Genomic DNA, 57,671 nt, shown 5'->3' on the forward strand with positions numbered 1-57,671 from the left:
GGTGCCGAACGGCCCGCTGACCTCGCGCCTGCAGCACATCGCCGTCGGCGAGACGATCCTCGTCGGCAAGCGCGCGACGGGCACGCTCACGATCGGCAACCTGCGGCCGGGCCGGACCCTGTGGCTCCTGGCGACCGGGACCGGCCTCGCGCCGTTCCTCAGCGTCGTCAAGGACCCCGAGACGTACGAGCGCTTCGAGCGCGTGGTCATCACGCACACGTGCCGCCGCGTGCAGGACCTCGCCTATGCGCGCTACCTCGAGCACGAGCTCGCGGCGGACGAGCTGCTCGGCGAGATCGTGCGGCCCAAGCTCCGCTACTACCCGTCCGTCACCCGCGAGGCGTTCAAGACCGAGGGCCGGATCACCGCGCTCATCGAGTCCGGCCGCATCTTCACCGATCTGGCGCTCCCCGCGCTCGACCCCGCGCACGACCGGCTGATGCTCTGCGGCAGCTCGGAGATGCTCGCCGACACCGCCGCGCTCCTGGAGTCGCGCGGCTTCGAGGAGGGCAACAGCGGCGAGCCGGGCGACTACCTCGTGGAGAAGGCCTTCGCGGGCGAGAAGCGCTCCCCGCTCGCCAGCGCGTCGCCGGCCGAGAGCACGACCCTGTCCGGCCCGGCGTGACGTAGCGCGCCGCGCGTCGGGCTGCGCCCGGGCCCCCGCGTCGGCGTCACGGCTGACGCGCGGGTCGATGCGGCGCGCAGGCCGCGGCTTCGGCTCTGGACCGGGGTCGCCGCCCGCCCCGGTCCAGACCGCGGCTCACACGCTCGCTTCGACAGCGCTGGCGACCTGCTGGAGGAGCACCGTCTGTTCGATCACCTCGGGCGGCACGCCGACATCGTCGGGCACGACGGCCACCTCCCCGCGCGCGCCAGCCACGTCCTCGGGCACTGCCGCCACGTCCACGTCCTCGCGCGCCACCGCCACGTCCTCGCGCGCCACCGCCACGTCCTCGCGCTCCGCCGCCCGGCGCAGCGCCGCGATCTCCGCCTGCGCGGCGACGAGCGCCTGCTCGAGCTCCTCGTGGAGCGCCGGCGGAGAGCCGGCCGTGTCGCGCGCCTCGGTCAGCTCGCGCTCGAGCTGCGCGATCTTCCATCCCGCGGCGCGCAGATCGGCCTCGCTCGCGGCGGCGCTCCGCGCCAGCGCGTCGAGCTGCTGCCGCAGCGCCTCCACCGCGCCGCCCGGCCCGCCCTGCCCCGCGAGCGCTCCGCCCTGCCCGCCGTCCGCGGCCTGGCCCGGCCCGCCGTCGTCGGCCGGCGCCGACGCGAAGACCGTCCCGAGCTCGTCGACGAGCTCCTTGCCCACCCGCTCGCTCTCGCGCAGCTGCGCCATGAGCGACGCGATGACGTGGCCCCGGTCGCGCAGCGCCTCCTCGAGGCCCGCGATCTCCGCGGCCGCCGCCTCGCCTGCGTCGCGCTTCTCGAGCTCCGACGCCCGCTGCTCCAGCGCGACGACGGCCTGCTCGAGCTCCACGATCCGCGCCTCGAGCAGCAGCCTGCGCGCGTCGAGGGCGCTCCGCTGGTCCTCCAGCGCGCGGCTCTCGCGCTCGTTCCGGTCCGCCCGCTCCTTCTGCCGATCGCGGTCACGCGCGAGCTCGGCGCGGGCGGCCTCCAACTCCTCGACCCGCCCCCCCGCGCGCCGCGCCTCCTCCAGCGCGCGCTCGCTCTCCTGCGCGCGCCTGCGCGCCGTGTCCCGCTCCGACGTGATCTTCGAGAGCTCCCGCCGCGCCCCCGCGGCGGCGGCCTCGAGCTCCTCCACGCGCGCCGCGAGCGCCGGGTCGGGCGCCGCCACGGCGGGCCGCGCCTCGAGCTCGGCGATCCGGGCGCGCGCTGCCTCGAGGTCGGACGTCGCGGCGTCGAGGCGGTCGCGGGCGCCAGCGATCTCCGGCTTGTTGCGGATCATGCCGAGCTCGAGCTCGACCTTGGTCCGGATCCGCTTCTCGTCGTCGAGCTGCTTGGTGAGCCGGGTCGCGCGATCGCGCTGGCTGCGGAGCTCCTCCTCCATGTCGCGGATCTGGTGCGACAGGCGCTCGGCCCGGACGTGGGCGTCGCCCGCCCTGGCCTCGACGTCGCGGAGGCGCGCCGCCCTGGCCTCGAGCTCCGCCTCCGCCTCGGCGAGGCGCGCGGCCGTGGCGACCGCGCTCTCGGCGCGGACCCCGGCGTCCTCGCGGTCGCGCTGGTGCCGGGTGCGCAGCTCCGCGAGCTCGCCCCCGAGCCGCTGCGCGCGCCCCTCGGCCTCGGTGAGCGCCTCGGGCGACGCGCCGGCGCTCGCGCCCGGGAAGTCGGCGAACGGCAGCTCGATCACGGCGAACGCGTCGAGCCTGGGCAGGCGCTCACCGGCCACGGCGATGAACCACTCGGGCTCCTCGGACGCGTCGAGGATCGACGTGTCCACGCTGACCTCGGGCTCGCCCTTCGGCGCGAACTCCGCGACCGTGTAGCCGACGAACGGCGCCTGGCCGACCATCCGCACCTGCTTGAACTGGAGCGCCACGAGGTCGTAGAGCGCGTAGTAGCCGGGCGCCGCGCCGCGGCGCGCGCCCGCGGGGAGCAGGCCCCGCGCGGCCTCCGGGTTCGGCGACGCGATGACGGCGACGCCGCTCGCGGCGGTGAGGCGTCGGGCGCGCCGGACGACCTCGGCGGGATCGCCGAAGAGGGAGAGATCGGGGATGACGAGGGTGTCGAAGGCGCCGTCGCGCACGCCGAGATCGCCTTCGAACACGGCGACGTTCGGGTGCGGCTGCCGGGTGGGCGCCGTCCGCGCGAGCTTCTCGGCGACGCGCGCGGCGTCCGGGTCGTAGGCATGGACGAGGCGGGCTCCGCGCTGGAGCAGCCGGTCGGCGAGGCCGATGGTGGCGTCACCCACGACCGCGACCCGCCGGCCGCGCACGAGCGGCTCGAGGTAGGCGCTCAGCACCAGGGCGGGATGGAGCGCGGCGGGGGCGGCGTGCCGCGGCGAGCCTGCGGCAGCGAGGGAGGACTCCTTCGTCATGGTTCCGTCCTCTTACGGCTCTGGGGGCCCGGAGTCCACAAAGCGCAGTGCAGAGTTGCAAGGCGGCGCTCGCCGCGCCGGGCGCCGCCGGGCGCCGCCCGCGCGCGCCGGTCTCACGCCTTCGTGCCGGCCCCACGATCCGCGCCTCGACGCCGCCGGCGTGGTGAGCCGCCTCACCATGACGCTTCGCGTCTGCGCCGCATGTTCCTGGGCCTCTCTGCCGCTCCTACCGTCATCTCCATCACACCGGCGGTTGGCCCTCTCTCCCTCGAGATCGGGCGGTCCTTCTGCTGCGCCCGGTCAGAGGATCACGGTCTCGCAGCCGAGGAGGATCTGGATCTTCGCGATGGAAGCGCCCCTGGCGGCCTCGCAGGTATCGGGGCACAGCACGAGGGCCGCGGGAGAGGCCGGGTCGTCGTAACGCCAGCCTGGGCCGTCACAGCCGGGGCGCTGCGGCAGGATCTCCGGCGATGCGCCGTCGAGCCCGAAGAGGACGTTGACGTCGGCGAAGGCGACCTGTCCGCCGGCCACCTGGGAAGGGACCTCGACCTCGCACGGGAGCGCCTGCCCCGTGACCTTCGCGAGCGCGTTCTGGAACTCGACGGCGATGTTGGTCGCCCCGACGAGGACGGCGGCGTCGGTGCCTCCCGCGGCCGCGACCTGGTTGGCGAAGCGCTGGTTCACGCCCGGGAGCCCGATCACGAAGGTGCGCACGGGGGTGCCGTGGCGCGCGCCCGCCGCCGCGAGATCCGCGATGGCGTCCGGGTCTTCCGGGTTCACCCCGGCGCACTGGGCCGCCGGCCCCTGGGGCTGCCCATCGGTGACGAGCAGCACCGCCGAGGCCTCGCCGGGGTGGTTCTTCGCCACGTCGATGCCCTGGAGCAGCGCGCCGCCCAGCGCCGGATAGACGGGCGTGCTCGCTCCGTTCGGCGACTCGGCCTCGATGGCCGCGACGATGGCGCCCGCGTTGTCGGGGAGCGGACCGAACGGGACAAGCGGCTCCCTGTACGCCTCGTGGTCGCAGGCCGGCACGTCGTCCGCCACCCGCGGAAAGAAGCGCAGCGCCACGCGCACGCCGGCGAACCTCGCGCTGTTGACGAACGCCGTCAGGCCGGCCTTCGCGCTTGTCCACTTGTCGGCCACCATGGGGTCGTCGCCCGCCATCGAGGACGGCTCGGGCGCGGGCGGCGAGTCCTCCGCGAGCAGCAGCACAACGACAGCATCATCGAGCAGCGCCGCCGCCACGAGCGGCTCGGGCGGGAGTGAGGGCAGCTCGGGTGGGGGCGAGGGCGGCTCCGGTGGAGAGGAGGGCAGCGAAGAGGCGGGCGGCGGCGGCGGTGGGGGCACGGATCGATGCGCGCTGGGATGCTTGCCGGGCACACACGACGTGGACGGCAATCCGCTCACGGGGGACGAGTGCGGCTGTGAATACGCGTGTACGCCGACCGCTGCGGGAGAGGCGGGCGAGGATCCGATCGACGCCGAGTTCATCGACGACAACTGCGACGGCGGCGACGGGCTCGTCGAGCAATGCATCTACGTCTCGGCGAGCACGGGGGACGACGCCGCCAGCGGGACGCGCAACGCGCCGGTGGAGACGATCGCCAGGGCCATCGAGGTGGCGCAGGCGGGCGCGGTTCCGGCGATCTGCCTGTCGGGCGAGCTGTACCAGGAGGCGGTCACGGTCGTGTCCGGCATCAGCATTTACGGTGGGTTCGATCACGCCAACGCTGACTTCAAGTTCCGGAGGACGCCCTCGGTCACCACCACCGTGCGCGCGACAGGCACGGTGTTCCACGCGCCGTCGATCACGCAGCCGACGCACATCGAGGGCCTCTCGATAGAAGCGCTGAGCCCGTCGTCGGCCGGCGCGAGCACCTACGGAGTGCGCCTCGGCGGGGGGACGGCGGATCTCTTCGTGCGGTTCAACCAGATCAACGTGGAGGAGGGCCGGGCCGGCGCCGCGGGGACGAACGGGGCGGCGCACATGGTGGGGACGGCGACGGCGGGGAATGCGGGAGAGCAGGGCTGCCACAACTGCAGCGGCCTCGGCAATGCCGGCCCGGCGCCCACCTGCGACGAGCCTGGCGGGAGAGGTGGATATGGCGGACATGGCCCGAACACCGGAGCGGCGGGCCATCTGGGCAGCCAGGGCGCGGCGGGCGGCGCGGGGGGCATCGCGTCGAGAAGCTGCTCGACGCGCACCTCGCCAGAACAAAATGGCGCACCGGGCATGGCGGGATCGCAAGGGACGCCGGGAACAGGGGGCGCGAATCTCGGGCGCATCGCCTCGGGCGTCTACCAGCCTGCGAACGGCACCGACGGGCAGCAGGGAACGAACGGCGGCGGCGGCGGCGGCGCGGGCGGCGGCGGCGGCGGCTCGTGCTCGGTATTCCCTGATGATCGCGGCGGTGGCGGCGGCAGCGGCGGATGCGGCGGGCTCGGAGGCCGCAGCGGCCAGGCTGGCCGCGGTGGAGGCGGGAGCTTTGGTATCTTCGCGGCGGCCGGACGGGTGGTCGTCTCCCGCAACGAGATCACGACCGAAAAGGGCGGCAACGGCGGTCGCGGCGGCAACGGAGGAGCGCCGCAGTTCGGAGGGAACGGCGGCCCTGGCGGCCCCGGTCCTGATGACGCCGGTAACGGCGGCGTCGGCGGCAGGGGTGGCAATGGCGGCGACGGCGGCCCGGGCGCAGGCGGGGGCGGTGGCCCGAGCGCCTGCCTGGCGCGAGCCGCGAGCGTCGGCTTCACGTTCGGAGACAACAGCTGCTCGACCGGCGCCCCCGGGTACGGCGGCGCTGGCGGCACGACCCCGAGCGGCGGCGCCGCGGGCGCGGGACAGGACGGTAAGGCGGCCGCGAACCTGCAGTTCAACTGATCAGCGCTGCTGAGCTCGAGAAGCTATCTCGTGACCGCTGCACACCCGGCCTCGCCTGGACGCCGCTCCAGCGCGCTCCTGGCGGAGCGGCCGTCGCTATCGTGGATGCTCGTCCGCCCAGGGCGCCGGCGCCTCCAACGCCGTGGAGGCGCCTCCGCTAGACTGGAGCAAAGCGACAGGCGCCCATGTTAACGCGTTGCGACGGCACGCCGGCCGGCTAGAACGGCTCCCCGGAAGCAACGAGCGCTGACGACAGGAGCCCCCATGACCACTGCAATGCAGATGCCCATGATGCCGCAGACGATGTCCCCCATGATGTCGACGCCGGAGATGGCCGCTGGCGCATCCATGATGCCCGGCATGATGGGCATGCCCATGATGCCCGGCATGATGGGCATGGGCATGCCCATGATGGGCATGATGCCCGGCATGATGGGCATGGGCATGCCCACGATGGGCATGATGCCCGGCATGATGGGCATGATGCCCGGCATGATGGGCATGGGCATGGGCATGCCCATGATGCCCGGCATGATGGGCATGGGCATGCCCATGATGTGCAAGATGTCGTGTGAGATGACCAAGGACGGAATGACCTGCAAGATGATGCCGCCCGAGGGCATGTCGATGGACATGCTCAAGGAGCGCTGCGAGGCCATGACGAAGATGATGTCGGCCGGGATGCCCATGATGATGATGTGCGGCGGGATGCCCATGATGATGTGCACCCCCGCCATGACCAAGTAGCGCGGCCGCAAACCTCCTCGGAGCAGCGGCGCGTCGGCGCTCACCGGCGTCCTCGCGCTGCTCCGCCCCTCCCCCTCCCCCGTTCCTCGGCGAGGAACGCGCCCCGCCTCAGGGCGCCGGCAGCGAATACGTCATCACCAGGTACATCAGCGAGTCGACGTTCGCCGGGTTGCGGTAGACGTGCGGCACATCCGCCTGGAACAGGAGCGCGTCGCCCGTCGCGAGCAGAAACCGCTGTCCGTCGACGCTGATTTCAACGGTCCCCTGACAGACCACGATGTTCTCGGTCGTCCCGGGCGGGTGGGGATCGGCATGCTCGACGCCGAGCGGGGCCAGGCAGAGCTCGTAAAACTCGACCGTTCGCGGCGCGTCGAACGGGAAGAGCGCGCGCGAGGTGAACTTGCCGTCGTGCGATGTCAGCCGCTTCGCGCGATCCACGCGCAGCAGCATCGGGCCGCTCGCCGAGCGCTCGCTGACGAGCGCCGAGAACGGCACGCTGAGCGCGCGGGCGATCTTCCAGACGACGTTGATCGTGGGCGCGCTGCGGCCGAGCTCGACCTGGCCGAGCATCGCACGGCTCACGCCGGAGATCTTCGAGAGCCGCTCCAGCGAGAGGCCGCGCCGCGTCCTTAGCCGCCGAAGGTTCTCCCCGACAACATGCGTGAGATCCGGCGGCGAGTCGTGGTGAGCGACCTCATAGGTCCACTCCTCCTCCAGCTCCTGCTCCTGCGCGACGGGCCTGGCCGGCTGTACGTCGAGCGCGACCGGCAGCGCGCCGTTCACCTGGGGAAGGTCGCTGTTCTGTCGGACGGCTCTCATAGGAGGATGGGCGCCACTCTACACGGGATCTCAGGGTCGGCAAACCAACCAAATTCGTCGCTGCGTCATGATGAGTGTGATCCATCATCAGGCAATTTCCGTCACTCCTAGGATATCGCCTGAACCCGATCCGTGACGTCCCTGTCGCATTCACTTCGCCCTCGGCGCGTTTGCCCTCCCGCGCAGGGTCGCGCCTCTCCTCCAACAAGGGTGCTTCGCCGCACGCTCGCTCCCCGCAGGCCTATTCCCCCCGCAGGCGCCTCCCCGCAGGCCGCGCGCGCTCGCGCTTCCCCGCCCCTCTCCTCCTCCGGTCCGCCCCCGGCCGGCGAGTCAGGTCGGCGCCCAACCGTCCCTACCGCCAGCGCGCCGAAGCGGCTACAACCTGGGCTCGCTGTGCGGCACGCTGACGCAGCGCGCTCAAGCACCGAGGGCTTGCCGATGGACCACGACATCGACGACGTGATCGACGGCCGGTACACGCTGATCGAGGTGGTCGGTCAGGGAGGCCACGGCGTTGTCTACCGCGCTCTGGACCAGGAAACCGGCGCGCACGTCGCCGTCAAGTACCTGCGGCCCGAGTTCGCCAGCGATCCCGCCCTGAAGGCCCGCCTGCGGCGCGAGGCCCGCGCCATGGGGGAGCTGGCCGGCACCAGCGCGACGCACGTCTTCGCGTTCAGCGAGGCGCCCGACGGCACCCTCTACATCGTCATGGAGTTCCTGAAGGGCAGCGATCTCGAGACGGCGCTGCGCCAGCTGGAGGCGCGGAACCAGCGGCTCCCGCTCGACGAGATCCGCGAGCTGTTCCGCCCGATCGTCGACACCCTCGACGCCGCGCACGCGCGCGGCATCGTCCACCGCGATCTGAAGCCCGCGAACATCTTCGTCCTCGACCACGACACGGGCGTTCCTTCCTCCACCTCCCCTCACCGCGGGAGCGCGCCGGCCCGCACCGGCACGGCGGCGCGGGGGCGCGTGCGCTTGCTCGATTTCGGTCTTGTCAAGGTCATGCAGGCCGACCCCCTCACCCGCGAGGGCGCGATCCCCGGCTCGCCCAGCTACATCGCGCCCGAGGTATGGAAGGGCCGGCCCCAGGAGATCGACCACCGGATCGACATCTATTCGCTCGGCGCGGTGCTCTTCCGCGCGCTCGCGGGGCGCCTGCCGTTCGCCGGCGCGAGCCGGGTCGACATCCTGCTCGCCGCCGCCCGCGGCCCGCGGCCGAGCTTGCACGCCTTCCGTCCCGACCTGCTCCCCGAGGTGGACGCGTGGGTCGCGCGGGCGCTCGCCGTGGCCCCCGAAGAGCGCTTCCAGGACGTCCGCTCGCTCTGGAGCGCGCTGGAGCCGCACCTCGACCACGCCGATCGATCCGGAGGTGAGCCTGCGGGCGGAGGCGCGATCCTGCGCTGAGCACGTTCCTCACCCGACCGCCTTGCGACGCGGGAAGCGGCGCTGGTAGCGTGGTGCAAACCATGCCTGAACCGAGGGCCGCAGGATGAGCTCCTCGCCCGGCCTGTTGCAGCCGAATACGCGGTTTCGCAACCGTTACCAGGTGCTGCGCGTCATCAAGGCGGGCGGCATGGGCGCCGTCTACGAGGTGATGGACGACGTCACCGCGACGCGCCGCGCGCTCAAGGTGATGCTGCCCAGCCTGCTCGACAGCGAGGAGCTGCGCGCCCGCTTCGCCCTCGAGGCCCGCATCACCGGCGTCATCGAGAGCGACCACATCGTCAGGACCTCGGACGCCGGGGTCGACGACGAGACCGGCACCCCGTTCCTCGTCATGGAGCTGCTCCGCGGCGAGGAGCTCGGCAGCCTCGTCAAGAAGCGCGGCGCCCTCCCCGCCGAGGACGTCGCGCTCTACCTGTTCCAGGCCGCGCTCGCGCTCGACAAGACGCACGCGGCGAGCATCGTCCACCGCGACCTCAAGCCGGACAACCTGTTCGTCACGGTCCGCGACGACGGCTCGCCGTGCGTGAAGATCCTCGACTTCGGGATCGCCAAGGTCATCGAGCAGCACAACGCCTCCACGCTGACGCGGCAGATGCTCGGCACGCCCGTGTACATGGCGCCGGAGCAGATCCGCGCCGAGCGCAACGTCGGCCCGCGCGCCGACATCTACGCGCTCGGGCACGTCGCGTACGCGCTCCTCGTCGGCGAGTCGTACTGGGCCCAGGAGGCCGAGGCGACCGCGTCCCCGTACATGCTCGCGGGGGAGCTCCTGCGCGGCGCGATGGAGGCGCCCAGCGCGCGCGCGGCGCGGCGGTCCTCGGCGGCGCTGCCGACGGAGTTCGACGGCTGGTTCCTCAAGGCGACGGCGCTCAAGGCCGAGGACCGCTTCGAGCGCGCGTCCGTCGCGGTCAGCGCGCTCGCCGCCGCGCTCGACGTCGCCATCCCGCGGGCCTCGCGCGTCATCCTCCTGCCGGAGCCGGCGGCGCCCGCGCCGAGCGCGAACCCGAGCCCGACCGACCCGACGCTGCCCTCGAAGCCCGGCACGGCGAAGGGCTTCGCCGAGGTGCCGACCGTCACCGTGCCGGAGCTGTCGTCGAAGACGCCTCCCTCACGCCCCGGTCCGGCCTCCTACCCCAGCCCGCCCTCGCGCTCCGTCACGCCGTCGGCGCCGAATCCGCCCTCGCGCTCCGTCCCTCCCTCGTTTTCTTCCGCGCCGCCCGCGCCGTCGGCCGCCTCGAAGTTCGCGGAGACCCGACCCCGGACGCCGCCCCCCCTGGACCCGCCGGGCCGGACGGGCCTCTCCGGGAGCGAGCCGTCGAGGAAGACGGATCTCACCTCGCGGCGCGAGCGCGCCCCGCAGCGGCGGTTCACCGTCAGGCCCGACATGTCGACGGGGGTCCTCCACGTGAAGGTGTGGGGGTTCTGGGACATCGACGAGGGCAAGGCCTACCTCGACGAGTTCCGCCAGAAGGCATCGACGCTGCTCAACCTCGGGAAGCCCTGGTACGTGCTCGCCGACATCGCGGACTTCCCCCCGCAGAAGCCCGAGGTGAGCCCGTACGTCGAGCAGACGATGGCCTACGCCGTCGAGCACGGCATGCGCAAGGCGGCGAACCTCGTGAACAGCGCGCTCTCGAAGATGCAGATCTCCCGCCTGTCGGCCGCCATGGGGCTGCCCGAGTACTCGTTCTTCACCTCGGAGGCCGACGCCGTCGCGTGGCTCCTGAAGGGCTGAGCGCGAGGGGGCCGAGCGACGCCGGCCGGCCGCGAAGGGCCGAGCGCGAGGCCGGCCACGAAGGGCCGGGCGCGCATCAGCCGAGGACGAACCGCCGGATGCGCCCGGCGAGGCTCCGCACCTTCTCCTCGGCCTCGAGGTAGCGCTCGGCCGCGTCGCGCAGGTGGGCCTGGCGCGACGCCATGAGCAAGCTCAGCTCGATCACGAGCTGCGGGCGCGCCTCGATGATCGGCTGCAGGGCCTCCTTCGTGATCTGGTAGAGCACCACCTCGTCGACGGCGCGCACCGTCGCGGTGCGCTCCTCGCCCGTGAGCAGCGCGAACTCCCCGAAGACGGCGCCCTTCTCGAGCGCGGCGACCGTCGCGTCCTGCCCGTCGGCGTGCCGCACCAGGACCTCGACGGCGCCGGACGCGACGACGAACATCGACGAGTCCCGCTGCCCCTGCAGCACGATCCGATCGAGCGGTCCGTACTCGATCCGGCGCGCCTTCGTGGCGAGCTTGCGGAGCTCGCGATCGAGCAGCGGCTTGAAGACCGGCGTCCGCCGGAGCAGCAGCATGAGGTCCTCGGCGCTCGCCTCCCGCGCCGCCTTGCTCGGCTCCTCGAGCTCGATCGACGGCGCGGCCCCGTGGCCGTCGCGCCGCTGCAGCGCGGCGAGGTGCGACGGGTTCTTCTCCATGTACGCCTCGAGCAGGCTCGCGTTCCGCGGGATGCACTCGTCGCCCGTGTAATCCATGAGGTTCCGCTCGACGGCCCACCGGGCGACGTCGTTCATCGACTTCCGGTACTGCCGGCACGCCGCGGGGAAGATGCCGTCCTGGTCGCCGAAGAGCCCCGTCAGCGCCTCGGGCATCAGGTTGAGCCCGAACAGCCGCATGTCCCCCCGCTGGTGCCAGAGCGCGAAGTCGCGCCACCGCGGTTCGAGGTGCGCGAGCTCCGGGAACGCGAGCACGTTGTTCTTGAGCACGGCCCGCTCCGCGTCGCGGAACACCCGATGCCATGTCTCCTGCGCGTTCCACAGGTTGGGGCCGGCGAGCTCGATCGCCTTCTGCAGGTCCGCGTGGTGGGCGTGTAGGAAGGCGAGCGTGGCCTTCTGCTTGCGCATCAGGTTCGTCAGGCTCACGGGCCCGGCCGCGAAGAAGCCGGCCGCGCGCGGCGCGATGTGCCGCATGTCCCAGACCTGCGCCCACGCCGCGACGTCGATCGACGCGCGGATCGGCGCGAACGCCGCGCCCTCCTCGAAGGCCTCGCGCTCCCCCGGCGAGAGCATGTCCGGGTAGTCGCGCTTCACGGCCTCGAAGATGCCGAGGCACGTGAGCAGCTCGAGGTAGAGGCCCACCCGGAGCAGCCAGCGGGGGTCCGGGAGGTTGCGCCGGTGCTGCTCGAGGTCCTGATGGATGGCCCGGAGGTACAGGAGCGCCTTGTCCATGCCGATGGTCAGCACGGGGAACCACGGGTGATAGCCGACGTGGAGCTCGTCGATCCCGAGCGCCCGCTGCTGGATCTCCGTGTCCGCCTTGACGAGACGGTCGAGCAGGCGCGCGTAGAGCGAGCCGAAGCGGCCGGTGTCGAAGATCTCGATGTCCGTCGACTCGGAGGCGACCGTCCTGCCCGCCTCGCTGAGCTTGATCTCGACGCGGAGCTGCTGCCGGAACAGGCTCGCGAACGTGAACGGCTCGAAGCCGTCGGTGACGCGCCGCCGGAACGACTCGGGCAGCTCGCCCCAGAAATAGCCGCCGCCGGTCTCCTCGCCGGGGGGGTGCGGCACGAGCTGCCGCGCCGGCACGATGGTGGCCACGTAGACCGTCTGGTGGAACGAGTTCCACGGGGCGGGCTCGAGCTTCGGGACGGGGTAGGACGAGGTCGAGACGATCTGCGGGCTGAGCGGCACGTCCATGAGGCCGGGCACCGGGCACGGATCGCCGCCGTCGGGGCTCGCGGGGAGGAACCACGCCGACATGGTCACCTCGAACGGGCGCTCGAAGGGGGCGACGAACGCGTAGATATCGCGCAGCCGGTAGAGCAGCCACACCTCGTCGCCGAGCTCCGACGGGTCGCCGGAGGTGTTGATGCAGCCGACGCGCTCGCTGCACCCGTGCCCCGGATAGAGCGCCTCGTCGACAGGCCGCTTGCCGGGCTCGAACGGGATGAGCTCCAGCGACGGCGAGAGCTCGGCCGACTCCTCCTCCGGGCTCTGGCGCGCCTCGAGCTGGCGCAGGTACTGGCGGACCCGGGCGAGCTTGTCTTCCCAGTCCATGCCCTCCACACGGCTCATCAGCAGCCGCTTGAACTGCCTCTGGAACTCCTTCGGGGTCATCATGCTGCGTCCACCTGAGTTGCCGGGGGCCGGACAGGCCCTCCGCGAGAGCTTACCGGCTTCAGCGCGCGGCGTCGTGCGATCAGCGCGGCGCGCGCGCGAAGCCGAGGGCTCGGCTCGGCGCGGCGCGCGGGGCGCGGCGCTCCGCGATCGGCCGAGACCACGTCGGTGCGAGCCCCTTGCAGCGCCGCGTCTCGGAAGGTACGGGCTCAGGCCCTATGGCTATCGAGATCCGCGAGCTCCGGAAGGGCGACAAGAAGGTCCTCAAGGACTTCCTGAACGTGGTCGACACCGTCTACGAGGGTGAGCCCAACTATATCCGCCCGCTCGACTTGGACATCTCCGATCGGCTCGACAAGAAGAAGAACCCGTTCTTCGAGCACGCCGAGGGGACGGCGTGGGTGGCGTACAAGGACGGCCGGCCAGCGGGCCGGATCACCGCGCAGGTCGATCACGAGCACCTCCGGGTCCACCGCGACGAGACCGGCTCGTTCGGGTTCATCGATACGATCGACGACGCCGAGACGGCCGGGGCGCTGCTCGCCGAGGCCGCGGGCTGGCTGCGCGCGCGCGGGATGAAGCGCATGCGGGGCCCCTACTCGCTCTCGACCAACGAGGAGATCGGCTGCCTCATCGAGGGCTTCGAGCTCCCGCCGGTGATGATGATGCCCTACCACCGGCCGCACCAGGGCCGGCTCATCGAGCAGGCGGGGCTCGAGAAGGTGAAGGACCTCTACGCGTGGGGCTACGAGGTCGGCAACGTCCCCGCCCGGGCGCAGAAGGCCCACGCCGAGGTCCTGGCGATGCCGGAGGTGCACACGCGCTGCGGCGATCCGAAGAACCTGCTCCGCGACATCCGGATCCTCATGGACGTCTACAACGACGCCTGGAGCGACAACTGGGGCTTCGTCCCGATGACCGAGAAGGAGCTCGTCAAGTGGTCGAAGGACGTGCGGCTCATCCTGATGCCCGAGCTCACCAAGATCACGTTCATCGACGGCGAGCCGGCCGCCGTCTCGCTCGGGCTGCCCGACCTCAACCAGCTGATCAAGGACTTCCACGGCAAGCTCCTCCCTGGCGGCATCTTCAAGCTGCTGTGGCGGCTGCGCGTGCGCGGCCCGAAGCGCGGGCGCCTCGTCGTGCTCGGCATCCGCAAGAAGTGGCGCCACGTGCGGCGCTACGCCGGGCTCAGCGCCTTCCTCTACGTCGAGATGAACCGCGCGGCGCATCTGCTCGGCATGGAGGGCGGCGAGCTGGGGTGGACGCTGGAGGACAACGCCGCCATCAACGCGGGCATCCGGCTGATGGGCGGCCGGGTCCACAAGAAGTACCGCGTCTACGAGCGGGCGCTGTGATGGACGCGCGCGCCAGCGCCGGGCGGCGCGGGCCGCTCGACGCGGGCGCCGGCAGCGCGACGTGGGCCCCAGCGCCGAGCGCCGCCGGCGCGCGCTGGGACCGGAAAGGAAGAGGAGCGGATCGATGAGGGTGCTGGTCACGGGCGCGAGCGGGTTCCTCGGCTCGCACGTCGCCGAGCAGCTCGTGCAGCAGGGGCACAGCGTCGTCGCCCTGGTGCGGCGCTCGTCGGACACGAGGTTCCTGTCGTCGCTGCGCGGGGTCGAGCTCGCGTACGGCGCCGTCGAGGACGCGGAGAGCGTCCGCCGCGCGGTCGTCGGCCCGTCGGGCGTCGACGCGATCGTGCACTCGGCCGGGCTGGTCAAGGCGCGCGACGAGGCGGAGTTCTTCCGGATCAACGTCGACGGCACGCGGAACCTGCTCGACGCGACGAAGGCGGCGCCGGCGGGGGCGATACGGCGGTTCGTGTTCGTCTCGAGCCTCGCCGCCATCGGCCCGAGCCTGGACGGGCGCCCCATCGCCCCCGACGCGCGCCCGGCCCCGGTGACGCGCTACGGGCGCTCGAAGCTCGAGGCCGAGCGGCTGGTCCTCGCCGAGAAGGGCGCGTTGCCCGTGGTCGTCATGCGCCCCCCGATGATCTACGGCCCGCGCGACCAGGAGTCGTTCGCGTTCTTCCAGAGCGTCTCGCGCCGCTTCCTCCCGATGCTCGGCGACGGCAGGAACACGCTCAGCGTCATCTACGCCTCCGACGCGGCCGCCGCGTGCATCCGGGCGATCGAGAGCGACGTGCCGAGCGGCCGCGCCTACTTCATCGACGACGGAAGCGTGTATGTGTGGCGCGACATGCTGGCGGACGTGGAGGCGGCGCTCGGCGCGCGGGCGCTCGTCCGCCTCGGCGTCCCGTTCTCGCTCGTGCGCGGCGCCGCGCTCGCGAGCGAGGGGCTCGGCCGCCTCACCGGCAAGGCCGTGATGCTCACGCGCGACAAGCTGAACGAGCTCTCCGCGTCGCACTGGGTCTGCGACTCGAGCGACGCCCGCAGGGAGCTCGGCTGGGCGCCCGAGGTGAGCTGGGCGGAGGGGACGCGCCGCGCGGTCGCCTGGTACCGCGAGCACGGCTGGCTGTGACGTGACACCTCGCCGCGCGCCGTTTGACGCTCGCCCGCGGCCTCCGTACCGTAAATGCATGTTCCGCTGTCCGCCGGTTGCCCCGGGCCTCGTCGCGATGGCGCTCGGCCTCACGGCGGCGCCCGCGCAGGCCCAGGAGCCGCCTCGAAACGGCGCCGCCGCGGCTCCGGACGCGGGCAGCGCGGCGGCGGCGCCGGCTGCGCGCGGCGCGCCGGACGCGCCCGCCGCACGGTCGGCCCTGCGCGGCGCCGTCGTGGTGGCGGTGGACGACGCGAGCGCCGAGGCGGCTCGCTCGCTCGCCCGCGCGATCTACGGCGACCCCGCGCTCCGCCCGCCGATCGACGAGGCGACAGCGCAGGTGCTCGCCGGCGATCCGCCGCGCCCGGACGCGCCGGCCGCCGTGAGGGAGCTCGCGGAGGTGCGCCGCTCCGCCGGGCGCGCCGAGTCCGAGCCGGTCGCGCGCGGGCTGCTCGCGTCGCTCGGCGCGGGCGCGGGCGCGGCGCTCGTCGTCGCGGTGAGCACGGCGCACGGCCACCCCGTGGCGCGCGTGCTCCGGGTCGCGGGCGCGAGTTACGCGCCGCTCGAGCTCGGCGCGACGGTCCAGCGGACCGCCGACGGCGCGGCCGCCCCCGCCGGGGCGATCTTCGGCTGGCCGGGCGCGGGCGCGGCCGTGGGCGCGCTGCTCGCTGGAGACGAACGGAGCGGAGGCGCGGCGGGTCGCGCCGCGACGCCGACCGCGCCCGCCTCATCGCCGCGCGGCGCCTCGGGACCTCGCGGACCTCGCGCCGACGTCGCCCAGGCGGCGCCGAAGTCCGCGGGCGGCGGCGCCACCTCGCCGGAGCCGTCGGAGCGGCGCTCGACGTGGAGCTCCCCCTGGTTCTGGGGGCCGCTCGCGGGCGTCGTCGCGACCGGGATCGTCGTGCTGGTGCTGGCCCAGACGGGCGGCGATGACGGCGACACAGTGCACCTCCGGGGCCGGATCGCGCCATGACGCGCTCCTCCCGGCGCAGACCAGCGGGGCTCGGGCTGAGGCTCGCCGCGCTCCTCTGCGTCGCGATCATCGCCGCGCCCGCGCGGCTCGCCGGCGCCGCGCCCCGCGTCTACGACGCGCCCGCCGCGTCGCGCGACGGCGGCGCCGATCTTCCCGTGCCGCCGCCGCCGCCGGCGTACCACACCGAGGATCTCGGCTGGATCGAGTTCGCCTATCACCCGTCCACCCGCGACCGTGTCCGCCCGCTGATCGCCCGAGCCGGCGACCTGCGCGCCGAGCTCGGCGCCCTGCTTGGGCGCGATGTGCTGACCACGCCGGTGAAGGTCCGGATCGCGGATGTGCCCGCCGAGCTCGACGATCTCATCCCCGGGGGCCTCGCTGGCCCCGTGACGGCGATCTCGTTCGGCGCGCTGCGGCTCGCGGTCCTGAGCGCCTCTCCGCGGCTCGGCGCCGAGACGCCCGATCTCGAGGCATCCTTCCGTCACGCGCTCGCGCACCTCGCCCTGGATGAGGTGACGGGCGGCGCCGTCGTCCCGCGCTGGTTCCACGAGGGGTTCGCCGCCCACGTGGCCGGAGACCGCGGCGCTCGTCGCGCGCAGGAGCTCTCGGTCGCCGCGCTCCGGGGGCGCCTCCTCCCGCTCGACGAGCTCGAGGCGAACCTGACAGGCGCCGAGGACATGGCCGGCTCGCTGCCCTACGCGCAGGCGGCCGACATCGTCCGCTTCCTCGTCGAGGACGAGCGGCGGCAGAGCTTCGTGCGCGCGCTGGCTCAGGTGCGCGGCGGCGTGCCGCTCGAGGCCGCACTCGGGGCCGCCTATGTCTCGACGGGCCGCGAGATCGAGCGCGCGTGGCGCGCCAACGTCGCGCGCCGCTACGGCTTCGTCCCGGTGCTGGCCGGCTCGCTGCTGGCGATCGGGCTGCTTGTCTCCGGCCGGCTGGCCGTGCAGCGGCTCCGGAGCCGGAGGTCGCCGCCGCCTCCCGCGCCGCGCCGCCGGCTCCGCGCGGCGTCGGAGGTACGCCACCGGCCCGCGCGCCCGTCCACGGTCCAGCTCGTCGCTACCCTGGGCGCGCGTCACCGCAACGAGGTCGACGGCGACGCGGACGTCCCGAAGGTGGAGCACAACGGCCAGTGGCACACGCTCCACTGAACGCCACGGACGAGGCCCCTCCTCGGCCCAATCCCGCCGGACCGCAGCGCCGCCTGACGGAGCTCGCGCTCGGCGCGGCCTGGCTCATCGGCCTCGCCGCGGCCCTGCAGATCGTGTCCGTGCTCCTGTCGTCGAGCCCGCTCGCGGCGGCGCTCGCCGGCGCGGTCGTCGCCGACGTCATCGCGGCGCGGGCCGGCGTGCAGTGGACCGACCCTCTGGAGCCGGAGGGCCCAGGCCGCCGCGCGCGCCTCGCCCGTCGCGTCGGGCTCGGCGCTGCGCTGGGCGCGCTCGCCGTGCTGATCACGCTCGGCGCCTCCGCGGTGCTGGGGTGGGTGACCGTCGCGGCCGGGGCGCCCTCGGTGAGCCTCGGCTTCGCCCTGGCGCGCGCGATCGCCCTCGCCGTCCGCGACGAGCTCCTGCTCACCGGCATCCCGTTCGCCGCCGCGGCGCGCGCCGGCCTCTCGCCCCGCCCGGCGCTTGTCTTCTCCGCCCTCGCGCACGGCGCCGCGATCGGGCTCGCGCCGGGCGCGTCCCCGTCGAGCTTCGCCCTCGCGACCGCGCTCGGCGCGCTCGCCGCGGCGCTCTTCCTGCGCGGCCGCGGCGTGTTCGCGGCGGTCGCCGTCCACGCGAGCTTCACCGCGCTCGCGGGCGCAGGTCTGCGCGGCGCCCTGCTGGACGCCACGTGGATCGACGGCGCCCTCGCCGCGGGGACGCAGGCCTCCGGCCCGCCTGCCTGGCTCGGCGCGGCCGTGCTCGCCGTCCTCGCCGCGCTCACCCTCCGCGCCGGCGCCCTGCAGCCTGCCCATCCAGCACGGTAAAGCGCCCCCTCCCGGCGCGACCGCCACGGAGCTCTCGCCGCCGCGCCGGCATGAAGCGCGCCGGACCCGCGTTGTAGTTCCGGACATCGGCGCTGGCGGCGCCGCGTCCATCGCAGCTGCGCACTCGGCCTCTCCCCTTCCACCGCCGGCGTCCGGTTTCCAGCGCTCGGCGCGTCACATCCACCGGACCGACACCGACATTTCACAGCGCCGTGAGAGCACGTGCCGCGCAAGCGGATCGCGGGCGAACACGCGCGGCATCCCACAGCGTCTCACCCCTCGGACACGGCTATGTCATATTTCAGCGCACCGCGTCAAGCACACATTGACGCGCCGCCTTCGAGGAACCAACGATCAGGTATGCACTGCGGAAGGATCCTTCGGATTGCGCCGATGATGCTGCTCGCGCTCGTGTCGACGGGCTGCGGCATGGCGACGATGATCGACACGAACACGCGCTCCATCCAGGCAACGACGGAGGAGATGCGGCGGACCCGCGCGACGATCGAGGATTCGAATCAGACGCTGCGGAGCTCGCAGGAGAGCATCGATCAGCTCGCCGAGCTGCGTCAGCCGATGGAGAAGCTCGCCGAGATGCAGGCGGCGATGGAGCGGCTGGCCGAGCTCAAGGGGTCGATGGACGCAATGCAGCAGAGCATGCGGGAGACCGCGCGCCTCAAGGAGTCGATGGATCGGCTGAGCCAGATGGAGGCCACCATCGCCGCGATGAACGAGAGCCTCGTGGGCATCCGCGGCCCGCTCACGGACGTCGCCGCCCTGAACGCACCGATGCGCGACGTCGCCGCCCTGGACGCGCCGATGCGCGACGTCGCCGGGCTGAAGCAGCCGATGGAGCAGGTCGCGACGCTGCGCGAGCCGATGAAGGAGGTGAGCAAGCTGTCGGCGCCGATGGAGGAGATCAGCCAGCTCGGGGGCGATGCGTCGCGCCAGACCGGCCTCGTCGCCATCGGCCTGCTCGGCTGGGGCGTCGTGACGTTCCTTGGCGTGTACTTCGGCGTACAGGCCGGCACCCGCCGCCAGCAGCGCCTGGCGCAGGGAGACAGGGACTCGAGCGCGGGGCCGGCGCCTGCCGAGCCCGCGCCGCGCGTCCTCACCGAGAGCCGGAGCTTCGAGCGCCGGGCCCAGATCAAGTCGATGTGATCGAGCTCTGCCGGACGCCTGTCCGGCCGGCGAGCTGCGGAGTCGCCCGCCGCCCGCCGTCACATCACCCACCGATCAACGATACGTGTCCCAGTGAGCCGACATGCGATCGGCCTGCCCTGCAGTGAACCCATCCATGCAGGAGTCGTCGGTGTAATCCATGAAGTTCTGGACCGGGTCGAGCCCACCTCCCCGGCAGCTGTCCCTGTTCAGCGGGCAGCCATACGCGGCGCTGCGCTCCGACGCCGTGTCCGCGACGCCATCACCGCTCTTGTGGCAGCCGCCTTCGAACGTGTGGAAGAGGCCGAGCCAGTGACCGACCTCATGCGTACCCGTGTCTCCCTCGTTGTACGGCGCCGCATTGCCGCCGGGTAACGTGGAATGGAGCAGGACGACGCCGTCGTCGGTCGGACGGGCCGCGTAGCTCGAGGGGAACGTCGCCCAGCCCAGCAGACCGCCGCCCGGATTGGCCGTGTAGAGATTGAGGTGGTCTGGCCCACCAATGCGGAGCGCGGCCTTGGCCTGCCGCTCGGCCGAAGAGCCCGACGCCATGGTGTACCAGGTCGCGTTCCTCGTCCGATCGACGGAGGCCAGCGTGAAGCTGAAGCGGGTGTTCGCGTACGCCTCGTTGAGCACCTCGATCTGCTCCGCGATCATCCCGTCCGTCACGTCGCCGTTCGAAACGCCGATGCCCTTGTTGATGACGTGGACGTGCACGGGGATCTCGACCGCCGCGCCCACCGAGAACCCGAGCGCCATCTGTCTGCGGACGGACTGCTCGACGGCTTCCTTCTCAACGTCGCTCAGCTCGACGGTCGCGCAGCCGCGCCGCAGGGGCGCCGGCGCCGCCTCGACCTGCTCGGGCTCGACGTCGACGACGGCCGGCGCATCCTCCGCGGGGGTCGAGGGGTCGGCGCCGCACGCGACGCCCAAGGCAGCGATCAAGACTAAGGCAAATACTTCCGCACACGTCCGAGCTCGCATGGACACTCTCCTTGGTTCATTTCCCCGCAAAGGAAGCATGAATATATATCCGCGATCACAATCGGTTCAATTCCAAAAGGGCTGATTCCACTCGCGACGACCAAGGAAGATTCCATGTCTTGGTCGTTCTGGTCGTTCTGGTCGTCTTACGAGTCTTGCGCTCTCTCGCCGAACGCCGGCAGGCCCCCGGACACGCAGAGCGATGACGAGGCGCAGCGGCCCATGTGGAACGGACACGCCGATTGCTCCAACGTGGATCGATCGCTCCATGATGGAGCACACGTCGAGAGCGGCGCGGACCGCGGGAGCGCCCCTCGACTCGAGATCAGACGACGACGGGGACGTGGCTGTTCCGCCTGTTCCATGTCCTCCGCGCCTTCGGGATCAGGGCCCGCGGAGCTCACCCCGATGTCGAGGCGCTTTCCGAGCGCCGCGCCGCGCGCCCATCCACGCGGTCCGCACGAGGGCAGACGCTGCGTTCTCGCGGGCGGTGGCGCGACGGGCTCGGCGGCGATCCTGCGATCTCGCTCACACTGGCACGCGGCCGACCCGGGCGCTGCGCGGCCGACGGGCGCTGTGCATCGTGATTGCGGTACTCTCCTGGCGACGGTAGATGTCTGGCATGGCGCGTACGAAAGCAGGTCAGTCCGCGGAGGAGCTCCGTGAGCAGATCCGGGCGGCCGGCCTGCGGGCCACATCGCCGCGCATCGCGGTGCTGCATAGCCTCGGCCGCTCGCGGACGCCCGTCAGCCACGCGGAGCTCGCTGCTGAGCTCGCGCCGAAAGGGTGGGATCGCGCCACCATCTACCGGAACCTGATCGACTTGACCAACGCCGGGCTCGTGCGCCGCACCGACATGGGCGACCACCTCTGGCGGTTCGAGCTGCGGGAGTCCACCGGAGCCCACGCGGCGGACGAGCACCCGCACTTCATGTGCGACACATGCGGCGATGTGCTCTGCCTCCCTGACGAGAGCATCGAAATCAAGGCGGCGCGCGGCGCGCCGCGCGCGCTCCGGCGCAAGGGGCTCCAGATCCAGATCAAGGGCCGCTGCGATCGGTGCGTGCAGGCCTGAGCGGCGGAGCAGCCCCCGGTCATCGGCGACCCCCGGCCACCGGCAGCCCCGAGCCGCGTGAATGACGCGGCGCTTCGCGGCGCTCAGCGACCACAGACGGCTGTTCGCATCCTGGTTGCAACACCAATTTGATATTGATTAGGCCACGGGGCTCGGGCATAGCCCACCGCGCCCATGCTCGCGCTCGTCGTCGTCCTGTCGATCGCCGGCCTCGCCGCGGGGCCGCTCCTCGTGGCGCTCGGCCGGCGCCAGGCGCTGCCGACGTCGGCGCTCGACGGGCTGACGCTCGGCCTCGTGCCCGCGCTCGTCCTCACGCGCCACCTGCCGCACGTCGTCGAGGAGATCGGGGCGCAGGCGCTCCTCTGGGCGGCGCTCGGGTACGCGGCGCTCGGGCTCACGGAGCACCGGCGGCGCGACACCGGCGAGGTGCTGGGGCGGGAGATCGCGTTCTCGGCGCTCGCCGTGCACGGGCTGCTCGACGGCGCCGGGCTCGCGCTGGCCGTGGCCGCGGCCGACAGCGGCGCGGACGGGGTGCTCTTCGCGAGCGCCGTCGTCGTGCACCGGCTGCCCGAGGGGCTGTCGCTCGCGGCGCGCTTCCTGCCCGCCTGGGGCTGGCGGCAGCTCGCCGCGCGCCTCGGGCTCCTCGGGCTGCTCACCGTCCTCGGCGCACTCCTCGGCCAGGGCGCCGTCGAGAGCCTCCCCCACGAGTCGTTCGAGGTGTTCATCGCGTTCGGCCTCGGCGTCCTCCTGCGGCTCGTGGTCCACACGCACGAGGCGCCGCCCCGGGGGGCGCGCGCGCGGACGGCGAGCGCGATCGCCTTTGCCTCGGGGCTCTGCGTCGCGCTCGCGCTCCCCAGCCCGGAGAGCTCCTTCACGAGCGCGCACGCGTCCGAGCTGTCGTTCGCCGAGTCGCTCGGCCCGCTGTTCATCGAGACGGCGCCCGCCGTGCTCGCCGGGCTCGCCGTGGCGGGGCTCCTGCGCGCGTTCGTTCCGAGCGTCCTGCATCGCGCTATCGGCTCGCTGCGCGGCGGCGCGGCGCTGCCCCGGGCCGCCCGCAGCCTGGCGTCCGGGCCGCCGCTGCCCCTCTGCGCCTGTGGCGTCGCGCCGCGCATGCAGCGGCTCCCGCGCGCGAGCGCGCCGGTCGCCGCGCTCGTCGCCGTCGTCCTCTGCGCGCCGGCGCTCGATCCTGCCGGCGCGCTGCTCTCGCTGCGGATGCTCGGCCTGCCGTTCACCGCGGCGCGCGTCGCGGGCGGTGCGCTCCTCGCCGTGCTGGTCGCGCTCCTCGTCGCCAGGGTGGCCAGGACGAAAGGCTCGAGCGCTGCGCCCTCCGGCGGCGCGCCGCCCGTCGTCGCCGGGACCGTGGCATCGCCGGGCGCGCGGCTCCGCGCCGCCGTCGCCGAGGCCGTCGGTCCAGCGCTCGATCACATGGCCGCCTGGTACGTCGCGGGCCTTGTGCTCGCCGCCGTCCTCGAGGCGGCCATCGCGCCGGCCGCAGCGCGCGCGCTCGGCGCGCCGGACGACGTCCTCGTGAGCGCGCTCCTCGCGGTGCCCGCTCACGTGTGCGCGCACGGCGCGGCGCCTCTCGCCGCCGTGATGATCCACAAGGGGCTCCCGGTCGGCGCGGCGCTCGCCTTCCTCGTGGCGGGGCCGGCGACCCACATCGCGGCGCTCGCCGGCCTGCATCGAGCGTTCGGAGCGCGCGCCGCCGCCGCCTCCGCGCTCTTCAGCGTCGCCTTCGCCGTCGCGCTCGGCCTCGTCGCGAACGCCTTCGTCCCCCTCTCGGCGATCCCGGACCTCCACGACCTCGCGCCCCAGGAGCACTCCACCTTCGCGTGGGTCTGCGCGGCCGCGCTCGGCGCGCTCCTGATCTCGAGCTTCATGAGGCTCGGCCCTCGCGCATGGCTCGGCGGCATGCGCGGCGCCGGCGACATCGGTGCGTCCGGGCCAGAGGACCCGCATGCGCCCTGCGCACACGCACATCGCTGCAGCGCGAGCGGCGCACCGGACGACCGCGGCGCGCCGTCCACGTGACGCCGGCCTCCCCGGAACGTCGTTCCAAGAGCTCACGCTCGCCGCTCTACCTCACGCGCCGCTCGCCGGTCTCCCTCGCGCGTCGTCCCGCGGCCTTCACCTCACGCGCCGGAGCTACGGCGCGGGGCGGCGCGGCGATCACCCTAGCTGGACCGAGCCGTGGTGATCGCAGTGATCGCCGTGCGGATGGTGCAGGTGCGCCCCGACGAGGTAATCGAAATGATCGCCGTGGGGTACGGCCTGATGGCCGCAGCCTGCCCCGTGCGTGTGCGCCTTCTCGTGATCGGCGCATGCATGGCTCGGCGTGCACGCGTCAGGGTTCTCCTTGCCGACCGAGAGCACGTGCTCATCGAAGTGATCGCCGTGCGGGTGATGCAGGTGTCCGTCGTGCAGGTAATCGACGTGGTCTTCATGCCGCAACGCCTGATGTCCACATCCCTGCCCATGAACATGGGCGTGCGCTTCATGCGTCTGGTGGTCGTCCATCGACTTGCATCCTTTCCATCAATGCTCGCTTCGAGCTCGGGTGACGGCTCGACGCGGGGCCAACATGGGGCCCCGACGCGCACCACCGCAAGGAGCAACCTGGCGCGCATGCCGTGGGCGAGCCGACCACGCTCGCTCGCCCTGCGTCGCAGCGGCGCTCAGCGGATCCAGTACCTGCCGATGAGCACGAGCGCCATCGCCCAGAGCACCACCCCGATGCCCGCCGCGACGAGCATGGCCTTTGGCAGGCGCCTGCCGTGCTGCACGAGCCGTCCCAGCGTCCCGGCGGCGTCGCCGCCCCGCGCCGCCGCGCTCTCGGGTGCGAGGGCGACGTCGCCGCCGAGGCCGATGTCCGAGGCGCGCCGCCCCTTCTGTCCCCGGAAGCGCTCGGCGCGCAGCTCGCGGAGAACGGCCTCGAGCTCCTTCGCGAGCGCGTCCGCCGAGGCGATCCGCTCGTCGCGCTCGCGGCGGAGGCACGCTTCGACGAGCTGGCAGAGGTGCGGCGGGAGCCCTGGCCTGCGCGCGGCGATCGGATCGCAGTCCTTGCTCAGGATCCGGACCATCAGCGCGTTGTAGTTCGGCGCCTCATGCGGGGTCGTCCCGGTCAACGCCTCGTACATGACGACGCCCAGCGACCAGATGTCGGCGCGAGCGTCCACGTCCTCGCGCCCTGCGGCCTGCTCGGGCGACATGTACGCCGGCGAGCCGACGACGCAGCCCGTGCGGGTCAGCGAGAAGTTGTGCTCCTTCTCGAGGACCTTGCTGATCCCGAAGTCAAGGATCTTCCCCACGAGCTCGCCCAGGTGGTTGCGATGCACATAGATGTTCGCGGGCTTCAGATCGCGGTGGATGATCCCCTGCTGATGGGCCATGTCGAGCGCCCGCGCGAGGCCGAGGAAGAGCTCGACCAGCACCTCGGGCTCGATGGTGCCCTCGCGCCGCAGCCACTCGTCGAGCCCCTCGCCGACGAGCAGCTCGAACACGAGGAACGGAGAGCCGTCCTCGGCCTGACCGAGGTCGAGGATCTCGACGATGCTCGGGCTCCGCAGGCGCCCGCTCGCCTTCGCCTCGTTGAAGAAGCGCTGGAGCGCGACGGCGTCCCCGGCCACCTCGGGGCTCATCACCTTGAGCGCCACGTCGCGGTCGATGAGCACGTTCTTCGCGGCCCACACCGACCCGCTGGCGCCTTGGCCCAGGAGCTTCACGAGCCGGTAGCGCGACTGGATGAGATCGCCGGGGTTCACTGCTGCGCCGAGGTGTCGCTGGGGAGCTGAAGGAACTGAGAGAACCGAGGATACGGACGAACCGGCGGGCCAGAGGACCGCGGAACCGAGGAACCGAGGAGGAGCTGGCTTTACGCCGCCCCCGTCGGATCCGGACCGCAGGATAACCCGAGCCATGGACGAGCGGTACCGCGGTGCGGCGCGCTCCAGCAGGAAGCAAAAGTTCGCGGCGCGAGGGGGCGACAACCCGCCTCGCCGCCTCCGCGGGCACAGAGATCCGTGGATTTTCCGATACCGCGACGCCTCGACTCGGCGTCACCGGCGCTCGCCGAGCACGACGGCGAGCGATGAAGAGGCCGGGCAGCGGGGGGCACAGCGCAATTTTCTTGTGCGCCGGCCCCTGCGCTGCCCTCGGGGGTGGGGGCGATCAGACGTCGTAGTAGAGGAAGAACTCGTGCGGGACCGGGCGGAGCCGGACCGCGTCGACCTCGCGCTCGCGCTTGTAGTCGAGCCAGGTCTTGAGGATGTCGCGGGTGAAGACGTCGCCGCGGAGCAGGAACTCGTGGTCGCGCTCGAGGGCGCCGAGGGCCTCGTCGAGCGAGCCCGGCATGTGCGGCACTTCCTTGAGCTCCTCGGGCGAGAGCGCGTAGATGTCCTTGTCGAGCGGGTCGCCCGGATCGATCCGGTTCTGGACGCCGTCGAGGCCGGCCATCATCATGGCGGCGAAGGCGAGGTACGGATTGCAGCTCGCGTCCGGGAAGCGGACCTCGATGCGGCGGCCCTTCGGGCTGTTGCCCGGGGCCAGCGGGATGCGGATCGACGCCGAGCGGTTGCGGCTCGAGTACGCGAGGTTCACGGGCGCCTCGTAGCCCGGGACGAGCCGGCGATAGCTGTTCGTCGTCGGGTTGGTGAGCGCCGCGAGCGCCTTCGCGTGCTTCAGGATGCCGCCGATGTACCAGAGGCCCGTGTCGGACATCCCGGCATAGCCGTCGCCGGCGAAGAGCGGCTTGCCCTCCTTCCAGAGCGACTGGTGGCAGTGCATGCCGCTGCCGTTGTCGCCGAAGAGCGGCTTCGGCATGAACGTCACCGACTTGCCGTTCTTGCGGCCGACGTTCTTGATGACGTACTTGAACCACATGAGGTTGTCGGCCATCGCCGTCAGCGTCGAGAACTTGATGCCGATCTCGCACTGGCCGGCCGACGCCACCTCGTGGTGGCCGACCTCGACCCCGATGCCGGTCTCGATCAGCGTGGACATCATCTGCCCGCGCAGATCGCCGAGCGTGTCGGTCGGCGCGACGGGGAAGTAGCCCTCCTTGGACCGGATCTTGTGCCCGAGGTTCGGGCCGGCCTTGCCGGAGTTCCAGACCGCCTCGTCGCTGTCGATCTCGTAGAAGGCGCCGCGCTGCGAGCTCTCGTAGCGGACCGAGTCGAAGACGAAGAACTCGGCCTCGGGCCCGAAGTAGGACGTGTCGGCGATGCCGCTCGCGCGGAGGTGATTCTCGGCCTTCTGGGCGATGTAGCGCGGGTCGCGGCCGTAGGGCTGGCCGGTCACCGGGTCGCTGATCTTACAGATCATGCTCAGCGTCTTCTGGGCATGGAACGGGTCGAGCTTCGCCGTCGACGGATCGGGCGTCATCAGCATGTCGCTCGCGTTGATCGGCTGCCATCCGCGCACCGACGAGCCGTCGAAGCCGATCCCCTCCTCGAAGAGATCCTCGTTCAGGCGGGACGCCGGGATGGTCGTGTGCTGCCAGATGCCGGGCAGATCGATGAACTTGAGATCGACAAATTTTACGTCGTTTTCCTTCGCAAACGCGACGACATCTTTCGCCTTCATGATCTTCTCTACCTCGCTGACTCGCTGCTCTCGCTGTATGTGACTCGACGGTGCGCGGGCTCGTGCTCGCTTCTCGGTTGTCGGTTGCCGATCTGTCGATCTGTCGATCCTCGAGCCTGTGACCCGCCGCGAATGCCCTGTGACACTCTGCCGGCGGCGCGCCTCTTAGATGGCGTCCTCGCCGCGCTCACCCGTGCGGATCCGCACGGCCTCCTCGACGGGGACGACGAAGATCTTGCCGTCGCCGATCCGACCCGTCTTGGCGCTCTTCTCGATGGCGTCGATCACGTCGCTGACCATGCTGTCCGGCACGACGATGTCGACCTTCACCTTCGGCACGAAGTCGACGACATACGCCGAACCTCGATAGACCTCTTTCTTGCCGCCGGTCCGACCGAAGCCCTTTACCTCGGTCACCGTCATGCCCTGAATCCCGACCTCGGCGAGGGCGTCCTTGACCTCGTCGAGCTTGAACGGCTTGATGATCGCCTCGACCTTTTTCATTGCGCACGCCTGTGGTGACCGGGTACGCGCCAGGGGTGAAGACCCGGGCGCTCACCCGAAAGGCCCCGCCGGAGCAGAGCTGGTAAAGGGGGGACACCTCCGCCGGCGGCCTCCCATCGATGTGCCGGGCACCGCCCGGCTTCCGATCCGTGACGGGGACGGCCCGGTCCACCGAGCCTTGCCCGCCACTGTCAACGACTCAGGGACCCATCCAGCGGAGCCGGATCGGCGACCCTTCACCCCGGACGCTGGCGCGCGACCGAAGGTCCAGGCTGGTGTACCCAAGCTCATGTTTCCGGAATGTTTCGCGCACCGTGCGAGCGTGAGAAAAGTGCATCGGACGTCAGAAAATCGGAGCCCGCTTACTTTTTTCACAGCTCTACCTGTGCAAGGCAGAGCTCGCTTGCGCGGTGGCGGCGCCGGGGGGGTGAGAATTAACTTACGCACCCCGCCACCAGAGCGGTGGCCCCGCCTGATTCCATGAGCGGCCCGGGGTGGAATCCGTTTTCACGGTGCCGTCGTGGAACCGCTGAGCCCGCTCGTGCGGCGCCAGGGAGAGGATCGGGCCCCTCCCTGACGGGTCATGCTGCGCTCGCCATTGTTCTTGTGACGCGGCTCGAATAGGCTGCGCTGGCGAATCCAGTCGCGGGACAGCCCTGCCTGATGGCTTTGCCGAACAAAGCGAAGATCCCGGTAGGCACGGTCCTCGCCGGAAAATACCGCATCACACGCGAGATCGGGCGCGGCGGCATGGCTGCCGTGTACGAGGCCGAGCACATCGACATCGGCAAACGCGTGGCGATCAAGGTGCTCGCCCAGGAGCTGACGACCTCAGCCGTCGTGGTCGAGCGCTTTCTCCGAGAGGCCCGGGCCGCCGCGTCGATCCGCAGCCCCTTCATCTGCGACGTCTACGACTCGGGCAAGCTCGACGACGGGCGGCCCTTCCTGGTGCTCGAGCTCCTCGAAGGCGAGTCGCTGTACGAGCGCATGACCGTCATCAGGTACCTCGACCCCGAGACCACCGTGACGGTCGTGTCCCAGGTGTGTCGAGGGCTCACCAAGGCGCACGCCGCCTCCATCGTCCACCGCGACCTCAAGCCGGAGAACATCTTCCTCACGAAGGATGAGGAGGGTCGGCTCTGCGCGAAGATCCTCGATTTCGGCCTCGCGAAGTTCTACGCGCCGGTCGACGGCGGCGACGCGCAGGCGCGGCTCACCCGCGAGGGCGCGGTCTTCGGAACGCCGGCGTACATGAGCCCGGAGCAGGTGCGCGGCCAGGGAGCGGTCGACCACCGCGCGGATCTCTGGGCGCTCGGCTGCATCACCTACGAGTGCCTCACCGGCCGCACCGTCTGGCAGACCGAGCAGGGCGTCGCGATGACGTTCGCGCAGATCGCCAACGCGCCCCTGCCGCAGCCCGCGGCGCTCCGCCCTGACCTCCCGGCGAGCTTCACCACGTGGTTCGAGAAGGCGCTCGACCGCTCCATCGATCGGCGGTTCCAGACCGCGAAGGAGTTCGCCGACGAGCTGTCGGTCGCGCTCGGCGTCGCGCAGCCGCCGCGCGGCGCGGAGCCGTCCCAGGCGGGGCTCGTCATGCCGGGCAGCGACGGGCCGGCCGACCTGTCGTTCGACCCGCCGGGGGTCGTCCGTGTGACCCCCAACGAATCGCGGCGGACCGTCCCGTCGGGTCCGGCGGAGCGCGGGGGAGATCCGTTCGCCGGGCTGGACACCTCGGGCGCGCCCGGCGCCGCGATCGCCGGGCGCATGAGCCAGGGCGCGGGGCAGCAGATCACGTTCTCCGGGGGCTCGGGCGAGACCTCGATCCCCGATCCGCTGGCGCACGCATCAACGCCGAAGCGAGGCGGCGCGGGACGCGCGCTCGTCGTGTTCGGCGTGCTCGCGCTCGTCGCGGGCGGCGCCTACGCGGGTTACCGCCAGTTCCTCAAGCCGACGGCCCTGCCGCCCGTCTCGTCGAGCAGCGCGGCGCCATCGGCGAGCAGCTCCCCCTCGGCGTCGGCGTCCGCCGGGGCCAACGTGCCGGCGCGCACCGACGCCCGCGTCGAGCCGCCCGCCCTGGCGTGGCCGCCGCTCGTCGCGCAGGCGCAGGAGGCGGTCGCCGCCGGCGATCTCAAGGCCGCGCTCAGGCTGCTGAAGGACGCTCAGGACAAGGGCAACCACCCCGTGCCCCGGACCCTGATCGAGCACGTGCAGGTCGCCCTGAAAGACGCGAGCGGCAAGGCGCCTTGCGCGCTCACCGGCATCGCGAGGCCGCGCACGCACGATCTGGTGCGCGAGGGCGGCCGCGTCGTCGGGGCCAGCCGGCCCTCGATCGCGCTCGGGCCGCGCGGCGCGGTGGTCACCTGGACGGACTCGCACGAGGGCGGCACCGAGCACGCCTACACGACGACGCTGGACGGCGCGCTGCGGCCGTCGTCGCCGGCGCTCGACGTGACGCCCGAGGGCCGCGCCATCGGACGCCCCGAGCTGACCTCCGCAGGCGATCGGCTGGTGCTCACCTACTGGGACGGCAAGGGGCCGGAGGCCGGCGTGCACGTGCGCTGGCTCGACGCCAACGGGCGGATCGATGGCCCCGCCGTGATGATCGCGCCCTTCCCTCGCGGAGGGAACTCGTGGCCCTCGCTCGCGCGCGCCGCCGAGGGGTTCCTGATCACGTGGTCGGACGACGGCGACAACGCCTCCGAGGACCTCTTCATGCGCCGCCTCTCGCCGAACCTCGATCCGGCGGGCGAGATCATCCGGCTGACCGACGTCACCCCGACGGGCCCCTCGAAGCCGCGCGTCCGCTTCCCCTCGGTGGCGGTGGAGAACGACGTGATGCACCTCGCCTTCCGCTTCGATCGCGAGCCGACGCGGGTCATCCAGTACATGCGCCTCCCGCTCGCGAACGCCGGCAAGGGGCTCCCGCCGGCCAGCCCCGGCAAGCGCGCCGACCGCGCGCTCGGCGACCTGTCGCTCGTGAACAGCGATCGGGTCCGGAGCGACAGCCCCTCGCTCGCCTGCGGCGCGGGCGGCTGCTTCGTCGTCTGGCACGGCGAGGCGCCGCTCGGGGGCGCGTCGGCCGCCTACATCGATCCGGCCAAGGGCCAGCCGCTCTGGCGCAAGCGGTTCTCGAAGTCGGGCGCGCGCCCGTCGATCGCGATCGCGCCGAGCGGGCAGGCCCAGCTGGTCTGGTTCGAGGGGGGCCGCATGCTCACCGCGTCGATCAACCGCGACGGCATCGGCGCGCCCACGAAGTTCGCCCGCATCAGCGGGGATCAGCCGGCGCCCTCGATCAGCCCCGGCGCGAAGCCTGGAGAGTGGTATGTCGCCTGGCTTGACTACGAGGCGGGTCATCTCGAGCCCTACGCCGCCCGCATCCAGTGCCGGTGACCCCATGCTCATCCTCCCACCTCGAAGCGAGGTCCGCGCCCGTCCCATCGAGACCGAGCGGCTGATCCTCGTGCCGATCGACCCGTCCGACGGGCCAGAGCTCTGGCTCGCGGTCAACGGCTCGCGCGCGATCCTCCAGCGCTGGCTGCCCTGGGTGCAGTTCCACACGGATCCGGCCGCGAGCGTGCGCTTCGCCGAGGCGTGCGCCGCCGACTGGGATCACGGCAGGGCGCTGCGCTTCGTCATCCGCGAGCGCGCGCACCGCTCGCTCGCCGGGGTGGTCGGGCTCGAGGCGTGCGTCCACCTGCACCGCTCTTGCGAGCTCGGCTACTGGCTCCGCAAGGAGGCGACCGGGCGCGGGCTCATGACCGAGGCCGCGAGGGCCGCGCTCGGGTTCGCGTTCGGCCACATGGGCGCGCACAGGGTGCGGGTTGCGGCCGCGACGGACAACCATCCTTCCCTCGCGGTCATCGGCCGGCTCGGCTTCCGCTTCGAGGGGATCGCCCGGCAGGCCGAGTGGTGCGACGGCCGCTGGCTCGACCACTCCGTCTTCGCGCTCCTGGCGACCGATCCCAGGTAAAGCCGCCCACGAGTGCGCTCGGTCGCTAGTTCCCTTCGCGCGCCCGAGGTAGCCCGTGCGCCGCCCGAAGCGCGCTAGCATCCTGACTCCGCCGTGGCCCGCCGTCGTCGCCTCATCCGCTGGCCCCGCGGCACGACGCCGCTCGTGCCGCTCGCGCCCGCGATCGTGATCGTCGTGGGGATCGCCACGGCGGTGGCGATCGCGCTGATCGGCATCGGCCAGCTCGCGAAGATGAGCGATCAGGCCGCGAGCCTGCGCGCCGAGGTGATGGCCGCGACGCTCTCGGCGCGGCTCCGCGGGACCATCGAGGGGGAGCGGGCGGCGCTCCTGAGGGAGGCGGCGCGGAGGGCTGGGTCGGAGATCCTGCTCGTCGATCAGGGCGGCCACGTGCTGATCAACGAGAGCTTCAGCGCGCCGGCCAGGGCCGGCATCGTCCAGATGCTCACCCTGGGCAAGGGCGAGACGACGACCTCGCTCGGCCGCGTCCGGTTCGCGGCGCGCCCGCTGCACCCGCCGCTCTCTCACCTCTCGGTGCTCACCTTCGTCTCGGCGCCGAGCCCGCCGCCCGACTCGATCGCGCTCGGCAACGCCGTCGCGGCGCTCACGGTGCTGCTGCTCGGCGTGGCTGTCGCGGTCGCGCTCTCGTTCACCAAGTCGGCGCGCGACGACGTCGACTACCTGCGCGAGCGCATCACGGCGATGGCGCGCGGACAGGGCCAGAGCGCGCTGCCCACGGACGTGATCCAGGCCGAGCCCGTTCCGATCAGATCGCTCGACCAGGTAGGCCTCCTGACGGCGGCCTTCAACCTCCTGATCACCCGCTTCGCCGCGGCGGAGCGCACCTACCGGGCGGACCTCCAGCAGGCCTCCGCGATGGACCGCGAGCGCTCGGCGTTCCTCGCGGGGCTGAGCCACGAGCTGCGCACGCCGCTCAACGCCATCCTCGGGTTCGCGCACGTCCTGGAGAGCGAGGTCGACGGCCCGCTCAGCCAGGACGCGCGCGAGGCGCTGTCGGTCATCCGGCAGAGCGGCGAGCACCTGCGCACGCTCATCGACGACATCCTCGACCTCTCGGCGCTCGAGACGGGCAAGCTCCAGCTCTCCCGCCGCGCCGTCAACCTCCGCGCGCTCGTCGATCAGGTGATGCGGGAGGCGTCCGCGGCGGCGCGCGACAAGCCCCTCCAGCTGCGCGTCACCGGGGACCACGCCCTGGTCGCGCACGCGGATCCGCGGAGGGTGCGGCAGATCCTGACCAACCTCGTCTCGAACGCCGTCAAGTTCACGGCGCGCGGCTCGGTGACGGTCAACATCACGGGGCGCGGTCGCTACGCGGCGATCGTCGTCCAGGACACCGGCCCCGGCATCCCGCCGGAAGAGACGTCGGCGGTCTTCGAGGAGTACCGGCAGACCGGCGACGTGCGCTCGCGCCGGGCCGGGACGGGGCTCGGGCTCTCGATCGCGCGGCGCCTCGTGCTGATGCACGGCGGGACGATCCAGCTGGAGAGCGAGCTCGGGCGGGGCTCGACCTTCACGATCACCCTGCCGATGTGGATCGTGCAGCAGCCCCTGTTCTCGCCGACCCCGCCCACGCCCGACGTGGCGGCGCCGCCCGGGAACGACCCCGGCGCCGGCGGCCCCCAGGGGAGGATCGCATGACCGAGGAGCGCATGAGGGACGACGCGATCCACTTCGCGAGGCGCGTGCTCGTCCGCCAGGCGCTGGTCGGCGTCGCCGCGTTCGGGGCGATCGCGGCGCTCGCGCCGAAGCTGCTCATCCTCGAGCAGCGCGTCGCCGCCAGCGTGCTCTCGGTCGGCGCCAAGATCGCGCTCGCCGCGATCTGCGCGACCACGCTGCTGACGCTGCTCCGGCTGCGCACCCACGAGAACCTGCTGCGCTCGCTCGTGATCGGCTCGCGCGACATCGATCACGAGGAGCTCGAGCGGTTCGCCGGGCTCCCGACCTCGCTGGCGCTGCGCTTCGTGCTGGCGAGCTCGACGATCTCGGGCCTCATGATGATCCCCGGGATCAGGCCGGAGAAGCTCGACGACGGCCGCGCGGTCAGCCTGCTCATCCTCGCGATCACGATCCTCAGCGCGTCCGCGATCCCGCACTACGTGCTGACGCGCGCCGCGGCGTTCAGCCTCTTCGAGATCAGCCCGGCCGAGGCGATCGGCGCCTTGCTCGAGACCGCCGAGCTTTACCAGACGCCGCGCCGGCGGGTCACCTCCAAGCTGCTCCTGGCCGTCGCCACGCCGGTGCTGCTCGTCGGCGTCGGGGCGGTGCTCATCGCGAACGCGCACCTCCAGACGTTCATCGAGCGCAGCCGGCGCTCGACCGCGGGGCTCATCGCGCGCACGGCGCTCGACCCGTCGCTCGGGGCCATCGACGCGGCCGGCCGCAACGACGTCGTGGCCTCGGCGGCGGAGTTCGGGTTCCTCGCGCGCCTGGAGCACGACTGCGTGGGCTCCGAGCCCTCCTTCGGCCGCGAGGCCGACGGGCAGATCGCCGTGATCACGCCGCTCGACTACGGCTGCGTCAACACCCGGTTCTCCGCCGACCTCGAGCCCTCTGCCGCGATCTGGGGCGCGCTCGTCGCGCTGCTCGCCGTGCTGGTCGCCGGCGCGCTCGGCAACCTGTTCGGCCGCGTCCTCGCGGCCGATCTCGTGCACGCCACGAAGCAGGTGCGCCTGCTCGGCACGGACAGCGTGCTGCGCGGCGCCACCCAGATCGCGCGCCCCGCCCGGTTCGCCGTCGTCGCCCGGCTCGGGCACGCCATCGAGGACCTCGCCGAGCGCTTCCGCGTCTTCGCCGCCGCGCAGGAGCGCGCGCTCGAGTCCCGCGAGGCGGCGCAGCGCATGCGCGGCCTCCTGTTCGCGAGCGTGAGCCACGACCTCAAGAGCCCGCTGAACGCCATCCTCGGGTTCGCCGAGCTCGTGGGCCAGGAGGATCTGACCCCCGCGCAGCGCGAGAGCCTGGAGCTCATCGCGACGCGCGGCCGGGAGCTCCTTGGCCTCATCGAGTCGATCCTCGACGCCGCCCGCGTCGAGGCCGGGCAGCTCACGCTCGAGCCTCAGCCGACGTCCGTCGGCTGGCTCATCGCGGGCGCGCTCCGCAAGGCGCGCGAGCTCGCGAGCGACGCCGGCGGCGAGGTCGTCATCGAGGTCGGCGACACCCTGCCCCTGATCCCCGTCGATCAAGCCTACGCGACGCGCGCGATCGCGGTCATCGTCGCGCACGCGCTCCGGACGGGCGCGGCCGACCCGTCGGCGCGCCTCGTGCGCCTCACGGCGACGATGGCCGGCGAGTTCAACAACGAGGTCCGCATCGACATCGAGTACGGCAGCCGCGACGTGCCGCCGGACGAGCTCGAGGCCCTGTTCAGCCGGCAGACCACGGCGCGCGGGCGTGGCCTGACGCTGGGCCTCAGCCACGCGCGATCGGTGATCGAGCTCCACGGCGGCTCTCTCGAGGTGGACGGCGCCCCCGACGGCCGGCCGCTCTGCCGCGCTCGTCTGCCGCGCATCCCGCCCCCCCGCCGTCCCCGCCTGTCCTCTGTCCCTGCGCTCGGCTGACCTCGACCAGCGCCCCGCGGCGACCCACGCCGCCGCGCGGATCGCTTCCCTTCGCTGCTTGCACGCGGTACGCCCGTGGCATGCCTGAACGGGCGCTCTCTCCTGCCGAGACAGGCGACGACGATCGCTTCGACCGCCTCTTCCGGCCTGCATCGCTCGCCGAGTACGTCGGCCAGGCCAAGCACACGGAGAACCTCAAGGTCTTCGTCGAGGCCGCGCGCCGGCGGCGCGAGCCGCTCGACCACATGCTGTTCTGTGGCCCGCCCGGCCTGGGCAAGACCACGCTCGCCCACATCATCGCCCGCGAGATGGGCGTCGCCCTCCATGTGACGAGCGGCCCCGCGATCGAGCACAAGGGCGCGCTGGCCGGCCTGCTGACGAAGCTGGAGCGCAACGACGTGCTGTTCATCGACGAGATCCACCGGCTCACGCCGGCGGTCGAGGAGAGCCTCTACCCCGCGATCGAGTCGTTCAACATCGACATCATGACCGGTGACGGCCCCTACGCGACGACGATCCAGCTCGCGCTGAAGCCCTTCACGCTCGTGGGCGCGACGACCCGCACCGGGCTGCTCACCGCGCCGCTGCTGTCGCGCTTCGGCCACGTCGTCCGCCTCGACTTCTACCCCGTCGAGGAGCTCGAGCGCATCGTGCAGCGCAGCGCCGGCCTGATCGACGTGCCGATCGACGCCGGCGGAGCGCGCGAGATCGCGGCGCGCGCGCGGGGGACGCCGCGCGTCGCCAACCGCCTCCTGCGCCGCGTACGCGACTTCGCCGAGGTGCTGGGCGACGGCGCGATCACGATGGAGATCGCGCGGAAGACCGCCGAGCGGCTCGAGATCGACGCGGCCGGCCTCGACGAGATGGATCGCCGGCTGCTGCGCGTCATCGTCGATCACTACGACGGCGGCCCTGTGGGCATCGACACGCTGGCGGCGGCGCTCAGTGAGCCGCGCGACACGATCGAGGACGTCTACGAGCCGTTCCTGCTCCAGCAGGGCTTCGTCGGCCGCACGCCGCGCGGCAGGGTCGCGACCCGCCGCGCCTACGAGCACCTGGGCATCGCGGCTCCTGCGACGAAGCAGGGAGATCTCTTCTCCTGATCCCGGCGCCGCGCGGGCAGCGCAATGCAGTGCGCCAACGCCGCGCCAACGCCGCGCCGACGCCGCGCCGAGACCCGGAATTCTCTCATCGCTCCAGCCTGGAGTCGCTAAGCTGGGCGTGTGCCTCGCCGTGATCCTGTGCTCGTCGTGGACGACGACGCCGTCAGCCGGCAGATGCTGCTGCACGCGCTGGCCGACGCGGGCATCGAGGCCGTCGCGGTCACCTCGGGCGCGGACGCGCTCGCCTGGCTCAAGGCGAGCGTGCCCGCGCTCGTGCTGCTCGACCTCGTGATGCCGCCTCCTGACGGCTACGTCGTCCTCAGCGCCGTGCGGGACGCCCCCCGGACGCAGGACGTCCCCGTCGTCGTGCTGACGGCGCTCGACGCGGACGAGGAGGTCGCCCGCGCCTTCGAGCTCGGCGCCGACGATTTCATCCGCAAGCCGTTCCGCCCTGCCGAGCTGATCGCGCGCATCCGCGGGCAGCTCCGGATCCGGGACTACGTCGACGCGCTCGCGCGCAAAGAGCACGACGCGAAGGTGGTCCTCGAGCTCACCCAGGCGCTCTCCTCGACGCTCGACTTCCGGAACATCCTCTTCACGGTCGTGCGGCGCATCGCCGAGGTGGCGCGCGTCGACCGCTGCAGCATCGTCCTCGTGCGCGACGCGGGCGACGTCGGCTACGTGGTCGCCGCGAGCGACGACAAGGAGCTGCGGGATCTGCCGATCGATCTCGGCAAGTACCCGGAGATCCAGCGCGTCATGCGCACGGGCGACGTGCTCGTGATCGACGATGCGAAGGCGCACCCGCTGTTCGACCTCGTGCGCGCGGAGCTCCCGGAGAACGCGTTCCGCTCGCTGGCGCTCCTGCCGATCCTGTTCGAGGACAAGCCGCTCGGCGTGCTCTTCTTGCGCGGCCGGCAGCCGGTGGCGCCTCACGCGCACGAGCTCTCGCTGGCCCGCACGGTCGCGAGCGCCACCGCGATCGCCCTGCGCAACGCGCGCATCCTGCAGTCGCTCCGCGACCAAACGCAGCAGAGCACCTTCGCGCGGTTCGAGGCGGAGCGCCGGCTGAAGGCGCTCCAGCGCTACGCCGACTTCTTCTATTCGACGGCGGACGGCATCGTCGTCGTCGATCCCGACGGCCACATCCTCTTCTCCAACCCGCGCGCGCAGGCGATCACCGGGCGCACCGCGGAGGACCTCGAGAGGGCGAACCTGGCCGATCTCGTCGACGCGCGCGAGCACCCTCTCCTCGAGGAGATCCGGGCCGGCTTCGCCAGGGGATCGTTCCCGCACATGGTCGATTTCACCGTGCGACGGGGCGAGCACGAGCGGCTCATCCTCAGCTTCAGCTTCAGCAGCGTCCTTCGCGAGGAGAGCGGCGCCGTCCTGGTCAGCTTCCGCGACGTCACAACGGAGCGCGCCACCGAGGCGGAGCTCACCAAGACCAAGGAGTTCCTGGAGCGCGTCATCGACAGCTCGGTCGACGCGATCGTCTCGGCCAACATGGAGGGCGTCGTCCTGCTCTTCAACCGCGCCGCCGAGCGGATCTACGGGTATGACGCGAAGGAGGTCGTCGGCGCGATGAACGCCCGCGCGCTCTACCCCGACCACAACGCCGAGCACATCATGAGGCTCATCCACGCGAAGGAGCACGGCGGTCCCGGCCGGCTCGAGGGCTACCGGACCGAGGTCCTGGCCAGGGACGGGTCGCGGATCCCGGTGCACCTCTCCGCGGCGCTGATCTTCGAGAACGGCGTCCCGGTCGGCTCGGTCGGCATCTTCACGGACCTGCGGGAGCGGATGCGGATGGAGGCCCGCCTCACCGAGGCGCAGGAGGAGCTCCGCGCTCGCGAGAAGCAGGCCATCATCGCCGAGCTCGCGGGCGCGGCCGCGCACGAGCTGAACCAGCCGCTCACCAGCGTGCTCGGCTACGCCGAGCTGATCTGCCGCCGGATCGACGACGCGTCCCCCATCAAGGGGGCCGCGACCACGATCCGCAGCGAAGCCGAGCGGATGGCGGAGATCGTCCGCAAGATCGGCAAGATCACCCGCTATGAGACGAAATCCTATGTCGGCGCCGCGAAGATCATCGATCTCGACCGATCGAGCGGCGACGACCCGAACAGGGTGATCGGGTGAGCGGAAAGACCGCGGAGCGCCTGGGGGAGCAGCCATTGTCCGACGCTCCCGTCACGCTCCGGAAACCCCTCACCCGGGACATCCCGCTCGAGTGGGTGGACAGCCTGCTCATCGCGTCGAGCGAGCTGGATCCGTCGGCCTCCATCGAGCAGCGCGCCTCGACGCTGCTCGGCGCGGCCGCGAAGGTGCTCACGGCCTGCGGGCTCGGCATCTACATCCCCGGCGCGACGGGGGCGCAGGTGGCCGTCCGGGTCTCGCCGCGCGCCCGCCGCGACGACGGCCGCGATCCGGCGCGGCTCCTCCCGGAGTTCGCCTTCGAGCGCGTCGTGGCGATCGAGCCCGGAGGCCGCTCGACGATGCACATCGCGGCCGACGACGCCGCGTACCTCGACAGCGCGCCGGTGGAGGCGCTGGTCGACCGCCTCGTGCTCACCCTGGGCGCGTCGCTCCGCGAGGCGCGCGCGCACGAGTCGCTGCGCGCTCAGGTCATGCAGGCCGAGAAGCTGGCCTCGCTCGGGAAGATGGCCGCGGGCGTCGTGCACGAGCTCAACAACCCGCTCACCTCGATCCTCGCGTACTCCGAGTACCTGCGCCGCAAGGGCGAGCGCGGCGGCTTCGACCCCTCGGACATCGAGCGGCTCGCGAGGATCAACGACGCGGCAGATCGCATCCGCCGGTTCTCGCGCGACCTGATCGCCTACGCGAGGCCGTCCACGGAGAAGCCGGGCGCCGTCTCGCTCCACGACATCATCGAGCGCGCGCTCGTCTTCTGCGAGCACCTCCTCGACCAGACGGGCGTCACCGTCGAGCGGCGCTTCGACGAGATCCCTCCGGTTTGCGGCGTCATCGATCCGCTGACGCAGGTGTTCGTGAACCTGTTCACGAACGCCGCGCACGCGATGAACGAGCGCGGCGGCTGCCTCGGCATCTCCACCGCGATGTCGCCGGAGGACGGCTACATCACGGTGACGATCCGCGACGACGGGCACGGGATCGAGCCCGAGCACCTGCCGAGGATCTTCGACCCCTTCTTCACGACGAAGACCGACGGGACCGGCACCGGGCTCGGCCTGAGCATCGTAAGGAACATCGTTGCCTCGCACGGCGGCAGCATCCGCGCGGATGCACGCGCCCCGCGCGGGACGGTCTTCTCTCTGGATCTGCCGATCGCGCTGCCGTCCTCGGCCCGCCGCTGAGCAGGGGCGAGCTCCCCTCGGCTCAGGGCTCGACCTTGATGCCCAGCACGAGCACGCCGCCCATGTGCTGCTGACCCGCGACGAAGAAGCTCTCGCCGGCCTTGGCGTTCACCTCGAGCAGGGGCAGGAACGTGGTGCCACCTGGCTTCTGGATGCTCGCGCTGACGACGAAGCGCCTCGGCTCGTCCTTCTTCTTCGCGGCGATCACGTCCTTCAGCGACACCATGAGGACGCTGCCGTTCGGCAGCTTCGTCGTGGTCGGCTTCCCCTTCTGCAGGCTGACCTTCAGCCGCTCGAGGAGCTTGTAGCTGTTGTACGACGAGAACGGCGGCTTCCCGAGCTCGGGCATCTTGCCGATCTTCGGGTCGATGCCTTTCCCATCGTTCGTCGCGTGAAGGATCACGATCTCGGACGTGACCTCGGCGTCCGACGGCGCGGCCTGCGGGGGCGCCGGCGCCTGCTCTTGCGCGACGGCAGGGGAAGGGCTCACGCCGAGCGCCAGGACCATGGTCGCGGTGATCGCACTCGCAAGAAATCTCATCACTGTCCTCCCGGACCGTCATCGGAGAGCCAGACCACCGTGGTCGTCGGGCCTGAAGCCACGGCCTCCTGCGGGACGTAAAAGATGGTGCCCATGCGTGCCCCGAAGTCGACCGCGGCGATCTCGACGCCGGGCTCGACCTCCCCCTCAAAGCTCGGCGCGGCGTCCGGCTCCTTCACCGGCGCCGCGAGCGACGCGGAGGGCGCCTCGGACGGCGGGGCGAGCAACGCGGAGGGCGCCTGCGTCGTCAGCTCCGCGGTGGGCGTCTCCACGCCCATCTTGCCCCAGACCATCAAGGCGGCGGCCGCCGCCACGGCGAGCGCCGTCAGCGCGAAGATCCCGCGCGCGTTGTCGTTCGCCGGCGATCCCTGGAGCCGCGCCCGAGCGCGGGGCAGCTCGCCCGACGGCGGCGCCGCGAGCGGCCGCGCAACGGCGCCCCCGTCGACCCGCGCGGCGCCCGCCTGCCCTTCGAGGATCTTCGCCATCACCCCATCGGCGATGCCGTCGGCCGCGCTGGAGGCCAGCGCGCCGTCCCGGACCATGTCGGCCGCGGTGACGAGCGCTGCGACCTTCGCCCGGCAGCGCGGGTCGTGGAGCACGTACTCCTCCACCTGCCGGTGGCGCGCCTCATCGAGCTCACCGTCGGCATAGAGCATCAGCTCCAGATCCGTCGGCGGGGCGCTCGCTTCCCCGTGATTCGCCTTGCTGCTGTTGGCGGTGCTCACGCGATCTCCTCCGGGTCTTCTGCTGGGGCCTTGCCCTCTTCCTCCGCGTAACAGTCGGCGAGGGCGCGCTGAAGCTTCTGACGGGCGTGGAACAGGCGGCTCATGATCGTCCCCTTCGAGACCCCCATGGCCTGAGCCATCTCCTCGTACGACATGCCCTCCACCTCCCGCATCAGGATCACGCCTCGGTGGTAGGGCGGCAGCGCGTCGAGCGCGGCCTGGATGCGCCCGGCGATCTCCCGGCGCCGGACGACGTTGAGGGGGTCCGCGCCGTCGATCCGAGCGACGAGCGGGAAGTCGGACTGCTCGTCCGCCGCCTGGTTCTCCTGGAGCTCGAGGTCGCGGCGTCCCGGCTTCCGCATGAGGTCGATCGCCAGGTTCGTGACGATCCTGTAGAGCCAGGTGAAGAACGAGGAGCCCCCCTGAAAGGAGCCGAGGCCCTTGTAGACCCGGAGGAAGGCGTCCTGCACGAGCTCGCGCGCGTCGTTCTCGTCGCGGACGAGCCCCATCGCGATCGCGAACGCCCTGCGCTGGTGCCGTTCCACGAGCGAGCGGAAAGCCGCCTGGTCCCCCTTCTGCGCTCGCTCGATGAGCTCACGATCTTCCTCCGCTTCCCGCCGTCGCGCCTCGCGATTGGACGCACGGGCGGAAGCGCTATTCAGGCGCGGGTGAAGCTGCTTCGTTTCGGGGTGGTCGCCCTCCGCGGACAGGTCGTCGCCTTCCGCGTCGCCCTCGCCGGGATCACCGGGAGGTGCGACCGGCTCGAGCTCGTCCGGGGGAGAAGGTGCAATGGCCACGGGGTCAGCTTACCTGAGGAGGCTGGGGGACGAGGGAGGTCGCGGAGCAGGCGGCCACGCACGGCGCGCGGCGGCCGGCGGACGTGCCGGGCGGCAGACGGCGGCCGTCCGGCTCACGGCTCATCGGACTCGTCGCTGAGCTCGGGCAGCTCGCCCAGCGTGAGGCGGACATCGAAGACCCGCTCCAGCCGCGCGACGCGGAGCGTAACGGCCTTGTTCACTCCGGCGATGCTCGCCATCCACCGGAGCTCGTTCGGGTCGGAAATCGTCTTTCCTTCGAAGCCGATGATCACATCGTCCGGCGCGATGCCAGCCCGGTCCGCGGGTCCCCCCGCCACCACGGTCTTCACCCACGCCCCCTTTCGATCGGGGCGCTTGAGCCGCCCCGCCTCGATCGAGTTGAGGACGTCGACGATCACCCCGACCTGGCTCCGCCGGATCTTGCCGTCGCGCAGCAGCATGGGAAGCAGCTGCCGGACCATGTTGATCGGGATCGCAAACCCGATGTTGTTCGCGTTGGCGCGCACGGCCGCGTTGATGCCGACCACCTCGCCCTTGAGGTTCAGGAGCGGGCCGCCGGAGTTGCCGGGGTTGATGCTCGCGTCCGTCTGGAGGAAGTTGAAGTAGCCGCTCGGGTCGAGCCCCTTCACGTCGTCCCGGGTGCGGCCCTTGGCGGAGAGGATGCCCGCCGAGACCGTGTGGGAGAGGCCGAAGGGGTTGCCGATCGCGACCACCCAGTCGCCGACCTCGATGGTATCGGAGTCGCCCAGGGGGAGCGACGGGAGCCCCTTCTCGTCGACCTTCAGCACGGCGACGTCCGTGTGCTTGTCGCGGCCGATGACGGTCGCCTTGATGTCGCGGCCGTCGACGAAGCTCACGAGGATGTCGGTCGCGCCCTCGATCACGTGGTTGTTCGTCAGCAGGAAGCCCTCTGGATCATAGACGAAGGCCGTCCCGAGCCCCTCGGCGACCGTGCGGCGGCGGCCGCCCGGTTGCTGCTGCCGCTCGACGCGCGCCTTGACCGTCGCGACCGCTGGATCGGCCCTGCGCGCGAGCGGAGCGAAGGAGCCGGGCATGCCCTCGGAGCGGACGATCGGAGGAGGAGGCGGCGCGGACGGAGGCGGCGCGATCGCCACCGGCACGGCGCCCGAGGGGACAGTGGAGCTGCTTGCGCTGGAAGAGTGGCCAGGAGAGGCCTTGCTGCACGAGGCGACCAGCGAGGCGAGGAGGACCCACAGGAGAGCCCTGGCGCCAACGGTCACGAGCGTTTCGAGACCTCGAGGTAGCGCATCCGCAGATCGTAGAGCGCCTGCTCGAGCAACCTCTCCTCGTCGCCCGAGAGGTTCCCCTTCGTCTTCTCCTGGAGGAGCGACAGCAAATCGATGTCCTGATGCGCGAGGATCAGGTTCTGCTCTTCCCTGCCGTCGGGGCTCGGCGCGTCGCCGAGGTGCACGTACGCGGAGCCAATGATCGACAGCACGAAGGTCGAGAAGTCGAGCGTCGGCAGCTCCGGGGGGCTCCCTGGCGGAGGGAGCTCTTCCCGATTCTCCGCGTCGCTCACTCTGCCCCTTCGTCGTCGAGCTCGGGCTCGATGCGCGACCCCTGCGCTGACGCGCCGAGCGCCGGCTGATCGACGGCGATCCCCTCGGCGTGCTCCTCCTGGTCCGGCAAGCCCGCGAGGTGCGCCTCGATGGTCCCCGCGCTGAGCGTCCCGCTCGCCAGGAGGCGCTCGCGCACCCGGCGATCGAGCTGCAGCTCCGTCAGCTTGCCCTTCTCACCTACGGTCATGATGTGATCTCCTCGAACAACCCACCAGTTCGCGGTGGGCTTATGACGACTTCTTCGAGAGCGTCACGAGCACCCCACCATCGCCGTGCTCGTGATGGTGGCTGTGATCGTGGTCGTGGTCGTGGTCGTGATCGCAGCAGCCCTCGCCCTCGGAATCCTCGATGCGCTCCTCCAGTTCGGCCTGAGCCTGCGCGATCTCCTCCTCGCTGGCGGCGCGCACGTCCTTGACCTGAACCTGAAAGCGCACCTTCTGGCCTGCCAGAGGGTGATTCGTATCCACCCGGAAGCCCTCGGGGAGGATCTCGATGACCCGGAGCGCGATCGGCGAACCGTCCGGGCCCTGGGCGACGAACTCGTCGCCGACCTCGACAGCGCCCCCATCGGGGAAGTCCGCCTTGTCCACCTCGAAGATGCCGGCGTCATCGCGCTCGCCGAACGCGTCTTCCGGCTCGACGGTGATCTCGCGCTGCTCGCCGGGGCGCAGCCCTTCGAGCGCGCGCTCCAGCCCGGGCACGATCTGAGCATAGCCGTGGGTGTAGACGAGCGGCTCCGCGGTCGATGCCTCATCCACAGTCTCTCCGCTTTCGTTGAAGAGGACGTAGGACAGCGTGACGACCGTATCCGTTGCGATGGGCAGCGACTCCATGGGCGGCGGTTGGTCTGCCACGGCGGTTCCGCGGTTTCAAGCGAGGCGCGCTTGCGCGGCAGCATGCTATGAGGACGTCCGATGGCCGACTCCATGGCTCGGGCGACCGGTCGCGACCCCCTCGACGCGCCGCCCCCTGCTGCGCAGGCCACCACGGAAACGGAGCGCCTCCGTCCCGGAGAGGCGGCGCCGGGCGAGACGCGACCGGCCTCGACCGCGCCGGCGCCCCCCGGCGGCGCGGCAGCCCGCGGCCCGCGCGAGGGCGAGCCGCGTCCTCGACGTGGGGGAGAGAGCCTGGAGCAGGAGCTCTCCCGGGTAGGCACGAAGCGCTGGCTCGCTCGCCTCGGGGTGCTCGCGACGATCGCAGCGCTCGTCGCGGGGCTCGTCGTCTGGAGGATCCGGACGAGGCCCCCGCCGCCGCCGCGCTACGTCACGGGCGACATCACGACGGGCGACGTGCTCGAAGTGGTCCAGTCGACGGGGCAGGTCAAGCCGCTCACCGAGGTTCAGATCGGCGCCCAGGTCTCGGGGCGAATCACCAAGGTTTACGTGGACTTCAACAGCATCGTGAAGGCCGGCGACGTGCTGGCCGAGATCGATCCGACGCTCTTCGGGGCGCAGATCGACTCGAACCAGGCGCAGATCGCGGCGGCCAACGCGAGCGTCGTGCGCTCGGAGGCGTCGCTGGGGACCGCCAAGCAGCGGCTCGAGCGCGCGAGGAAGATGGTCGCGGAGGGGGTGGGCTCGCAGGCCGATCTGGACACGGCGCAGGGCGCCTACGACGTCGCGCTCGCCGACCTCGCGGCCTCGAAGGCGCAGGTGGCGCAGCTCAGGGCGGTGCTCCGCTCCTCCACGACAAACCTCCAGTACACGCGCATCTTCTCGCCCATCGACGGGGTCGTCATCAGCCGCGCGATCGACCCCGGGCAGACCGTGGCGGCGAGCTTCCAGGCGCCGACCCTCTTCGTGATCGCCCAGGATCTCCGCAAGATGCGCGTGCTCGCCGACATCGACGAGGCGGACGTCGGGCGGCTCCGCGAGGGCATGACGGCGGACGTGAGCGTCGATGCGTTCCCGGGCGAGACGTTCCGAGGGACGGTGAGCCAGGTGCGCTACAGCCCGCTGAGCCAGTCCGGCGTCGTGACGTACGCGGCGGTCGTCGAGGTCGACAACCCCGACGTCAAGCTCCGGCCGGGGATGACGGCGACGGTGAGCGTCCGGTCCGCCGAGGCCAAGGGGGTGCGGCGGCTGCCGAACGCGGCGCTCCGGTTCAAGCCCGCCCCGGCGCGGGACAAGGACGGCAAGGAGATCAAGGCGCCGCCGCTCGAGCCGCTCCCGCCGAAGAAGGGCCGAGTCTACGTGCTGACCGACGCGACCCCCGGGGCGGAGAAGATCGAGCTGCGCGTCGTGGACGTCGGGATCACCGACGGCATCTTCACCGCGCTCGGGTCCGATCTCGGGCCGCTCAAGGTCGTCACCGACGAGAACGACGATCCGTCAGCGAGCGGCAGGGGGCGCGGCCCTCGGCTGTTCTGAGGCGTGATGCTGCCCCAGAGCCAAGACGTCGCCGCGGCGCCCCGAGACGAGCCGCTCATCGAGCTCTCGAGCGTCGGCAAGGACTACACGACCGAGGCCGTCATCGTGAGGGCGCTCCGGCACGTGGATCTGACCATCCAGCACGGCGATTTCGTCGCGATCGTCGGGCAGAGCGGCTCGGGCAAGAGCACCCTGATGAACATCATCGGGTGCCTGGACCGGCCGACGCATGGCACGTACCGGCTCGACGGCCTCGACGTCACCCGGCGAAGCAACGACGCGCGCGCGATCGTCAGGAACCGCCTTATCGGGTTCGTCTTCCAGGGCTTCAACCTGCTGCCGCGCACCACGGCGCTCGAGAACGTCGAGCTGCCGCTGGTCTACCGGGGCGTCGGCGCGGCGGAGCGGCGCGAGCGGGCGCTCGACGCGCTCGGCGCGGTGGGGCTGGCCGAGCGCCTGCACCACACGCCGAACCAGCTCTCGGGCGGGCAGCAGCAGCGCGTCGCCATCGCGCGGGCGCTCGTCACCTCACCGCCGCTGCTCCTCGCCGACGAGCCCACGGGCAACCTCGACACGCGCACGAGCTACGAGGTGCTCGGGCTGCTGCAGCGGCTCAACCGGGGCGGGATCACGATCGTCCTCGTGACGCACGAGCCGGACATCGCCGCCTGCGCGAGCCGCGTGATCACGATGCGCGACGGCGAGATCCGCAGCGATCTCAGGAACGATCGCCCCGTCGACGCGGCAGCGGCGCTGGCCGCGCTGCCGCTCTCCGCGGCGGAGAGCGACGAGCTCTCGCCATGAGCGGCTACCTCGCCGCCGTCCGGATCGCGCTGCGCGCCATCGTCCGCTCGAAGCTCCGCGCCGCCCTGACGGTACTCGGCATCCTGATCGGGGTCTCGGCCGTGGTGATCGTCGTGGCGCTCGGGACGGGCGTGCGCAACCGCGTCCTGGGCGAGATCTCCGGCATGGGGGCGAGCTCGATCTACATCTTCCCGCAGTCGACGCAGGCGTCGGGGCTGAAGCGCCGCGAGAACGCGAGGATGTCGGAGGCCGACGGGATCGCGATCCTGAAGGAGTCGACGAGCGTGGCCGCGCTGAGCCCGTTCAGCTCGACGTCGACGCAGGTCGTGGCCGGAGAGGCCAACGTCGCGACCCAGGTCATGGGCGTGACCCGGAGCTACCTCTCGATCCTCTCGTACAGCGTCGGGATGGGCGAGGGCTGGACCGAGGCCGACGAGCAGCTCAAGGCGAAGGTCTGCCTGATCGGCGAGACCGTCCGGGAGAACCTGTTCGGCTCGGGCGAGGCCGTGGGCCGGTACATCCGGATCGGCAAGCACCCGTTCCGGGTGATCGGGGTGCTCGCGAAGAAGGGGCAATCGCCCTTCGGCGAGGACCAGGATGACCGGCTGCTCATGCCGATCGGCAGCTTCCGGTCGCGGATCGTGCCGAGCGCTCCGGGCAGGGTGCAGATGCTCGTCGCCGCCGCCACGAGCGAGCGGACCGTCGATCGCGCGGTGGCGCAGATCGACAGGATCCTCCGGCAGCGCCACGAGATCGCGCCGGACGACGAGCCGAACTTCGTGATCCGCACGCAGGCGGAGTTCCGCGCGTCCCAGGAGCGGATCCTGGACACCTTGACGATGCTCCTCTCCTCGATCGCCGCGGTGTCGCTCCTCGTCGGCGGGATCGGCGTCATGAACATCATGCTGGTCAGCGTCACCGAGCGGACGCGCGAGATCGGCATCCGCATGGCCATCGGCGCCTCCGAGGGAGACATCCTCGTCCAGTTCCTCGTCGAGGCCATCACCCTGTCGCTCATCGGGGGCGTGCTCGGGCTCGGCGCGGGGCTCGGCGTCATCAAGGCCCTCGCCGCGACGCTCGGCTGGAACATGACGTTGCCGGCCAGCGCGGTCGTCGTCGCGGTGGGGACGAGCGCGACGATCGGGATCGTCTTCGGGTTCTTCCCGGCCCGCCGCGCGGCCCGTCAGGATCCCATCGCCGCCCTGAGGCACGAATGAGCGCCACGCTCACCCGGGTGTTCTCGGCGGTCGTGATCGCGCTGCGCGCCGTCCGCCGGAACAAGCTCCGCGCCGGGCTCACGATCCTGGGGATCACGATCGGCGTCGCGGCCGTCGTCACCGTCACGGCGCTGGCGAGCGGCGCGCGCGCCAACGTCAACGCGCAGATCTCGAACCTCGGATCCAACTCGCTCATCGTCTTCGCCCGCTCCGCCCGCGCCTCGGGCGTCCGCAGCACCGCGGGCGCCAAGCTCTCGGAGCTCGACGGCCAGGCGCTCGCGCGCGAGTCGACGAGCATCCGGCTCGTGGCGCCGTTCCTCAGGTCGAGCGCCCAGGTCATCCACGAGGGCCAGAACGCGAGCCCGACGCTCGTCGGGACGCGCCTGAACTACTTCGAGATCCGGAGCTGGAAGGTCGCGCAGGGAGAGCCGTGGAGCCCCGCCTCGGAGAACCTCTCCGAGAAGGTCGTCGTGATCGGGGCTCAGACAGCGCGCGATCTGTTCGGATCGCTCGATCCTGTCGGGCGGATGGTGCGGATCGGCCGCCAGATGTACCGCGTGCTCGGCGTGCTGGAGGAGAAGGGGGCGTCGCCCTTCGGGCAGAGCCAGGACGAGATCGTGCTGATGCCCATCACCACGATGCGGTCGCACGTCATCGCCACGCGGCCCGGGGAGGTTCACGCCATCTTGCTGAGCTCGACGTCGGCCGAGACGTCGGAGCGCGCCAGGCAGCAGGCCGAGGCGATCCTCCGCCAGCGGCACCGCATCGGCGAGAACGACGAGGACGACTTCGCCGTCCGGAGCCAGGCGGAGTTCCAGGCCATGCAGGACGCGATCTTCGCGGCGCTCTCGGCGTTGCTCGTCAGCATCGCGGCGGTGTCGCTCGTCGTGGGCGGCATCGGCGTCATGAACATCATGCTGGTCAGCGTCACCGAGCGCACCCGGGAGATCGGAATCCGGATGGCCATCGGCGCCCGGGAGATCGACATCCTGCTGCAGTTCCTTCTCGAGGCGCTCGTGCTCGCCACGCTGGGCGGCGTCGTCGGCAGCGCGCTCGGGTACGGCGTCATCCTCGGGTTCTCGCGCGCGTTCGGCTGGCCGATGAGGCTCGAGCCGGCTGCGCTCGCGGTCGCGCTCGGGGTGAGCACGGCGATCGGGATCGTCTTCGGGTTCTTCCCGGCGCGGCGGGCCGCGCGCATGGATCCCGTGAACGCGCTGGGGCGCGAGTAGCGCGAAGCGCGCCGGACCGCGGGCGGTGGCTGGAGGAGAAGGGAGGCGGAGGCGCCGCCGCACGCGCGGCGCGCGCCTCCCCGGGATCAGCTCTTCTTCATCAGGTCGGCGAACGTGCCGAACTTGGCCTCGCGCGCGACCCCCGCGCGGTACTGCTGGTACGCCTGCTTCTCGGCGTCTTCCTTGAGGGCGCGGATCGACAGCTTGGCCTCGCCCCGGCGCGGATCCACCTCGATGACCTTCGCGTCGAGCTGGGTCCCGATGGGGAACTCCTTCCGGAGGTCGGTGCCACGCTGGGTACCGGTGTGGCCGGCCGGGATGAAGCCGCGAGCCGCTCGCCCCGTGGTGCCGAGCACCCGGACGACGAGCCCCCCTTCGGTCACCTGCGTGACGGACACCTTCACCGCCTTGCCCTGCTGAACGCGCTGGCGCGGCTCGCTCTCCTCGCCCTCGGGCGGAGCAGGGTGGAGCCCGATGCGCCGGCCCGCGGCGTCGCAGGTCGCGACGACAACGTCGACGTCGTCACCGACCTTCACGACCTCGTCCGGGTGCTGGATCGGCTTCATCGAGAGGTCGGCCGTGTGGATGAGCCCATCGATGCCCGGCTCGAGCTCGATGAACGCGCCGAACGGCTGCAGGCGAGCGACCTTGCCCTTGTGGCGCGTGCCGACCGCGTACTTCTCCTTCACCGCGTCCCACGGGTCGACCGTGGCGGCCTTGCGGCTCAGCCAGAGCTTGCCCTTGTCGTCGACGCGGAGGACCTTCACGTCGAGCTCCGCGCCCGGCTTGAACAGGTCGGCCAGCTTGGCGCCGCGGTCGTGGCTCGCCTCGCTCATGTGGACCAGCCCCTCGACGCCGCCGGCGTCGGGGAGCGCGACGAACACGCCCCACGCGACGACCTTGCGCACGATGCCCTTGTGCAGCGAGCCGGGCTCGATCGACGTGAGCGCCTCGGTGCGCGCCTTCCGGCTCTCCTCTTCGAGCATCTTGCGGCGGGACACGACGATGTCGCGCCCCTTCTTCGCGAACTGGGTCACGCCGAAGTCGAGCCGCTGGCCCACGAGGTAGTTGAGGTCGGCGCCGTGGCGCAGATCGACGTGCGACGCCGGCGCGAAGGCGCGGAGGCCGCCGAGGTCGACCTCGAGCCCGCCCTTCACCGCCCCGGTCACGAACCCCTCGATCGACTCGCCGCTCTGGAGCGCAGCCTCGGCGCGCGCGCGCGCCTGATCGAGCTGCACCGGCGCCCTCGACAGGAGGAGCATGCCTCCGCGCACGCCGGTGCTCGCCACCGTCGCGATGAACTGATCCCCCTCGACGGGCGGCTCCTCCTCGAGGATCTCGCGGCGGTCGAACAGCCCCGTCGCCTTCCCGGCGATGTCGATCCAGATGGCGTGGTCGGTGATCTTGCTGACCTTACCGAACACTTCCTCGCCGATGCTGAAGGCCGGGCGCTCGCGCGGCGGCGGCGCGCCCTGCCCCTTGCGCCGCTTGCGCTTCTCGCCACCAGGCTGCGGCTGCCCGCCGGCCTCGTCGGCCGCCTGCTCCTCCTCACCCTCCTCTTCTTCTGCTTCTGCCGCGTCGGCCGCCTCCGCGCCGCTGGCCTCGGCCGCCTCAGCTGCCTCGCCCTCGGGCTGGCCGGCCTCCTCTGCGCCCTTGCGGCGACGGCGGCGACGGCGCTTCTTTCCAGCGCCACCCTCGGTCTGCGCGGCAGCACCGGCCTCTCCGGCCGGCGCGGGCTTCGCGGCCGGCGCGGGCTTCGCGGCCGGCGCGGGCTTCGCGGCCGCCGGAGGGGTCCGCCTGCCAGGCGAGAACCCCGGCTTGCGGTTGCCGATATCATCCCGCGGCAAGCCTGGAACGCGGTTGCCGATGTTGTCGCCCGGCTGCTCTTCCCACTCGTCGTCGGCATCACTCGCCGGGGCGGCGCTCGCCGCCGCGGCCGGTGTCGCCTCGGACTGGTCCGAGCTCGCCTGCGACGACGCTTCTCCGCCGGGCTCGTGGCTCGCTTCGGTTGGGGGGGTGGACCCCCCTTCATGGGCTTGGGCTGCTTGCTCGGGCGCAGCGTTCGACGACTCGAGCGGGCCGCCCTGGTCGGCCGGAGCTCCCGGCGCGTCCGCCGGCGTGGTGGTATTTTCGTGGGTATTCATCCGCGCCTCGCGCGACAACGCATGCCGATGGGGGCGAAACGTGCTCGCGTTCTCTCCAGCGGCCCCCTCGGTTGAATGGGGGGAAGGGGCCGGAACCATATCGTATCCGGGACGTTTACGCGAGAGCCTACCGCATGATGGGCAGGTGCTTGTTGGTCCCCCCGCTCCGATCGATGCGGAGGCCGCCCCCGCTCGCGAGGTTGTGGGCGCTGACCTGGCCGGCCAGCCGCTCCGCCACATCCACGAAAGCGCGCGCGATCGGGCTGCTCGGGGCAGCCTGTACGACCGGCGTGCCGGCGTCGCCCCACTCCCGGATGGCCGGATCCATCGGGATCTGGCCGAGCAGCGGCGCCTCGGCGAACTCCGCGATCTTCTGCCCGCCGCCGGCCCCGAAGAGCTCGTGCCGCTTGCTGCACCCGTCGCACACGAAGTAGCTCTCGTTCTCGACCACGCCGAGCAGGGCGATCCCGACTTTCTGGGCCATCGAGACCGATTTGTAGACGTCCTGGAGGGCCACCTCCTGCGGCGTGGTCACGACGATCGCGCCCGTGGTCCTCATCTTCTGGGAAATCGTCAGCGCGATGTCGCCGGTACCGGGCGGAAGATCCAGCACGAGGTAGTCGAGCTCACCCCATTCCACGTCGCGCATGAACTGGATCAGGGCGTTCTGGAGCATCGGCCCGCGCCAGACGACCGCCGATCTCGGATCTTCCAGCAGGAAGCCGATCGACATGAGCTTCACGCCGAAGCGCTCGAGCGGCAGGAATTTCTGCCCATCGGCCGACGTCGGGCGGCCCATCACGCCGAGCATGGTCGGGACGCTCGGCCCGTACATGTCCGCGTCGAGGAGGCCGACCTTGGCCCCCTCGCGGCTGAGCGCCAGGGTGAGGTTCGCGGCGACCGTGCTCTTGCCGACGCCGCCCTTGCCGCTCATCACGAGGATGATGTTCCGCACGCCCGGGGACGGGTCGTCCTGAAGGATGGTGCGCGTGGGGACGCCGACGTCCCACGCGATCCGGACGCCCTTCGCGCCGGCGCCCTTCAGAGCCGCCTCGATGTCCGCCGCGAGCCGCTGCTTGAAGTAGCTGGTCAGCTCGACGGTGAGCGAGACGGCCTCGCCCTCGACCGAGAGCTCCCGGACGCGACCGAGGTCGGTGATGGGGCGCTGGAGGTCCGGCGCGATGACCTTTGCCAGCGCGGCGAGCGCGGCGTCCTTCGTGATGGGCATGGGGCGAAGGAGTTAGGACTGCTCGGGATTCCCGTCAACCGGCGAGCGCGGCGTCGCCGCGGGCGCTCGCTCTGGCCTGGCCGGGCGCGGCGCGACACAGGCCGTTCCTGCGCCCGGCCGGCGCCGTCACCAGCAGGTAGAGACGCTGGAATCGGGGTCGCTGCGATCGAGCCGGCGCGACGGCAGGTAGCACCGCGAGTCCACGCAGTCCCCGCCCGAGTTCTGCTCGACGCACACGCACGCGCCGGCGAGCCCGCTGGGCGACTTCGGGCAGACCTCTGCCGCGTTCTCCGCGGTGCACCGGATGGGGAGCGCCGCGTCCAGGCACGCCCGCTCGCCGCGCAGCGTGGTGGTACACTCCATCGTGGAGCCCGCGTCGCCGCAGTCGATGTCGTTGCGGCACGGCTCGCAGAAGTTGCCCTTGCCGGTGCAGGCGCCGAACCGCGGGATGCACGCGCCCTCGTCGCACCGGTAGTCCAGGTCGCAGTCGGAGTCCTCGCTGCAGGACCTGGCGCACCGGCGCTCGCCGTCGATCGCGACGCAGCGCTGCTCTGCGGCGAACGAGCAGTCGAAATCGGTGCTGCACGGCGCGCACTGGGTGCGCTTGACGCAGGTGCTGCGCAGCAGGCACACCGGGCCCTCGACATAGGTGTTGCCGTCCCCGAACGTGGACGGGTCGATGCACTCCTCGTCGGTCTCACCGCAGAAGCCGTTATCCCCCTTGTCCGTGCCGCAGATCGCGTGAGGATCGCGGGACACGGCGCACTCGAAGCCGCCGGGGCAGTCCGCATCGCCCATGCAGTGCGGCATCGTGCAGTAGGCCTCGGCGTCGCCCTGTCCCTTGCCAAGACACTCCAGCGGGGTGCACTGGTCGGGAGAGCAGGCCGGGACGACGCAGGCGCTGCCGTCGCTGCACTTGCCGGCGGAGCAGGCGGGGTCGTCGCCGCACCGCTCCGTGTCGCGCTCGCACTCGCCTGGGTTCCCGTTGCATTGGATCGGGTTGCACGGCGTCTCGTCGGGGCAGCGCCCGAACTGGCCGCACTCGGTGCCGAATGGACAGGGCGCACCGAAGCCCACCATCTTCTCCTTCTGCGTGCAGACCAGGGTCTCGGCCTTCGTGTCGTCCTCCTCGGCCGGCGCGCAGTCCTGGATGCCTGGAATACATTCGCGGTGGCTGCTGCACCTGAGCACGCAGCGGTTGCCGACGCAGGTGTTGCCCTCCAGGCAGAGCTCTGGCTCGCATTTGCCCTCGCAAACGCCGTCGACGAGGACCCCCCCGAAGCATTTGTCCTGTGGCGTGCCCGACGAGCATGCGCCGCTCGCGATGGCCGCCCCGCTCGCCAGGCAGCACAGCATCAGGAAGGCGTGGATACTACGGAGACGGGGCCGACGGGCGCTGTGAGAAGCGACAACCTGCTGCATAGGACCTCAGCGCGGGAAACACCCGCGGATCGGGGCAGGCACGGCGGGCCTGGCCGGAGATTGCGGAAACGCGCTCCCGAGCGAAGCGGCGACGCCAAGGTTGCCCTTGACGCCCCCCGTGCCGCCCAGAAGAATGAGCACTCCTACACCATACTTCAGGCGGTGGCATCATGCGAATCGACGCGGTTCTCGGTGGGATGGGCCTTTTCGTCGTGGCGGCTCTAGGGCTCGTCGGCTGCGCAGAAGAGGATCCCATTCCTGCTCCTCCTTTTCCCGAGGGGACGGGTCAAGCTGCGAACGCTCGATATCCGGCTGGGCCGTATGGGGTGAGCCTCCACCGGGTGATCGCGAACTATCAGTTCGTCGGGTACGCCAACGCCGCCGAACACAACGACACGATGCAGCCGATTCAGCTCGCCGATTTCTACAACCCGACCGGGACGGAGGTCTTTCCGGAAGGCTCGCTGTACGGCGCGGGAGAGCCGAAGCCGAAGGTGCTGCTGATCGACGTCTCGTCCGTATGGTGCGGCCCCTGCAAAATCGAGGCAGAGTCCGTCCTGCCCGAGCTCTACAAGAAGTATCAACCCCAGGGCGGTGAGTTCCTTGTTCAGCTCGCAGACGGAAGGACCCCGGGCGAGGCGGCGGTCCCGAACGACCTGTACCGCTGGACGACCCGGTACGACGTGCAGTACCCGTCGGCGATCGACCCTTCGTACAAGCTCGGCGCGCTCTTCCAGGCCGACGCGTTCCCGGCGAACATGATCGTCAGGACGCAGGACATGACGATCATGGAGATCGTCGCTGGCGTGCCCGAGGAAAACAGCAATTTCTGGCGAACCTTTGAGAAGATCATGAACGGCGAGCTCTGAACGAGCTTCGCCGTGGGCGCGTCGTCGAACCACCGGCCGGCGCGCGCGTGCAGGGAGAATCTGCCAGGGCGCCGCAGAGGGCGCCCGCGACGTTGAGCTCTCACCCCGGTCGGCCGCTCAGGCCGGCCCCTTCGCGACGGAAACCCAATGAACCGAAAAACCCGCTGCGCGCTCTCGCTGGCGTTCATTGTCCTCGGCCTCGCCGCCGCCTCGTGCGGATCGGCCTCCGGCGGCTCATCGGCGAGCCCGGCCCCGGACTTCTCGCTCCCCGCCCTCGACGGCAAGACGGTCAGGCTCTCGGACTATGCCGGCAAGAGCGTGGTGCTCATCGACTTCTGGTCGACCACCTGCGATCCGTGCCTGGCGGAGATGCCCCACCTCGTCGAGCTCTACAAGAAGCACAGGGACAAGGGGTTCGTCGTGCTCGCCGTGTCGCTCGACGGACCGGAGTCGCGGGCGCAGGTGAGCAGCACGGTCCACGACAGGGAGATGATCTTCCCTGTGCTCCTCGACGAGGAGACCACCGTGGCCGCCAGGTACAATCCGAAGCGCGAGCTTCCGTTCTCCGTGCTCATCGGCCGAGACGGCTCGATTCTTCAGAAGCGCGGCGGGTACCAGCCCGGCGACGAGGCGGCGCTCACCGAGCAGGTCGAGAAGGCGCTTGGCCTGTAGCGCCGGGGCGGCCGTCCGGCGCGCCTTCTCGGCGCGATCGGCGGCTCGCTCGCTCCACGGCGCCGAGGTCCATGGTAGAGATCGGGCGGTGCGCAGCCCGCTCCGCCTCGCCCGTTCCTGCCTGACAGCGACGCTCCTCCTCGCGGCCTCGCCGGCGGCGGCGGTCGATCTCCCGAACGTCGGCGGCGAACCGCTCTCGCTCGACGTCGTGAACACCGCGGCCGCCAGCTACCACTTCGACAATCGCAACGACGATAGCCGCTATCCTTCGCGCTATCTCGACGACAACTACGGAGAGTTCGTCGATCGGCTCGACGCCCAGCTCAACTGGTGGCGCCTGCAGCTCGGTATGCGGCTCAACGGCTCTTTCTACGTGCCCAGGCCATCGGCGACCGACATCGATCTGCAGCGGAAGGTCCTGAACAATGAGGTCTCGTTCAAGCTGGACGACGCCGCTCGGGAGCTCCACTCCCGGTATTTGACGACGGTCTACCCGGCGAAGCTCTGGCTCACCTACACGCAGCCGGGCATCGAGGCCACGGTCGGCGACTTCTACGCGCAGCTCGGGCGCGGCCTCGTCTTCAGCGTGCGGAAGATGGACGAGCTGGCCATCGACACGACCGTGAGGGGCGGCAGGCTCGTGCTCGACAAGGATTTCCAGCTGTTCAGGCTGGAGGCCACCGCCTTCGCCGGGCAGATGAACCCTCTGCGCGTCGACGACGCGAGCGGCAGGCGGCTCCACGGGGACGGGTCGCCGCTCTTCTTCGCCTTCCCTGGCGCAAGCGACCTGACCACAATCGACTTCAACCAAAGCAACCGGCCTTACAATGCGATCGAGGGGGCCCGGCCGAACTACCTGGAAGACACCGTGCTCGGCGGACGCCTGGAGGCGGGCGTGAAGGGCGTCGAGCTCGCTGCGAACGGCGTGCTGCTGCTGCGCAAGTCATACACCAAGGAGTTCAACCGATGCATGGCCGCGGCCCAGCCGATTGAGGACGTCGATGAGCGCAGGGAGCAGCAACGCCTGTGCGCCAGTGAGTTCCCGGAGTTCGTCAGCAACCCCCCCGAGCGGCAGCGCAACACGATCCGCACCTTCAGCGGCTCGGTGAGCATTCCGTCCATCGCGGAGCGCGGGGACGTCTACGTCGAGGTGGCCGGTCAGCAGTTCCGCAGCGGTCGCCCCAACCGGGATGACGAGCCGGAAGAGGACCTATCCGGCTACGCGGTCTATCTGGCGGCGAACGGGCGCGGAGGTCCGCTCGCCGTCGCACTCGAAGGGAAGCACTACCGGCGATTCTTCCCGCTCTCGGCCAACATCGACGTTTCCCCGCTGTCGAACCCGGGGTTCAACGCGCCGGAGTTCGAAGGCGTGGCGTACAACCAGCTTCCGACGGCGGAGCCCATCTACGTCGAGCCGATCGGGAGCCCCAATGTCTGCGTGACCGGCGGTCGCGCCCGCGTGGACTACCGCTTCAATCGGAGCACGGCCATCTATGCCTGGCTCGGCCGCTATGTGAGCTTCTCCGAGCGCAAGCCGAATGAAGTGTGCGAGACGGACGACACCTACAGGACCGACACCTGGGATACCGCAGCAGGCACCGAGATCGACTTCGATGGTCGCCGCTCGCACGTGCGCGCCTGGGCTGGAGTTCGGCAATCCGATGCGGCCGACACGGGAGACGTCTTCTACAGCGAGGGCTACGTCCGGTACGACATCGTGAAGCACCTCGCCGGCGCGTTCTCCCTCCAGGCACAGGGCAACAGCCGCCGGCGCTACAGGCCAGAGAATTTCGAATCGTCCTGGGTCGAAGGGGACAACTACGTCGCGCTCCAGTGGTCGCCCCATCTCGCTGCGATCTTCGGCTACGAGTACACGAACGCGCCTGGGTGTGCGCCGGGCAAGAGCAGCGAGCTCTGCCATTACTTCAACGGGGGACTTCAGTGGAAAGCCGGGTCGAGGGAGACAGTGCTCGACCAGGTCGTCGACACGGTGCAGCTCTTCGTCGGGCAGCGGCGCGCGGGCCTGCGTTGCGTTTCGGGCGTGTGCCGGAACTTCCCACCGTTCGAGGGGGCGCGGCTCGAGCTCGTCTCCAGGTTCTGAGCGACCGGGCCACCTCGATCGCCGCCTCGGCAACGCTCAGAACGCCTCGAGGATGGCGCAGGCCACCGAGGTCCTGACCTGGGGCTCGGGGTCGGCGAGGAGCGATGCGGCGCGCGGGATCTCGCCGAGCGCGACCAGGCCCGCCCCCGCCGCCTCGCGCACCGGGATCTCGCGGGATCGGACGTCGCGCTCCAGCAGCGGCACGACCGCGCGGACTCCTGCACGTGCGAGGACTCCCCGCGCCAGCACCGCGCGCGTCGACGTCCCCGCGGTGAGCTTCATCAGCCAAGCGACGG

The 57,671-nt window shown here is 71.5% G+C and carries 47 protein-coding genes (2 of these 47 only partly in view); 27 read left to right on the plus strand and 20 right to left on the minus strand.

Going from position 1 to position 57,671, the window contains the following annotated elements; translation table 11 throughout:
- Positions 1–625: the 3' portion of a ferredoxin--NADP reductase gene (locus WMF45_RS39475; RefSeq protein WP_437711101.1), read on the plus strand. Its footprint begins 212 nt before the window's first position; the window shows 625 of its 837 coding nt (coding positions 213–837); its start codon lies off the left edge, out of view; its stop codon occupies positions 623–625.
- A gap of 135 nt (positions 626–760) precedes the next feature.
- Here WMF45_RS39475 and WMF45_RS39480 read toward each other — a convergent pair whose 3' ends face one another.
- Together WMF45_RS39480 and WMF45_RS39485 are read right to left on the minus strand one after the other, a co-directional pair.
- On the minus strand, positions 761–2,992 hold the full coding sequence (locus WMF45_RS39480) for a hypothetical protein (protein WP_437711102.1): 2,232 nt from the start codon (positions 2,990–2,992) through the stop codon (positions 761–763).
- Between the two features lie 300 nt (positions 2,993–3,292).
- Positions 3,293–4,339, minus strand: coding sequence for a vWA domain-containing protein (locus tag WMF45_RS39485; RefSeq protein ID WP_437711103.1), 1,047 nt, complete (start codon positions 4,337–4,339; stop codon positions 3,293–3,295).
- Positions 4,340–4,361: 22 nt separating this feature from the next.
- Here WMF45_RS39485 and WMF45_RS39490 point away from each other — a divergent pair, with 22 nt between their 5' ends.
- The gene (locus WMF45_RS39490; protein ID WP_437711104.1) at positions 4,362–5,867 is read left to right on the plus strand and encodes a PE-PGRS family protein; all 1,506 of its coding nucleotides are present in this window, start codon (positions 4,362–4,364) and stop codon (positions 5,865–5,867) included.
- 264 nt (positions 5,868–6,131) lie between these two features.
- Complete coding sequence (locus WMF45_RS39495; RefSeq protein WP_437711105.1) at positions 6,132–6,614, plus strand: hypothetical protein; 483 nt, start codon at positions 6,132–6,134, stop codon at positions 6,612–6,614.
- Positions 6,615–6,722: 108 nt separating this feature from the next.
- On the opposite strand, the gene WMF45_RS39500 is transcribed toward WMF45_RS39495, so the two are convergent.
- Positions 6,723–7,433, minus strand: a complete 711-nt coding sequence (locus WMF45_RS39500) for a helix-turn-helix domain-containing protein (RefSeq protein WP_437711106.1) — start codon at positions 7,431–7,433, stop codon at positions 6,723–6,725.
- A gap of 438 nt (positions 7,434–7,871) precedes the next feature.
- Between WMF45_RS39500 and WMF45_RS39505 the strand changes: the two genes are divergently transcribed.
- Together WMF45_RS39505 and WMF45_RS39510 are read left to right on the plus strand one after the other, a co-directional pair.
- Positions 7,872–8,840, plus strand: coding sequence for a serine/threonine-protein kinase (locus WMF45_RS39505; RefSeq protein ID WP_437711107.1), 969 nt, complete (start codon positions 7,872–7,874; stop codon positions 8,838–8,840).
- A gap of 85 nt (positions 8,841–8,925) precedes the next feature.
- On the plus strand, positions 8,926–10,617 hold the full coding sequence (locus WMF45_RS39510; RefSeq protein WP_437711108.1) for a serine/threonine protein kinase: 1,692 nt from the start codon (positions 8,926–8,928) through the stop codon (positions 10,615–10,617).
- A 76-nt stretch (positions 10,618–10,693) separates the two neighbouring features.
- On the opposite strand, the gene WMF45_RS39515 is transcribed toward WMF45_RS39510, so the two are convergent.
- A complete protein-coding gene (locus tag WMF45_RS39515; protein WP_437711109.1) occupies positions 10,694–12,937 on the minus strand; it encodes a cyclic nucleotide-binding domain-containing protein in 2,244 nt (747 codons plus the stop codon).
- Between the two features lie 215 nt (positions 12,938–13,152).
- On the opposite strand from WMF45_RS39515, the gene WMF45_RS39520 reads away from it, so the two are divergent.
- The 6 genes from WMF45_RS39520 to WMF45_RS39545 all read left to right on the plus strand — a co-directional run bounded on the left by WMF45_RS39520 (position 13,153) and on the right by WMF45_RS39545 (position 19,530).
- Positions 13,153–14,289 carry a hypothetical protein gene (locus tag WMF45_RS39520; protein WP_437711110.1) on the plus strand — a complete coding sequence of 379 codons (1,137 nt, stop codon included), beginning with the start codon at positions 13,153–13,155 and terminating at the stop codon, positions 14,287–14,289.
- A 124-nt stretch (positions 14,290–14,413) separates the two neighbouring features.
- On the plus strand, positions 14,414–15,412 hold the full coding sequence (locus WMF45_RS39525) for an NAD-dependent epimerase/dehydratase family protein (RefSeq protein ID WP_437711111.1): 999 nt from the start codon (positions 14,414–14,416) through the stop codon (positions 15,410–15,412).
- A 58-nt stretch (positions 15,413–15,470) separates the two neighbouring features.
- The gene (locus tag WMF45_RS39530; RefSeq protein WP_437711112.1) at positions 15,471–16,403 is read left to right on the plus strand and encodes a hypothetical protein; all 933 of its coding nucleotides are present in this window, start codon (positions 15,471–15,473) and stop codon (positions 16,401–16,403) included.
- Positions 16,400–17,551: a peptidase MA family metallohydrolase gene (locus WMF45_RS39535; RefSeq protein ID WP_437711113.1), complete on the plus strand. Its 1,152-nt coding sequence runs from the start codon at positions 16,400–16,402 to the stop codon at positions 17,549–17,551. The genes WMF45_RS39530 and WMF45_RS39535 overlap by 4 nt, the downstream gene beginning before the upstream one ends.
- Positions 17,533–18,369: a CPBP family glutamic-type intramembrane protease gene (locus WMF45_RS39540; RefSeq protein WP_437711114.1), complete on the plus strand. Its 837-nt coding sequence runs from the start codon at positions 17,533–17,535 to the stop codon at positions 18,367–18,369. The genes WMF45_RS39535 and WMF45_RS39540 overlap by 19 nt, the downstream gene beginning before the upstream one ends.
- A 393-nt stretch (positions 18,370–18,762) precedes the next feature.
- Positions 18,763–19,530 (plus strand): hypothetical protein, encoded by a 768-nt coding sequence (locus WMF45_RS39545; protein WP_437711115.1) that lies wholly within the window; start codon positions 18,763–18,765, stop codon positions 19,528–19,530.
- A 75-nt stretch (positions 19,531–19,605) separates the two neighbouring features.
- On the opposite strand, the gene WMF45_RS39550 is transcribed toward WMF45_RS39545, so the two are convergent.
- Positions 19,606–20,514: a zinc metalloprotease gene (locus WMF45_RS39550; RefSeq protein ID WP_437711116.1), complete on the minus strand. Its 909-nt coding sequence runs from the start codon at positions 20,512–20,514 to the stop codon at positions 19,606–19,608.
- A 622-nt stretch (positions 20,515–21,136) separates the two neighbouring features.
- Here WMF45_RS39550 and WMF45_RS39555 point away from each other — a divergent pair.
- Positions 21,137–21,589 carry a Fur family transcriptional regulator gene (locus tag WMF45_RS39555; RefSeq protein ID WP_437295011.1) on the plus strand — a complete coding sequence of 151 codons (453 nt, stop codon included), beginning with the start codon at positions 21,137–21,139 and terminating at the stop codon, positions 21,587–21,589.
- 174 nt (positions 21,590–21,763) lie between these two features.
- Positions 21,764–23,620, plus strand: a complete 1,857-nt coding sequence (locus WMF45_RS39560) for a permease (protein WP_437711117.1) — start codon at positions 21,764–21,766, stop codon at positions 23,618–23,620.
- A gap of 138 nt (positions 23,621–23,758) precedes the next feature.
- Here WMF45_RS39560 and WMF45_RS39565 read toward each other — a convergent pair whose 3' ends face one another.
- The 4 genes from WMF45_RS39565 to WMF45_RS39580 all read right to left on the minus strand — a co-directional run bounded on the left by WMF45_RS39565 (position 23,759) and on the right by WMF45_RS39580 (position 27,673).
- Positions 23,759–24,106 (minus strand): hypothetical protein, encoded by a 348-nt coding sequence (locus tag WMF45_RS39565; RefSeq protein WP_272102879.1) that lies wholly within the window; start codon positions 24,104–24,106, stop codon positions 23,759–23,761.
- Between the two features lie 158 nt (positions 24,107–24,264).
- A complete protein-coding gene (locus tag WMF45_RS39570; protein ID WP_437711118.1) occupies positions 24,265–25,350 on the minus strand; it encodes a serine/threonine-protein kinase in 1,086 nt (361 codons plus the stop codon).
- A gap of 406 nt (positions 25,351–25,756) precedes the next feature.
- Entirely contained in the window at positions 25,757–27,169 is a 1,413-nt protein-coding gene (glnA, locus tag WMF45_RS39575; RefSeq protein ID WP_437545073.1) for a type I glutamate--ammonia ligase, read from the minus strand.
- A 165-nt stretch (positions 27,170–27,334) separates the two neighbouring features.
- Positions 27,335–27,673, minus strand: a complete 339-nt coding sequence (locus WMF45_RS39580) for a P-II family nitrogen regulator (protein ID WP_012239819.1) — start codon at positions 27,671–27,673, stop codon at positions 27,335–27,337.
- Positions 27,674–28,336: 663 nt separating this feature from the next.
- Between WMF45_RS39580 and WMF45_RS39585 the strand changes: the two genes are divergently transcribed.
- From WMF45_RS39585 to WMF45_RS39615, 7 genes are all read left to right on the plus strand, one after another.
- Positions 28,337–31,063, plus strand: a complete 2,727-nt coding sequence (locus WMF45_RS39585; protein ID WP_437711119.1) for a serine/threonine protein kinase — start codon at positions 28,337–28,339, stop codon at positions 31,061–31,063.
- A 4-nt stretch (positions 31,064–31,067) separates the two neighbouring features.
- The gene (locus WMF45_RS39590; RefSeq protein ID WP_437711120.1) at positions 31,068–31,643 is read left to right on the plus strand and encodes a GNAT family N-acetyltransferase; all 576 of its coding nucleotides are present in this window, start codon (positions 31,068–31,070) and stop codon (positions 31,641–31,643) included.
- 93 nt (positions 31,644–31,736) lie between these two features.
- Positions 31,737–33,299, plus strand: a complete 1,563-nt coding sequence (locus WMF45_RS39595; RefSeq protein ID WP_437711121.1) for a sensor histidine kinase — start codon at positions 31,737–31,739, stop codon at positions 33,297–33,299.
- Entirely contained in the window at positions 33,296–35,215 is a 1,920-nt protein-coding gene (locus WMF45_RS39600) for a sensor histidine kinase (RefSeq protein ID WP_437711123.1), read from the plus strand. The genes WMF45_RS39595 and WMF45_RS39600 overlap by 4 nt, the downstream gene beginning before the upstream one ends.
- Positions 35,216–35,295: 80 nt before the next feature.
- Complete coding sequence (gene ruvB / locus WMF45_RS39605; RefSeq protein ID WP_437711125.1) at positions 35,296–36,318, plus strand: Holliday junction branch migration DNA helicase RuvB; 1,023 nt, start codon at positions 35,296–35,298, stop codon at positions 36,316–36,318.
- 120 nt (positions 36,319–36,438) lie between these two features.
- On the plus strand, positions 36,439–38,460 hold the full coding sequence (locus WMF45_RS39610) for a PAS domain S-box protein (protein ID WP_437711127.1): 2,022 nt from the start codon (positions 36,439–36,441) through the stop codon (positions 38,458–38,460).
- On the plus strand, positions 38,457–39,656 hold the full coding sequence (locus WMF45_RS39615; RefSeq protein WP_437711129.1) for a sensor histidine kinase: 1,200 nt from the start codon (positions 38,457–38,459) through the stop codon (positions 39,654–39,656). Before WMF45_RS39610 ends, WMF45_RS39615 begins: the two co-directional genes overlap by 4 nt.
- Before the next feature lie 22 nt (positions 39,657–39,678).
- On the opposite strand, the gene WMF45_RS39620 is transcribed toward WMF45_RS39615, so the two are convergent.
- The 7 genes from WMF45_RS39620 to WMF45_RS39650 all read right to left on the minus strand — a co-directional run bounded on the left by WMF45_RS39620 (position 39,679) and on the right by WMF45_RS39650 (position 44,174).
- A complete protein-coding gene (locus tag WMF45_RS39620) occupies positions 39,679–40,197 on the minus strand; it encodes a hypothetical protein (protein WP_437711131.1) in 519 nt (172 codons plus the stop codon).
- Positions 40,197–40,922, minus strand: a complete 726-nt coding sequence (locus WMF45_RS39625) for an anti-sigma factor family protein (protein ID WP_437711133.1) — start codon at positions 40,920–40,922, stop codon at positions 40,197–40,199. Before WMF45_RS39625 ends, WMF45_RS39620 begins: the two co-directional genes overlap by 1 nt.
- Positions 40,919–41,719 (minus strand): sigma-70 family RNA polymerase sigma factor, encoded by an 801-nt coding sequence (locus WMF45_RS39630; protein WP_437711135.1) that lies wholly within the window; start codon positions 41,717–41,719, stop codon positions 40,919–40,921. The genes WMF45_RS39625 and WMF45_RS39630 overlap by 4 nt, the downstream gene beginning before the upstream one ends.
- 113 nt (positions 41,720–41,832) lie before the next feature.
- On the minus strand, positions 41,833–42,981 hold the full coding sequence (locus WMF45_RS39635) for a S1C family serine protease (RefSeq protein ID WP_437711137.1): 1,149 nt from the start codon (positions 42,979–42,981) through the stop codon (positions 41,833–41,835).
- Positions 42,978–43,280 (minus strand): DUF1844 domain-containing protein, encoded by a 303-nt coding sequence (locus WMF45_RS39640; RefSeq protein ID WP_437711139.1) that lies wholly within the window; start codon positions 43,278–43,280, stop codon positions 42,978–42,980. The genes WMF45_RS39635 and WMF45_RS39640 overlap by 4 nt, the downstream gene beginning before the upstream one ends.
- The gene (locus tag WMF45_RS39645) at positions 43,277–43,507 is read right to left on the minus strand and encodes a hypothetical protein (RefSeq protein ID WP_437711140.1); all 231 of its coding nucleotides are present in this window, start codon (positions 43,505–43,507) and stop codon (positions 43,277–43,279) included. Before WMF45_RS39645 ends, WMF45_RS39640 begins: the two co-directional genes overlap by 4 nt.
- Before the next feature lie 40 nt (positions 43,508–43,547).
- Entirely contained in the window at positions 43,548–44,174 is a 627-nt protein-coding gene (locus tag WMF45_RS39650; protein WP_437711142.1) for an FKBP-type peptidyl-prolyl cis-trans isomerase, read from the minus strand.
- Positions 44,175–44,234: 60 nt separating this feature from the next.
- Here WMF45_RS39650 and WMF45_RS39655 point away from each other — a divergent pair, with 60 nt between their 5' ends.
- Genes WMF45_RS39655 through WMF45_RS39670 form a run of 4 tightly spaced genes read left to right on the plus strand, consistent with a single transcriptional unit; the run spans position 44,235 to position 48,939 of the window.
- A complete protein-coding gene (locus WMF45_RS39655) occupies positions 44,235–45,689 on the plus strand; it encodes an efflux RND transporter periplasmic adaptor subunit (RefSeq protein WP_437711144.1) in 1,455 nt (484 codons plus the stop codon).
- Between the two features lie 6 nt (positions 45,690–45,695).
- Positions 45,696–46,493 carry an ABC transporter ATP-binding protein gene (locus tag WMF45_RS39660; protein ID WP_437711146.1) on the plus strand — a complete coding sequence of 266 codons (798 nt, stop codon included), beginning with the start codon at positions 45,696–45,698 and terminating at the stop codon, positions 46,491–46,493.
- The gene (locus WMF45_RS39665; protein WP_437711148.1) at positions 46,490–47,710 is read left to right on the plus strand and encodes an ABC transporter permease; all 1,221 of its coding nucleotides are present in this window, start codon (positions 46,490–46,492) and stop codon (positions 47,708–47,710) included. Before WMF45_RS39660 ends, WMF45_RS39665 begins: the two co-directional genes overlap by 4 nt.
- Positions 47,707–48,939, plus strand: coding sequence for an ABC transporter permease (locus tag WMF45_RS39670; protein WP_437711150.1), 1,233 nt, complete (start codon positions 47,707–47,709; stop codon positions 48,937–48,939). The genes WMF45_RS39665 and WMF45_RS39670 overlap by 4 nt, the downstream gene beginning before the upstream one ends.
- Positions 48,940–49,025: 86 nt before the next feature.
- Here the strand turns inward: WMF45_RS39670 and WMF45_RS39675 are convergent, their stop codons facing one another.
- From WMF45_RS39675 to WMF45_RS39685, 3 genes are all read right to left on the minus strand, one after another.
- Entirely contained in the window at positions 49,026–51,083 is a 2,058-nt protein-coding gene (locus WMF45_RS39675; RefSeq protein ID WP_437711152.1) for a S1 RNA-binding domain-containing protein, read from the minus strand.
- Positions 51,084–51,210: 127 nt separating this feature from the next.
- Positions 51,211–52,311, minus strand: coding sequence for a P-loop NTPase (locus WMF45_RS39680; protein ID WP_437711154.1), 1,101 nt, complete (start codon positions 52,309–52,311; stop codon positions 51,211–51,213).
- 126 nt (positions 52,312–52,437) lie between these two features.
- Positions 52,438–53,667: a hypothetical protein gene (locus tag WMF45_RS39685; RefSeq protein WP_437711156.1), complete on the minus strand. Its 1,230-nt coding sequence runs from the start codon at positions 53,665–53,667 to the stop codon at positions 52,438–52,440.
- Positions 53,668–54,074: 407 nt separating this feature from the next.
- Between WMF45_RS39685 and WMF45_RS39690 the strand changes: the two genes are divergently transcribed.
- The 3 genes from WMF45_RS39690 (at position 54,075) to WMF45_RS39700 (ending at position 57,375) form a co-directional block, all read left to right on the plus strand.
- On the plus strand, positions 54,075–54,602 hold the full coding sequence (locus WMF45_RS39690; RefSeq protein WP_437711158.1) for a TlpA disulfide reductase family protein: 528 nt from the start codon (positions 54,075–54,077) through the stop codon (positions 54,600–54,602).
- 147 nt (positions 54,603–54,749) lie between these two features.
- Positions 54,750–55,274 (plus strand): TlpA disulfide reductase family protein, encoded by a 525-nt coding sequence (locus WMF45_RS39695; protein WP_437711160.1) that lies wholly within the window; start codon positions 54,750–54,752, stop codon positions 55,272–55,274.
- Between the two features lie 88 nt (positions 55,275–55,362).
- Positions 55,363–57,375, plus strand: coding sequence for a hypothetical protein (locus WMF45_RS39700; protein WP_437711162.1), 2,013 nt, complete (start codon positions 55,363–55,365; stop codon positions 57,373–57,375).
- A 36-nt stretch (positions 57,376–57,411) separates the two neighbouring features.
- Here WMF45_RS39700 and WMF45_RS39705 read toward each other — a convergent pair whose 3' ends face one another.
- Positions 57,412–57,671, minus strand: partial view of a hypothetical protein gene (locus tag WMF45_RS39705; RefSeq protein ID WP_437711164.1) — the 3' end only. 1,063 nt of this gene lie beyond the right edge of the window; 260 of the gene's 1,323 nt are visible here — the last part of the coding sequence; its start codon lies off the right edge, out of view; its stop codon occupies positions 57,412–57,414.

Origin of the sequence: Sorangium sp. So ce448 (genome assembly GCF_051520915.1) — a bacterium.
Taxonomy (GTDB): Bacteria; Myxococcota_A; Polyangia; order Polyangiales; family Polyangiaceae; genus Sorangium; species Sorangium cellulosum_B.

What these genes read in the sequence shown, in the direction of transcription:
- WMF45_RS39480 (WP_437711102.1), bottom strand. Translation starts at nt 2,992, where the DNA reads ATGACGAAGGAGTCCTCCCTCGCTGCCGCAGGCTCGCCGCGGCACGCC.
- WMF45_RS39495 (WP_437711105.1), top strand. Translation starts at nt 6,132, where the DNA reads ATGACCACTGCAATGCAGATGCCCATGATGCCGCAGACGATGTCCCCC.
- WMF45_RS39500 (WP_437711106.1), bottom strand. Translation starts at nt 7,433, where the DNA reads ATGAGAGCCGTCCGACAGAACAGCGACCTTCCCCAGGTGAACGGCGCG.
- WMF45_RS39505 (WP_437711107.1), top strand. Translation starts at nt 7,872, where the DNA reads ATGGACCACGACATCGACGACGTGATCGACGGCCGGTACACGCTGATC.
- WMF45_RS39510 (WP_437711108.1), top strand. Translation starts at nt 8,926, where the DNA reads ATGAGCTCCTCGCCCGGCCTGTTGCAGCCGAATACGCGGTTTCGCAAC.
- WMF45_RS39515 (WP_437711109.1), bottom strand. Translation starts at nt 12,937, where the DNA reads ATGATGACCCCGAAGGAGTTCCAGAGGCAGTTCAAGCGGCTGCTGATG.
- WMF45_RS39520 (WP_437711110.1), top strand. Translation starts at nt 13,153, where the DNA reads ATGGCTATCGAGATCCGCGAGCTCCGGAAGGGCGACAAGAAGGTCCTC.
- WMF45_RS39525 (WP_437711111.1), top strand. Translation starts at nt 14,414, where the DNA reads ATGAGGGTGCTGGTCACGGGCGCGAGCGGGTTCCTCGGCTCGCACGTC.
- WMF45_RS39530 (WP_437711112.1), top strand. Translation starts at nt 15,471, where the DNA reads ATGTTCCGCTGTCCGCCGGTTGCCCCGGGCCTCGTCGCGATGGCGCTC.
- WMF45_RS39535 (WP_437711113.1), top strand. Translation starts at nt 16,400, where the DNA reads ATGACGCGCTCCTCCCGGCGCAGACCAGCGGGGCTCGGGCTGAGGCTC.
- WMF45_RS39545 (WP_437711115.1), top strand. Translation starts at nt 18,763, where the DNA reads ATGATGCTGCTCGCGCTCGTGTCGACGGGCTGCGGCATGGCGACGATG.
- WMF45_RS39550 (WP_437711116.1), bottom strand. Translation starts at nt 20,514, where the DNA reads ATGCGAGCTCGGACGTGTGCGGAAGTATTTGCCTTAGTCTTGATCGCT.
- WMF45_RS39555 (WP_437295011.1), top strand. Translation starts at nt 21,137, where the DNA reads ATGGCGCGTACGAAAGCAGGTCAGTCCGCGGAGGAGCTCCGTGAGCAG.
- WMF45_RS39560 (WP_437711117.1), top strand. Translation starts at nt 21,764, where the DNA reads ATGCTCGCGCTCGTCGTCGTCCTGTCGATCGCCGGCCTCGCCGCGGGG.
- WMF45_RS39565 (WP_272102879.1), bottom strand. Translation starts at nt 24,106, where the DNA reads ATGGACGACCACCAGACGCATGAAGCGCACGCCCATGTTCATGGGCAG.
- glnA (WP_437545073.1), bottom strand. Translation starts at nt 27,169, where the DNA reads ATGAAGGCGAAAGATGTCGTCGCGTTTGCGAAGGAAAACGACGTAAAA.
- WMF45_RS39580 (WP_012239819.1), bottom strand. Translation starts at nt 27,673, where the DNA reads ATGAAAAAGGTCGAGGCGATCATCAAGCCGTTCAAGCTCGACGAGGTC.
- WMF45_RS39585 (WP_437711119.1), top strand. Translation starts at nt 28,337, where the DNA reads ATGGCTTTGCCGAACAAAGCGAAGATCCCGGTAGGCACGGTCCTCGCC.
- WMF45_RS39590 (WP_437711120.1), top strand. Translation starts at nt 31,068, where the DNA reads ATGCTCATCCTCCCACCTCGAAGCGAGGTCCGCGCCCGTCCCATCGAG.
- WMF45_RS39600 (WP_437711123.1), top strand. Translation starts at nt 33,296, where the DNA reads ATGACCGAGGAGCGCATGAGGGACGACGCGATCCACTTCGCGAGGCGC.
- ruvB (WP_437711125.1), top strand. Translation starts at nt 35,296, where the DNA reads ATGCCTGAACGGGCGCTCTCTCCTGCCGAGACAGGCGACGACGATCGC.
- WMF45_RS39620 (WP_437711131.1), bottom strand. Translation starts at nt 40,197, where the DNA reads ATGAGATTTCTTGCGAGTGCGATCACCGCGACCATGGTCCTGGCGCTC.
- WMF45_RS39645 (WP_437711140.1), bottom strand. Translation starts at nt 43,507, where the DNA reads ATGACCGTAGGTGAGAAGGGCAAGCTGACGGAGCTGCAGCTCGATCGC.
- WMF45_RS39655 (WP_437711144.1), top strand. Translation starts at nt 44,235, where the DNA reads ATGGCCGACTCCATGGCTCGGGCGACCGGTCGCGACCCCCTCGACGCG.
- WMF45_RS39660 (WP_437711146.1), top strand. Translation starts at nt 45,696, where the DNA reads ATGCTGCCCCAGAGCCAAGACGTCGCCGCGGCGCCCCGAGACGAGCCG.
- WMF45_RS39665 (WP_437711148.1), top strand. Translation starts at nt 46,490, where the DNA reads ATGAGCGGCTACCTCGCCGCCGTCCGGATCGCGCTGCGCGCCATCGTC.
- WMF45_RS39670 (WP_437711150.1), top strand. Translation starts at nt 47,707, where the DNA reads ATGAGCGCCACGCTCACCCGGGTGTTCTCGGCGGTCGTGATCGCGCTG.
- WMF45_RS39675 (WP_437711152.1), bottom strand. Translation starts at nt 51,083, where the DNA reads ATGAATACCCACGAAAATACCACCACGCCGGCGGACGCGCCGGGAGCT.
- WMF45_RS39680 (WP_437711154.1), bottom strand. Translation starts at nt 52,311, where the DNA reads ATGCCCATCACGAAGGACGCCGCGCTCGCCGCGCTGGCAAAGGTCATC.
- WMF45_RS39685 (WP_437711156.1), bottom strand. Translation starts at nt 53,667, where the DNA reads ATGCTGTGCTGCCTGGCGAGCGGGGCGGCCATCGCGAGCGGCGCATGC.
- WMF45_RS39695 (WP_437711160.1), top strand. Translation starts at nt 54,750, where the DNA reads ATGAACCGAAAAACCCGCTGCGCGCTCTCGCTGGCGTTCATTGTCCTC.